General features: G+C 71.4%; 51 protein-coding genes (1 of these 51 running past the window's edge). 24 read left to right on the top strand and 27 right to left on the bottom strand.

Going from position 1 to position 55,349, the window contains the following annotated elements; translation table 11 throughout:
* Positions 1-396, top strand: partial view of an NAD(P)/FAD-dependent oxidoreductase gene (locus tag ME121_RS19035; RefSeq protein ID WP_059409459.1) — the 3' end only. The gene continues 882 nt to the left of window position 1, outside the view; only the last 396 of its 1,278 coding nucleotides appear in the window; its start codon lies off the left edge, out of view; its stop codon occupies positions 394-396.
* 12 nt (positions 397-408) lie between these two features.
* On the opposite strand, the gene ME121_RS19030 is transcribed toward ME121_RS19035, so the two are convergent.
* Both ME121_RS19030 and ME121_RS19025 read right to left on the bottom strand, forming a co-directional pair.
* Complete coding sequence (locus tag ME121_RS19030) at positions 409-879, bottom strand: hypothetical protein (RefSeq protein ID WP_059409458.1); 471 nt, start codon at positions 877-879, stop codon at positions 409-411.
* Complete coding sequence (locus ME121_RS19025; protein WP_059409457.1) at positions 876-1,292, bottom strand: hypothetical protein; 417 nt, start codon at positions 1,290-1,292, stop codon at positions 876-878. The genes ME121_RS19030 and ME121_RS19025 overlap by 4 nt, the downstream gene beginning before the upstream one ends.
* 294 nt (positions 1,293-1,586) lie before the next feature.
* Between ME121_RS19025 and ME121_RS19020 the strand changes: the two genes are divergently transcribed.
* From ME121_RS19020 to ME121_RS19010, 3 genes are read left to right on the top strand one after another with little or no spacing between them, the layout of a single operon-like run.
* Positions 1,587-2,141, top strand: coding sequence for a TadE/TadG family type IV pilus assembly protein (locus ME121_RS19020; protein ID WP_244633009.1), 555 nt, complete (start codon positions 1,587-1,589; stop codon positions 2,139-2,141).
* Entirely contained in the window at positions 2,120-2,779 is a 660-nt protein-coding gene (locus ME121_RS19015; RefSeq protein WP_024828027.1) for a TadE/TadG family type IV pilus assembly protein, read from the top strand. Before ME121_RS19020 ends, ME121_RS19015 begins: the two co-directional genes overlap by 22 nt.
* The gene (locus ME121_RS19010) at positions 2,757-4,463 is read left to right on the top strand and encodes a TadE/TadG family type IV pilus assembly protein (RefSeq protein WP_059409455.1); all 1,707 of its coding nucleotides are present in this window, start codon (positions 2,757-2,759) and stop codon (positions 4,461-4,463) included. Before ME121_RS19015 ends, ME121_RS19010 begins: the two co-directional genes overlap by 23 nt.
* Before the next feature lie 45 nt (positions 4,464-4,508).
* On the opposite strand, the gene dksA is transcribed toward ME121_RS19010, so the two are convergent.
* The 4 genes from dksA to ME121_RS18990 form a co-directional block, all read right to left on the bottom strand.
* Complete coding sequence (gene dksA, locus ME121_RS19005; protein WP_012322444.1) at positions 4,509-4,928, bottom strand: RNA polymerase-binding protein DksA; 420 nt, start codon at positions 4,926-4,928, stop codon at positions 4,509-4,511.
* Positions 4,929-5,110: 182 nt separating this feature from the next.
* Positions 5,111-6,118, bottom strand: a complete 1,008-nt coding sequence (locus tag ME121_RS19000; RefSeq protein ID WP_059409454.1) for a hypothetical protein — start codon at positions 6,116-6,118, stop codon at positions 5,111-5,113.
* A gap of 2 nt (positions 6,119-6,120) precedes the next feature.
* Positions 6,121-7,494, bottom strand: a complete 1,374-nt coding sequence (locus ME121_RS18995; protein ID WP_059409453.1) for an MBOAT family O-acyltransferase — start codon at positions 7,492-7,494, stop codon at positions 6,121-6,123.
* A 188-nt stretch (positions 7,495-7,682) separates the two neighbouring features.
* On the bottom strand, positions 7,683-8,930 hold the full coding sequence (locus ME121_RS18990) for an Hsp70 family protein (protein ID WP_012322441.1): 1,248 nt from the start codon (positions 8,928-8,930) through the stop codon (positions 7,683-7,685).
* Positions 8,931-9,175: 245 nt separating this feature from the next.
* Here ME121_RS18990 and ME121_RS18985 point away from each other — a divergent pair, with 245 nt between their 5' ends.
* The gene (locus tag ME121_RS18985) at positions 9,176-10,672 is read left to right on the top strand and encodes a helicase HerA domain-containing protein (RefSeq protein ID WP_012322440.1); all 1,497 of its coding nucleotides are present in this window, start codon (positions 9,176-9,178) and stop codon (positions 10,670-10,672) included.
* 62 nt (positions 10,673-10,734) lie between these two features.
* Here the strand turns inward: ME121_RS18985 and ME121_RS18980 are convergent, their stop codons facing one another.
* Positions 10,735-11,163, bottom strand: a complete 429-nt coding sequence (locus ME121_RS18980; protein ID WP_012322439.1) for a flagellar assembly protein FliX — start codon at positions 11,161-11,163, stop codon at positions 10,735-10,737.
* Positions 11,164-11,404: 241 nt separating this feature from the next.
* Here ME121_RS18980 and ME121_RS18975 point away from each other — a divergent pair, with 241 nt between their 5' ends.
* From ME121_RS18975 to ME121_RS18965, 3 genes are read left to right on the top strand one after another with little or no spacing between them, the layout of a single operon-like run.
* Positions 11,405-12,541, top strand: a complete 1,137-nt coding sequence (locus ME121_RS18975) for a flagellar basal body P-ring protein FlgI (protein WP_012322438.1) — start codon at positions 11,405-11,407, stop codon at positions 12,539-12,541.
* 25 nt (positions 12,542-12,566) lie between these two features.
* Positions 12,567-12,926: a rod-binding protein gene (locus ME121_RS18970; protein ID WP_012322437.1), complete on the top strand. Its 360-nt coding sequence runs from the start codon at positions 12,567-12,569 to the stop codon at positions 12,924-12,926.
* Positions 12,913-13,386, top strand: coding sequence for a hypothetical protein (locus tag ME121_RS18965; RefSeq protein WP_024828031.1), 474 nt, complete (start codon positions 12,913-12,915; stop codon positions 13,384-13,386). Before ME121_RS18970 ends, ME121_RS18965 begins: the two co-directional genes overlap by 14 nt.
* Here the strand turns inward: ME121_RS18965 and ME121_RS18960 are convergent.
* The 5 genes from ME121_RS18960 to ME121_RS18940 form a co-directional block, all read right to left on the bottom strand.
* On the bottom strand, positions 13,383-13,718 hold the full coding sequence (locus ME121_RS18960) for a porin family protein (RefSeq protein WP_012322435.1): 336 nt from the start codon (positions 13,716-13,718) through the stop codon (positions 13,383-13,385). The two genes, ME121_RS18965 and ME121_RS18960, sit on opposite strands and share 4 nt — an antisense overlap.
* Position 13,719: 1 nt before the next feature.
* Positions 13,720-13,980 (bottom strand): hypothetical protein, encoded by a 261-nt coding sequence (locus tag ME121_RS18955; RefSeq protein ID WP_012322434.1) that lies wholly within the window; start codon positions 13,978-13,980, stop codon positions 13,720-13,722.
* A 147-nt stretch (positions 13,981-14,127) separates the two neighbouring features.
* Positions 14,128-15,726, bottom strand: coding sequence for a flagellin (locus ME121_RS18950; RefSeq protein ID WP_058607455.1), 1,599 nt, complete (start codon positions 15,724-15,726; stop codon positions 14,128-14,130).
* Between the two features lie 2 nt (positions 15,727-15,728).
* Complete coding sequence (gene flgK / locus ME121_RS18945) at positions 15,729-17,612, bottom strand: flagellar hook-associated protein FlgK (protein ID WP_059409452.1); 1,884 nt, start codon at positions 17,610-17,612, stop codon at positions 15,729-15,731.
* Between the two features lie 34 nt (positions 17,613-17,646).
* Positions 17,647-19,032 carry a flagellar hook protein FlgE gene (locus ME121_RS18940; protein ID WP_024828033.1) on the bottom strand — a complete coding sequence of 462 codons (1,386 nt, stop codon included), beginning with the start codon at positions 19,030-19,032 and terminating at the stop codon, positions 17,647-17,649.
* Positions 19,033-19,342: 310 nt separating this feature from the next.
* Here ME121_RS18940 and ME121_RS18935 point away from each other — a divergent pair, with 310 nt between their 5' ends.
* On the top strand, positions 19,343-19,810 hold the full coding sequence (locus tag ME121_RS18935) for a BLUF domain-containing protein (protein ID WP_012322430.1): 468 nt from the start codon (positions 19,343-19,345) through the stop codon (positions 19,808-19,810).
* A gap of 7 nt (positions 19,811-19,817) precedes the next feature.
* Positions 19,818-20,276, top strand: coding sequence for a response regulator (locus ME121_RS18930; RefSeq protein ID WP_012322429.1), 459 nt, complete (start codon positions 19,818-19,820; stop codon positions 20,274-20,276).
* Positions 20,277-20,394: 118 nt separating this feature from the next.
* Here the strand turns inward: ME121_RS18930 and ME121_RS18925 are convergent, their stop codons facing one another.
* Positions 20,395-22,008 (bottom strand): peptide chain release factor 3, encoded by a 1,614-nt coding sequence (locus tag ME121_RS18925; RefSeq protein WP_012322428.1) that lies wholly within the window; start codon positions 22,006-22,008, stop codon positions 20,395-20,397.
* Positions 22,009-22,193: 185 nt separating this feature from the next.
* Between ME121_RS18925 and ME121_RS18920 the strand changes: the two genes are divergently transcribed.
* Positions 22,194-23,720: a DUF1800 domain-containing protein gene (locus tag ME121_RS18920; RefSeq protein WP_012322427.1), complete on the top strand. Its 1,527-nt coding sequence runs from the start codon at positions 22,194-22,196 to the stop codon at positions 23,718-23,720.
* A complete protein-coding gene (locus ME121_RS18915) occupies positions 23,717-24,904 on the top strand; it encodes a DUF1501 domain-containing protein (protein WP_029359720.1) in 1,188 nt (395 codons plus the stop codon). Before ME121_RS18920 ends, ME121_RS18915 begins: the two co-directional genes overlap by 4 nt.
* A 167-nt stretch (positions 24,905-25,071) precedes the next feature.
* Here ME121_RS18915 and ME121_RS18910 read toward each other — a convergent pair whose 3' ends face one another.
* Positions 25,072-26,118, bottom strand: coding sequence for a threonine aldolase family protein (locus tag ME121_RS18910; protein WP_012322425.1), 1,047 nt, complete (start codon positions 26,116-26,118; stop codon positions 25,072-25,074).
* A gap of 222 nt (positions 26,119-26,340) precedes the next feature.
* Here ME121_RS18910 and rpsU point away from each other — a divergent pair, with 222 nt between their 5' ends.
* Positions 26,341-26,676, top strand: a complete 336-nt coding sequence (gene rpsU, locus ME121_RS18905) for a 30S ribosomal protein S21 (protein ID WP_012322424.1) — start codon at positions 26,341-26,343, stop codon at positions 26,674-26,676.
* Positions 26,677-27,005: 329 nt separating this feature from the next.
* Here the strand turns inward: rpsU and ME121_RS18900 are convergent, their stop codons facing one another.
* Positions 27,006-27,398 carry a response regulator gene (locus ME121_RS18900; protein WP_012322423.1) on the bottom strand — a complete coding sequence of 131 codons (393 nt, stop codon included), beginning with the start codon at positions 27,396-27,398 and terminating at the stop codon, positions 27,006-27,008.
* Between the two features lie 321 nt (positions 27,399-27,719).
* On the opposite strand from ME121_RS18900, the gene ME121_RS18895 reads away from it, so the two are divergent.
* Both ME121_RS18895 and ME121_RS18890 read left to right on the top strand, forming a co-directional pair.
* Positions 27,720-28,505: a class II glutamine amidotransferase gene (locus tag ME121_RS18895; RefSeq protein WP_012322422.1), complete on the top strand. Its 786-nt coding sequence runs from the start codon at positions 27,720-27,722 to the stop codon at positions 28,503-28,505.
* A gap of 101 nt (positions 28,506-28,606) precedes the next feature.
* Positions 28,607-30,040 (top strand): NAD-dependent succinate-semialdehyde dehydrogenase, encoded by a 1,434-nt coding sequence (locus ME121_RS18890; protein ID WP_012322421.1) that lies wholly within the window; start codon positions 28,607-28,609, stop codon positions 30,038-30,040.
* A 39-nt stretch (positions 30,041-30,079) separates the two neighbouring features.
* Here the strand turns inward: ME121_RS18890 and ME121_RS18885 are convergent, their stop codons facing one another.
* Positions 30,080-30,286, bottom strand: coding sequence for a SlyX family protein (locus ME121_RS18885; protein WP_012322420.1), 207 nt, complete (start codon positions 30,284-30,286; stop codon positions 30,080-30,082).
* 367 nt (positions 30,287-30,653) lie between these two features.
* Between ME121_RS18885 and ME121_RS18880 the strand changes: the two genes are divergently transcribed.
* Positions 30,654-32,129: a methyl-accepting chemotaxis protein gene (locus ME121_RS18880; protein ID WP_012322419.1), complete on the top strand. Its 1,476-nt coding sequence runs from the start codon at positions 30,654-30,656 to the stop codon at positions 32,127-32,129.
* 16 nt (positions 32,130-32,145) lie between these two features.
* On the opposite strand, the gene ME121_RS18875 is transcribed toward ME121_RS18880, so the two are convergent.
* The 3 genes from ME121_RS18875 to ME121_RS18865 form a co-directional block, all read right to left on the bottom strand.
* Positions 32,146-33,300 carry a GGDEF domain-containing protein gene (locus ME121_RS18875; RefSeq protein ID WP_043075084.1) on the bottom strand — a complete coding sequence of 385 codons (1,155 nt, stop codon included), beginning with the start codon at positions 33,298-33,300 and terminating at the stop codon, positions 32,146-32,148.
* Between the two features lie 367 nt (positions 33,301-33,667).
* Positions 33,668-37,738, bottom strand: a complete 4,071-nt coding sequence (locus ME121_RS18870) for a Pls/PosA family non-ribosomal peptide synthetase (RefSeq protein WP_053621311.1) — start codon at positions 37,736-37,738, stop codon at positions 33,668-33,670.
* Between the two features lie 111 nt (positions 37,739-37,849).
* Entirely contained in the window at positions 37,850-38,437 is a 588-nt protein-coding gene (locus tag ME121_RS18865) for a histidine phosphatase family protein (RefSeq protein ID WP_012322416.1), read from the bottom strand.
* Between the two features lie 95 nt (positions 38,438-38,532).
* Between ME121_RS18865 and ME121_RS18860 the strand changes: the two genes are divergently transcribed.
* Together ME121_RS18860 and ME121_RS18855 are read left to right on the top strand one after the other, a co-directional pair.
* Positions 38,533-39,525 carry a polyphosphate kinase 2 family protein gene (locus ME121_RS18860; RefSeq protein WP_059409451.1) on the top strand — a complete coding sequence of 331 codons (993 nt, stop codon included), beginning with the start codon at positions 38,533-38,535 and terminating at the stop codon, positions 39,523-39,525.
* Between the two features lie 16 nt (positions 39,526-39,541).
* Positions 39,542-40,696 carry an AAA family ATPase gene (locus ME121_RS18855; protein WP_059409450.1) on the top strand — a complete coding sequence of 385 codons (1,155 nt, stop codon included), beginning with the start codon at positions 39,542-39,544 and terminating at the stop codon, positions 40,694-40,696.
* A gap of 116 nt (positions 40,697-40,812) precedes the next feature.
* Here the strand turns inward: ME121_RS18855 and fabI are convergent, their stop codons facing one another.
* Together fabI and ME121_RS18845 are read right to left on the bottom strand one after the other, a co-directional pair.
* The gene (gene fabI, locus ME121_RS18850) at positions 40,813-41,637 is read right to left on the bottom strand and encodes an enoyl-ACP reductase FabI (RefSeq protein ID WP_012322413.1); all 825 of its coding nucleotides are present in this window, start codon (positions 41,635-41,637) and stop codon (positions 40,813-40,815) included.
* Positions 41,638-41,764: 127 nt separating this feature from the next.
* The gene (locus ME121_RS18845) at positions 41,765-42,691 is read right to left on the bottom strand and encodes a DnaJ C-terminal domain-containing protein (protein WP_012322412.1); all 927 of its coding nucleotides are present in this window, start codon (positions 42,689-42,691) and stop codon (positions 41,765-41,767) included.
* 240 nt (positions 42,692-42,931) lie between these two features.
* Here ME121_RS18845 and ME121_RS18840 point away from each other — a divergent pair, with 240 nt between their 5' ends.
* From ME121_RS18840 to ME121_RS18825, 4 genes are read left to right on the top strand one after another with little or no spacing between them, the layout of a single operon-like run.
* A complete protein-coding gene (locus tag ME121_RS18840; RefSeq protein ID WP_059409449.1) occupies positions 42,932-43,315 on the top strand; it encodes a VOC family protein in 384 nt (127 codons plus the stop codon).
* A complete protein-coding gene (locus ME121_RS18835) occupies positions 43,315-44,376 on the top strand; it encodes an ABC transporter substrate-binding protein (RefSeq protein ID WP_059409448.1) in 1,062 nt (353 codons plus the stop codon). The genes ME121_RS18840 and ME121_RS18835 overlap by 1 nt, the downstream gene beginning before the upstream one ends.
* A gap of 23 nt (positions 44,377-44,399) precedes the next feature.
* Positions 44,400-45,425, top strand: a complete 1,026-nt coding sequence (locus tag ME121_RS18830) for a FecCD family ABC transporter permease (RefSeq protein WP_043075097.1) — start codon at positions 44,400-44,402, stop codon at positions 45,423-45,425.
* A complete protein-coding gene (locus ME121_RS18825; RefSeq protein WP_059409447.1) occupies positions 45,425-46,210 on the top strand; it encodes an ABC transporter ATP-binding protein in 786 nt (261 codons plus the stop codon). The genes ME121_RS18830 and ME121_RS18825 overlap by 1 nt, the downstream gene beginning before the upstream one ends.
* Positions 46,211-46,225: 15 nt before the next feature.
* On the opposite strand, the gene ME121_RS18820 is transcribed toward ME121_RS18825, so the two are convergent.
* Positions 46,226-46,999 (bottom strand): Crp/Fnr family transcriptional regulator, encoded by a 774-nt coding sequence (locus ME121_RS18820; RefSeq protein WP_059409446.1) that lies wholly within the window; start codon positions 46,997-46,999, stop codon positions 46,226-46,228.
* Between the two features lie 135 nt (positions 47,000-47,134).
* Entirely contained in the window at positions 47,135-48,019 is an 885-nt protein-coding gene (locus tag ME121_RS18815) for a glycoside hydrolase family 25 protein (protein ID WP_012322406.1), read from the bottom strand.
* Between the two features lie 202 nt (positions 48,020-48,221).
* Here ME121_RS18815 and ME121_RS18810 point away from each other — a divergent pair, with 202 nt between their 5' ends.
* Complete coding sequence (locus ME121_RS18810; RefSeq protein WP_012322405.1) at positions 48,222-48,665, top strand: DUF488 domain-containing protein; 444 nt, start codon at positions 48,222-48,224, stop codon at positions 48,663-48,665.
* Positions 48,666-48,672: 7 nt separating this feature from the next.
* Here the strand turns inward: ME121_RS18810 and ME121_RS18805 are convergent, their stop codons facing one another.
* The 4 genes from ME121_RS18805 to ME121_RS18790 all read right to left on the bottom strand — a co-directional run bounded on the left by ME121_RS18805 (position 48,673) and on the right by ME121_RS18790 (position 53,761).
* Positions 48,673-49,050: a DUF6894 family protein gene (locus ME121_RS18805; protein WP_012322404.1), complete on the bottom strand. Its 378-nt coding sequence runs from the start codon at positions 49,048-49,050 to the stop codon at positions 48,673-48,675.
* Between the two features lie 46 nt (positions 49,051-49,096).
* Positions 49,097-49,330, bottom strand: a complete 234-nt coding sequence (locus ME121_RS18800) for a hypothetical protein (RefSeq protein ID WP_024828046.1) — start codon at positions 49,328-49,330, stop codon at positions 49,097-49,099.
* A 146-nt stretch (positions 49,331-49,476) separates the two neighbouring features.
* A complete protein-coding gene (locus ME121_RS18795; RefSeq protein ID WP_029361375.1) occupies positions 49,477-50,394 on the bottom strand; it encodes a response regulator transcription factor in 918 nt (305 codons plus the stop codon).
* Positions 50,387-53,761: a hybrid sensor histidine kinase/response regulator gene (locus ME121_RS18790; protein ID WP_059409445.1), complete on the bottom strand. Its 3,375-nt coding sequence runs from the start codon at positions 53,759-53,761 to the stop codon at positions 50,387-50,389. The genes ME121_RS18795 and ME121_RS18790 overlap by 8 nt, the downstream gene beginning before the upstream one ends.
* A 274-nt stretch (positions 53,762-54,035) precedes the next feature.
* Here ME121_RS18790 and urtA point away from each other — a divergent pair, with 274 nt between their 5' ends.
* Positions 54,036-55,304: an urea ABC transporter substrate-binding protein gene (gene urtA, locus ME121_RS18785; RefSeq protein ID WP_029361374.1), complete on the top strand. Its 1,269-nt coding sequence runs from the start codon at positions 54,036-54,038 to the stop codon at positions 55,302-55,304.
* Positions 55,305-55,349 lie beyond the last annotated feature (45 nt).

Raw genomic sequence — 55,349 nt, 5'->3', positions numbered from 1 at the left:
CTCGACACCGGCGCGGGCTCGATCCTGTCGCCGATGGGCGAGCACCGGGTCCGTGTCCTGTCCGGTGTCGAACTCAACGCCCGCGCCGCCGCCCCCGACCACACGCAGATCGAGGCGGCGTCCCGCGAGGCGGCCGGCACCCTGCGGCTCGGCGGGCCGCTGGACAACGCGCCGTGGCTCGGCTCCCGCCCGTCGACGCCCGACGGGATGCCGGTGATCGGCCGCGCCCCGCGGCACGACGGCCTGCTCTTCGCCTTCGGCCACGGTCATATCGGCCTGTCCACCGGCCCGATCACCGGCGAGATCGTCGCCGACCTCGCCACCGGCCGGAACCCGGCGGTGCCGGTCGCGGCCTTCGCGCCGGAACGGCTCCTGCGCTGGCCGCGGCTGCTCTGAGGGCGTCCGCGATCAGCGCCAGTCGTAGGGGTTGTAGGGCTCGAGCGCGGCCTCGACCTTCCGCAGGAAGTCCGGCTGGCGCTGCAGATCGGCCTCCCGAGCGAGCGCCCGGAGGAACGCCTGGGGCCCGTGCTCGAGGTCGCGCGTCAGACCGTCGTAGCGGTCGGACGGCTCGACATGGGCGGGGTTGACCGCGACGCGGTAAGCGAGGCCGCAGGTCGGCGGATCGATCCCCAGGCGATAGCAGATCCGCACCCGGGCGAACGGCGCGTCCGGGCGATAATCGACCCGGTAGCCGCCGAGTCGGAAAGCGCCGCCGGTCGCGCGCTCGGCATAGGCCAGCGTGCGCGCCACGGTGGTGAAGCCGGCGGTGCGCCGGTCGCGCACGAGGTCGATCGCCGCCCGCTCCGTCGGCACGAAGGATTGGGCACAGGCGGGGCCGGACACCAGCGCGATCAGGAGTGCGGGGGCGGCGAATCTCATGGCTTCTTCATGCAGACCGCGACGGGCTGGGCATCCTTGGCGGCCTTGGCGGTCATGTCGAGGCAGCCGACCGTGGACACGCCGTCCGTGACGGTCACGGACGGCAGAACCGCCATGCCTCGGCAGTAGGCGCCAATCAATTCCTCGTCACGGCGGCAGGCCACGTCGAGACGCACCTGGCTGTTCAGGGCCGGTCCGGGCGGACCGGCCGGCCCGGCCGGGCCCGGGTCGCCCGCGGGACCGCGAGCCCCCGTCGCGCCGTTGACCCCGGCCGGCCCGGCCGGCCCCGGCGGTCCCCGATCACCCTTCGCACCGGGAGGCCCGGCCGGCCCCGGCTTGGGCGCGTCGCAGGCGGCGAGCGCGAGCGCGAGCGCCGTCGCGCCGACCACGAGCGCGATCAGAGGGGATCTCATGCGGTTCTCCGGCCACGCCTGCGCGCGTGGAAGTGGTGCGCACCGGCGGGGCGTCAACCGCGCATCGCCGACTACCGCGCTCGACACAACCAAAAGTAGCAGGAACTCGATAAGCCTGTTGTAGTCGATCGAATTAAGAGTTTTGCAAAATCTTGGCGTCACATCGAACGCGATGGCTATTTTCGACTGATCTGCTCGCTCATGAACCGTCGAGGACTTTCACACGCGCAGGTCAGAGTTACGTCGGGTTGTCTCCTGAGGCGCCTCGCGCGCGACAGCGGCGGCGCGGCCGCGGTGGAGTTCGCCCTCGTGGCCCTGCCGTTCCTGGCGCTGTGCGGCGCGATCCTCCAGATCGTGTTTCAGATGTGGGCGACGCAAAATTTCGATCGCGCCCTCCAGAACGCGGTCCGGACGATCTTCACCGGCCAGTTCCAGCTCGACACCGCGGGTCAGACCAATCCCGCGACCGTGCTCGCGACCCTCAAGACACGGATGTGCGGACCGAGCAGCAGCCCCGTCCCCACCGTGTTCAACTGTCAGAACGTCAAGATCGACGTCTCGACCTCGAGCAGCTTCGCGAGCGCGACCGCGGCCAAGCCGATCGACACGGCCACAGGCACGTGGAGCACGAGTTTCGGCTCCAACTACAAATGCGCCTCGCCCGGGACGATCGTGATCGTCACGGCGGCGGTGCCGTTCCCGACCTTCTTCAACCTGATGGGCCTGAACACGAAGCAGTTCACCAGCGGGCCCGCGGAGGGATCGAGCCTGCTGACGTCCACCGCGGTGTTCCGCACCGAGCCCTATCAGATCGTCGGAGCGAGCCCGTGCCCGTCCTCGCCGTCCTGACCCGGCGGGCGGCCCGGCTCGGGCAGGATCGGCGGGGCGGCGCGGCGGTCGAGTTCGCCGTCATCCTGCCGATCCTGCTCGCGATCTGGGCCGGGATGACCGAGGTGGGGCACGCCATCGACGAGTGGCGCAAGCTGACCCAGCTCGGCCGGACCGTGGCGGACCTGACGGCGCAGGGCGACACGCAGAACCCGATCAGCCGCACCGTGATGAACGACATCCTCGCCTCCGCCACGGCGGTGATGCGCCCGTTCGACACGTCGAAGGTCAAGATCGTGGTCAGCGCCATGGGCATCGACGCGAAGAACCCGGTCGGTCCCCCGGTGGTCTGCTCCAGCGTCGCCAACGCGAACGGGACCGCGCGGAGCCTGGGATCCGCGGCCGGCCTGACCGTGCCGGACGGCTACCGGATGCCGGGCATGCGGTACGTCCTGGCGGAAGTCAGCATCAGCTACACCCCGATGATCGGGAGCGCCCTGGTGAAGCTCGCCAAGGGCGTGAGCAACACGATCACGTTCACCAGCAGCGCGCCGTGGCCGACCCGCGGCGGCCAGGCCTACGGCACCAGCACCTACACGGAAGTCGTCCTGCCGGACGACGAACACGCGAACTGCGATGGCACGAAGATCGACCGCTAGTCCTGACGACCGCCCCGAGCGGCGCCGCGGCCTCCTGCGCGACCGCGGCGGCAACGTCGCCCTGCTGTTCGCGTTCCTGAGCGTGCCGATGGTGATGATCGGCGGCGCGGCGATCGATTACGGCTTCGCTACGCGGCTGGAGACGAAGCTCCAGACCGCGACCGACGCCACGGCGCTGCTGCTCTGCCAGACGCCGCTGACGACGTCGGAGGCCGAACTCAACACCCTCGCCCAGACGACGATGACCGGCGCCATGGGTGCCGCGAACCTCGTGGTCGACCGGCTGGCGATCACCAGCAGCCCGCGCAAGATCACGCTGACCGCGCACAAGCAGTCCACGACCTTCTTCGGGGGGCTGACCGGCACCCAGCGCATCAACCCGGGCGCCGTCTCGCAATGCGCCACGCCGCTGCCCAAGACCTTCGAGATCGCGCTGGTCCTCGACAACACGGGCTCGATGGCCGCGTCGAGCGGGGGACAGTCGAAGCTTCGGGCCGTCCAGACGGCCGCGACCGATTTCGTCAACTACGTCTACACGAGCCCGGCCTTCTCCAACGCGACCAAGGTCGCGATCGTTCCCTTCGCCGCCGCCGTGGCAGTCGACCCGTCCGCGTACCGCTACGCGAGTTGGATCGATCAGAACGGCCTCTCCAGCTACCACTGGACGAACATCGTCCAGTCGAATCCGGCACCGTTCAAGAACCGCTTCGAGGTCTTCGCGAAGCTGCAGGCGGCGAACCGGAACTGGGGCTGGGCCGGGTGCCTCGAGTCGCTTCCCTACCCGTTCAACGTCCAGGACGGCGCGCCCACGACCAAGGATTCCTTCTACGTGCCGCTGCTCGCGCCCGACGAGCCGGGCGACGGCACGTCGGGCGGCGCGTCCTTCCCGGTCGGCAACCAGAGGTCGACGGCCTACAGCTACAACAGCTATATCGACGACGAGACCGGCCCCGACTGCCGGAACAGCAACACCTACAACACCGCGCTCGGCCAAGCCTGCAAGTACGTGAATCCGAAGGATCCGGCGTCCGGCTCGCCCCTCGGGATCCCGAACGGTCCGAATTTCGGCTGCACCACCCAGCCGCTTCAGCGGCTGACCAACAACACGAACGCGCTGAAGACCCTGATCAACAACATGGCGCCTTCCGGATCGACCAACATCCACGAGGGATTCATGTGGGGCTGGCGCACCCTCTCGCCGAACAGCGTCTTCGCGGACGGTCAACCCTACGCGTCCAGCGCGAACAGCTCGAACGCCACGAACATCAACAAGATCATCATCCTGATGACCGATGGCACGAACAGTTGGGGCACCAATTCGAGCGCGCCGACCGGCTCGCTCTACTTCGCGGCCGGCTATTTCCGGAACGCCAACGGCACGACGCCGAACCCGCGCCTGACGACGGCGTATCAGAACACCAACATCGCCGACGGCAACACCGCGCGGAAGGCGCTCGACGCGCTCACCGCCGAGGCGTGCGCCAACACGAAGGCGGTCAACATCTCGATCTACACGATCGGCTTCAGCGTCCCGACGGATCCGATCGATTCGGCGGGGCAGACGCTGCTGCGGAACTGCGCCTCGTCGCCCGACCAGTTCTACCTCGCCAACTCGTCCGACGACCTGATCAAGGCGTTCAAGTCGATCCAGGCGAGCATCGGCGCGCTGCGGCTCACGCAGTAGTCGCGCCGGGTCGGCCGCCGGATCCGGCACGCGGCCGGATCCGGATCAGTCGTCGCGGTAGACGCGCTCGCGGCGCTCGTGCCGCTCCTGGGCCTCGAGCGACAGGGTCGCGATCGGCCGTGCGTCGAGGCGGCGGAGGGAGATCGGCTCGCCGGTCTCCTCGCAGAACCCGTAGGACCCGTCCTCGATCCGGGCCAGCGCCGCGTCGATCTTGCCGGTCAGCTTGCGCTGGCGGTCCCGGGCCCGCAGCTCGATCGCCCGGTCCGTCTCTGACGACGCGCGGTCGGCGAGGTCGGGATGATTCTCGTTCTCGCTCTGCAGCGCCACCAGCGTATCCTGCGCCTCGCGGAGGATGTCGTTCTTCCAGCTCAGCAGCTTGCGCCGGAAATATTCGCGCTGCCGGTCATTCATGAAGGGCTCGTCGTCGGACGGGACGTAGCCGTCCTCCAGCTGCACCTTCGCCATGCGTCACCCTCGCTGGATGGTAAACCGCCCACCAGGGGATGGCCGGTGTGCGGCGATAACGTGAGGTGCCGTATAGTCGAGGTGCCTCAGCGCCACAACGCACACGGATGCAGGGGCTGTAACTGGCTGTCACTGCATCGCCGCGTGCGGCAAACAGGCCACGGTACAGATGTTTTACGCTGTCATCTGGTCCGCAACCGTACGATCGCCTCGGCGATCTCGGTTGTCAGACTTCGGGCGATCGGCAGCCTGTAGTGGGTCTGGTCGAAGAACTGGTCGGGATCGGCCGCCGCGGGACGGCCGTCGCGCCAGTCGACCACCGTGCTCAGGGTGTGAGTCGCCAGCACGGCGCGCACCTCGGCCCGGCAGGTCGCCTCGGCCCGCGCCCGGGGGCTGCCGGGCCGCGGCTCGCCGCGGGCGTAGACCGGCGGGAAGACCACCACGACCGGGGTCCCCGCCGGGATCCGGGTCAGCTCGGCGCGCAGGCGCGCCGCGATCGGGAACGGGCCGCCGTGACGCGCCTCCGGCTCGGGCCCGACCGGCTTCTCCAGGGCCGCCTTCTTGGCGGGATCGACGCCGAAGCCCTGGCTCAGGTAGTTGCGCTCGTAGTCCCACCAGCCGTCGGCCGCGGCGGTCTTGCGGCGCGGGTTCAGGAGCCAGCCGAGGCGGTTGACCGTCTCCTGGGCGGCCGAGAAGCGGATCAGCCCCCGCAGGTAGGCGGGCCAGTCACCGACGAGCCAGTAGGGAAAGCCGTGCTCGCTCGGGAAGGCGGGGTCGTCGGCGCACCAGAACGCGTCGGCCGAGAGCACGATCGCGGCGGGGTGGGCATGGTGCTGCAGGTACCAGCCGAGCAGGGCGAACTGCTCGGAAGGGCCGGTGGCCGGCACGGAGAGCTGGAGGAAGGGGATGCCGGTGAGCCGCGTCAGGGCCGCCGGCTCGATGAGCTGGATGTGCGAGTTGCCGATCACCACGCCCGCGTAGGCCGGGTCGCGGCCGCGGACGGCCGAGGCGGTGCGGGGTCCCTGCGGCCGCACCGCGCCCCGGGACAGCAGCGTCGAGCGGCCGGTATCGTAGGGATCGATCAGCACGGCGAGCGCCACGTAGCCCGCGAACAGGGCGACCATCGACAGGAGCAGGGTGCGGGCGAAGCCGCGCCAGTCCCGATCGGTCGTGGGGGGTGCGGGCGCCATCCTCAGAACTGGAAGTAGATGAACTCGTAGTTCGCATCGTCGCCGATCTTGAGCAGGACGAGCACGAACAGCAGCGCGAAGCCGAAGGCGAGGAGCCGCCGGGGCGGCAGGCGGTGCACCGCGTTCCACGCGGTGGGCCCCACCGTCGCGACCAGGGCGGCGATGGCGATGGTGCGCCACTTGAAGCCGGAGCCCCTGGGCGCCAGCCCGAACAGCCCCTTGAAGATCACGAGGGCCGCCTCGAAGCTCGTCGCCCGGAACAGCACCCAGGTCAGCACGACGAACAGGCTGGTCAGCGCCCAGCCGAGGGGCGCGGGCACCGCGATCCGGGCACGGCGCGCCAGGACCCCGGCGCCGAGGCCGATCCCGTGGAGCGCGCCCCAGGCGAGGAAGGTCAGGCCCGCCCCGTGCCAGAGGCCGCCGAGCGTCATCGTCGCGACGAGCGCCCCGACCTGCCGCGGCAGCCCGCGGCGGTTACCGCCCATCGGGACGTAGAGGTAGTCGCGCAGGAAGCGCGACAGGGTCATGTGCCAGCGCCGCCAGAACTCGCGCAGGGAGGTGGCGCGGTACGGCACGTCGAAGTTCTGCGGCAGGACGAGGCCGAACAGCAGCGCGATGCCCAGCGCCATGTCGGTGTAGCCGGAGAAGTCGAAGTAGATCTGGAAGGTGAAGCCGAGCGTCGCCTGCCACGCCTCCACCACCGTGACGGCCTTGCCGGCGGCGGCGGCCTGGAACACCGGGTTCACGTACTCGGCGAGCGGGTCGCCGAGGAACACCTTCTTGGCGAGGCCGACGGTGAGCAGCATCAGCCCGCGGGCGAAGCGCTCGGCGGCGTCGGGCCGCGCGTAGGGCGACTCGTCGAACTGGTGCATGATCTCGCTCCAGCGCACGAGCGGGCCGGCGAGAACCTGCGGGAAGAAGGCGATGTAGAGGGCGTATTTCACGAGCCCGAAGCCCGGCGCCCGGCCGGCCCGCAGGTCGGCGAGATACATGATGTGGTGGAAGGTGAAGAACGAGATGCCGAGCGGCAGGGCGAGGCCGAGGCGCTGCGCTTCCAGGCCGGGGATCAGGTTGGCGAGGTCGGCCGCGAAGTCGAGGTACTTGAACACGCCGAGCAGCGCGAGGTTGGCGGCGATCGCCGCCGGGATCAGCCAGCGGCCCGGCCAGAGGCGATAGGCCCGGGCCACGCACCAGTTCGCGACGATCGACCCGGCCAGCAGCGGCACGAACCGGATGTCCCACCAGCCGTAGAACACGAAGGACAGGGCGACGAGGAGCGGCAACCGCCACGCGGGCGCGGCGCGCGCCACCAGCCCGTGCAGGATCAGCGCGGTCGGCAGGAAGGCGAGGAGGAAGACGAAGGAGTTGAACAGCATCGGGCGGGGCGGCGCGGAGGAGCCCGGATGGGCCGCCGTAGTCTCCGAGCGGGAGGGACGGCCTTGTCGGGGATCGGGGCCGGCCCGTCAATCGGCGCTCGGCGTGCGGGGCGCTTCCGCGGCCGCCCCGGAGGGCTCCGCGGCGCCCGCGACGACGCGGGCGCGGGAACGCCCGACTGGCGGCGGGCTCAGGCCCCGCGCCGGACCGCCTCGATGGTCAGGCCCAGCCCGACCGAGCCGAACGTGTCGCCCTCCACCACCCGGGCGGCGGGCAAAGCGGCCGTCAGCGCGGCGCGCAGGTGCGGCAGGCCGGTGGAACCGCCGGTGAGGAACAGGGCGTCGACCCGGTCGGCCGTCAGTTCCGCCTGCGCGAGGCAGCGCGCGATCCGCGCCGCGACGGCGCGGGCGAGGTCGCCGGTCTGGGCGGACAGGGTCGCGCGATCCACCGGCACCGCGAGCCCCGGCTCCAGGAGGCCGAGATCGAGCACGGTCGCGTCCCGCTCGGAGGCCGCGATCTTGGCGCCCTCCACCGCCCCGGCCAGGGCGTGCCCGCGCTCGCCCTCCACGGCCTCGCGCAGCCGCGCGAGCAGGTCGGGCCGGGCGCCGTCGCGGATGACCTCGTCGATCTCGCGCAGGGTCTTCGGGTTGTAGAGGCGGTTGATCGCCGACCACGTAGCGAGATCGTGATAGTAGGCGTTCGGCACCGCGAGGTCGCCGCGACGCATCGGGCTTCCGAGGCCCAGGAGCGGCATCACCGTGCCGAGGCTGAGCTGGCGGTCGAAATCGGTGCCGCCGATCCGCACGCCGTCGTTGGCCAGGATGTCGCCGGCGCGGTCCGGCCGCCCCCGGCGCTCGGGCGCGAGGCGGACGATGGAGAAGTCCGAGGTGCCGCCACCGATATCGGCGACGAGGGCGATCTCCTCCGCGCGGACCTGCCGCTCGTAGTCGAGCGCCGCGGCGATCGGCTCGTACTGGAACGAGACCTCCCGGAAGCCGACGTCGCGGGCGATGTCGCGCAGCGTGTCCTCCGCGCGGCGGTCCGCCTCCGGGTCGCCGTCGACGAAGTGGACGGGGCGGCCGTGGACCACGCTGTCGAGGCTCTGGCCGCTGGCGGCCTCGGCCCGCGCCTTTACGGCGGTCAGGTAGCGGGCGATGACGTCGCGCAGGCGCAGCCGCTGGCGCCCGACCGGGGTCGCCTCCTCCATGAGCGGCGTGCCGAGGACCGATTTCAACCCCCGCATCAGCCGGCCGGACCGGCCCTCGACGTAGGCCGCCGTGGCGGCCCGGCCGATGATCGGCTCCCGGCCGAGCTCGAAGAAGATCGCGCTCGGGATCGTCCGGTGCGCGCCCTCCAGGGGCAGCAGCGTCGGACCGTCCGGGCCGTCATGCCCGAGGGTGGTGTTCGACGTGCCGAAATCGAGGCCGCAGGCCGCCATCGTGTCGTGGGTCCGGGAGTTGGGAGAAGGGCCGTGGGCCTACAGGGCCGACAGGCCGGGGTCCAGGCCGGAGGAGCGGGGCCCGGGGAGCCCGGGCGGGGGTTGACGGCGCGACCGCGCAGCGGCGGCGTCGCGGGACGGCGCGGGGCGATGCGACAGTCCACCGCCCGGGCGTTCCCATGCGGGAAGCGTGGACAGCGCGCCGGCGGCACACCCGGACCGGCCGGGCCGTGCTATGAGGCGCCATGCGTTCCGACATCGATCTCGGCCTGACGGGCGAGCGCCCCGCGCTCCTCGACCTCACCGAACTGCTCGCCACGCGGCTCCTGGTCCAGGGCAATTCCGGGTCCGGCAAATCGCACCTGCTGCGGCGGCTGCTCGAGCAGAGCGCCGGCCTCGTGCAGCAGGCGATCATCGACCCGGAGGGCGACTTCGCCAGCCTCGCCGACCGCTACGGCCACGTCGTGGTCGAGGCCGACGGCGACGACGTCGCCCTGCAGCGCATCGCCGCAAGGGTGCGGACGCACCGGGTCTCGGTGGTGCTGTCGCTGGAGAACCTCGACGCCGACGGCCAGATGCGGGCCGCCGCGGCCTTCCTGGGCGGTTTGTTCGACGCCGACCGCGACCACTGGTACCCGATGCTGGTGGCGGTGGACGAGGCGCAGCTCTTCGCGCCGGCTGCCGCCGGCGAGGTCTCGGACGAGGCCAGGCGCCTGTCGCTCGGCGCGATGACCAACCTCATGTGCCGCGGCCGCAAGCGCGGGCTCGCCGGTATCATCGCGACGCAGCGCCTCGCCAAGCTCGCCAAGAACGTCGCGGCCGAGGCCTCGAACTTCCTGATGGGCCGGACCTTCCTCGACATCGACATGGCGCGCGCCGCCGACCTCCTCGGGCTGGAGCGCCGGCAGGCCGAGACGTTCCGCGACCTGCCGCGCGGGCATTTCGTGGCCCTGGGGCCGGCCCTGTCCCGGCGCCCGCTCACCATCGCGGTCGGGCCGACCCAGACCGTGAGCCGGAGTTCCTCGCCGGTCCTCGTTCCGCTGCCCGACGCCCTGGAGGATGCCCGCGCGCTGATCCTCACGGCGAGCCCCGCGGAGACCGTCGCGCCGCTGGCGCCGCGGCCGAAGCCGCGCCCGACCCCGGCACCCGACGTGCTCGTCCAGCTCGCCAATTACCGCCCGCCGGCGCCGGCCGAGGAGCCGGAGGAGGAGCCGATGGACCCGGAGGCCCGCGAGGCGGCGCTCGCCGAGGTCCTGGCCTCCGTGCTGGCGGATGCCGACGCCGCCGCCTGCACCCCCGCGACGCTCTACCAGGACTTCACGGTCCGCTGCCGCATCCGGCGCCTGCGCGGCGACACGATGGGCCTGCCCGAGTTCAAGCGGCGGCTCGCGGTCGCGCGGGCCGAGGCCGGGGGCGCGGTCGCGGACAATTCCGGGTGGGAGCAAGCCCAGGCCATCGCGGCCGGCCTGCCGGACGACCTCGCCGGGCTCTTCCTCGTGGTCGCGCGGGCCGCCATCGAGGGCGCCCCCTGCCCGACCGACACCATGCTGGCCGAGGCCTACGGCACCAGCTCGGGCGGCCGGGCGCGGCGGATGCTGGCCTATCTCGAGGAGCGCGGCGCCATCGTCACCCGCAAGGACCTGCGCGGCGCGCCGATCATCGCGGTGCCGGATCTCGGCGTCGAGACCGGACCGGGCGAGCCGCAGATGCTGCCGACCGGGCCGAAGCGGCGGGTCGTGTAACCGGATCGGGCGCCGGTCCGTCCAGGCGCTGGGAATCGCCCAGGCTCGGTCGCGGCTGCCCGTCAGACGCGCCGGGCCATCTCCAGCTTGGCGAGCTCCACCGCGGCCCGCAGCTCGATCTCGGCCATCAGACCGTCGAGCCGCGGATCTCCCGAGAGGCCGGCGCGCTCGTTCAGGCGACCGGCGATGGCGCGCAGATCCTGCGGCGCGACGCGGCCGCCGAGCAGCGCCGCCTTCAGCCGGTCGAGGCCGTCGAGAAGGTCCTGGCCGCGCTGGGCGGAGCGCCGGCGCCGCTCCTGGGGCGTGTCGGCCTCGGCCTGGAGAAGCAGGACCGCGTCGAGCCCGGCGAGGGTCGCGGCGGCGGCCGGCGCGCCGGCCGACGTCGGCGACGACGGGGTCGCGCCGAGGCTGAAGGCTGCGCCGCCCTCGGGCTTCCGGGCGGACGCGACACCGCCGGCGCTCTGGATCGGCTGGCGAGTCTCGACACGCATGATCCGGTTCGCGTTGCTCCAAGCGCCCCCGCGCAGACCAAGAAATTCGGCCGCCAGGGTTAAGCGCGGGTAAACAAGCCGGCAGAAGCTGCCGGGTCGGCAGGTTCGGTGCCGGTGCCGCGGGACGCGGACGCGGAGTGGGCGGAAGAAAACCCCCTCTTTTTCAACGCCTTGCGCGAAGCCGGCGGCTGGCACGCCCCTGGCAGGATGGCGTCAGGTCCGTCACGGTCGAAAACACGGCATGCGCCCGCGTCACGCGTTCAGTCCTCTCCGGTCTCTCCTGGCGGCCCTCGCGGGCGCCCTGCTGCTCGCCGCCCTGTCCGTGCCGGCGCTCGCCCTGTCGCGCGTCAAGGATCTCGCTTCCATCGAGGGTGTCCGCCAGAACCAGCTCGTCGGCTACGGCATCGTGGTCGGCCTCAACGGCACCGGCGACACGCTGAACAACATCCCGTTCACCAAGCAGTCCCTCCAGGCCATGCTGGAGCGCCTCGGCGTCAACACCCGCGGCGCCACGATGCGCACGCAGAACCTCGCGGCCGTGATGGTGACCGCGAGCCTGCCGCCCTTCGCCGCGCAGGGCACCCGGATCGACGTCACGGTCTCGTCGCTGGGCGACGCCAAGTCCCTCCAGGGCGGCACCCTGCTGGTGACGCCGCTGCTGGGCGCCGACGGCGAGGTCTACGCCCTGGCACAGGGTTCGGTAGCGATCGCCGGCTTCGCCGCCGAGGGCGACGCCGCCAAGATCACCCGGGGCGTGCCGACCAACGGCCGGATCTCCAACGGCGCCAACATCGAGCGCGAGATCGCCTTCAAGCTGAACGACGCGCGCTCGCTCCGGCTGTCGCTGCGCAACCCGGACTTCACCACCTCGAAGCGGATCGCCGCCGCGATCAACGACTTCATGGGCGCCGACACCGCCGAGCCCACCGACCCGGCCACCGTCACGATCCAGATCCCGGCCCGCTACAACGGCAACATGATCCGCCTCATCACCGAGGTTGAGCAGCTGAAGGTGGAGCCCGACCAGACCGCCCGGGTCGTGGTCGACGAGCGCTCTGGCATCATCGTCATGGGCCGGGACGTGCGCGTGTCGACGGTGGCGATCGCGCAGGGCAACCTCACCGTGACCATCACCGAGCAGCCGCAGGTCAGCCAGCCGGCGCCGCTCTCCAACGGGCGCACCGTCGTGGTTCCGCGCACCGGGGTGAAGGTCGATACCGGCGACGGCAACAAGCTCGCCCTGGTGAAGGAAGGCGTCAGCCTGCGCGAGCTGGTCGACGGCCTCAACGCGCTGGGCGTCGGCCCGCGGGACCTCATCTCGATCCTCCAGGCGATCAAGGCCGCGGGCGCGCTCCAGGCCGATATCGAGCTGATGTGACCGAGCGGACGCGAAGGAACGATCCATGCTGCAACTCGCCAGTCTCGCGGCCAGCGCCGCCGCCAGCGTCGGGACCTCGGTGGCCGGGAGCGCCGTCGACGGGATCATCAAGACCGCCAACAAGGCCAAGGCCCTGAAGACGGCGACCGAGTTCGAATCGATGTTCCTGGAGAACAGCCTCGATCGGCTGACCCAGTCGGAGGGCACCGACGGACCGCTGGGCGAGAACGGCACCGGCGGCGGCGTCTACCGCTCGATGCTGACCAAGGAATACGCGAAGCAGATCGTGAAGAGCGGCGGCGTCGGCATCGCCGACTCGGTCTTCCGTGAGATCATGAAGATGCAGGGTGCGGCGAGCGATGGAGCGATCGATGCAAAGGGCTGAACCGCTGCGCGTCGGGGACCGGGTCACCGCCGAGGCGCTGGTGGCGGGCGTGCTCGGCAACATGGCCGCCCTTGAGGCCGTCCTCGCCGAGGAGGCGGCCTACGTCCGGGAAGGGCGGCTGCAGGAGGGCGTCGCCGCGGCCGAGCCGAAGGCCGCACTGGCGGCCGCCTACATGCAGGGGCTCGAGGTCGCGAAGGCGAACGCCGTCGCGCTGAAGCGCTTCCATCCCGAGGGAGTCGAGGCCCTGCGCACGGCGCACCGGCGGTTCACCGCGGCCGTGGAAGCGAACCAGACGGTGCTCGCCAGCGCCAGGACCGTCTCGGAGGGCTTGATCAAGACCCTGGCGGAGGAGATCGGCAAGGCGCAGCTCCCCTCCGGCTACGGGCGGCAGGCGCCGGCGCCCTCCCCGTACGGCCGCGGCGTGCGCAGCGGGCCGCTGGTCCTGTCGCGCAACCTCTAGGGCCCGCCCGGTCGGCGACCGGCGCCGATCCGGACGTAGGTGCGCACCTCGCCGAGATCGGTGTCGGCGCGGTTGTCGACCGCGATGCGTCCGGCGACGGCCGGCGCCGCCGCGACGCCGCGGCCCGCCGCGAGATCCGCCCCCGCGACGACGCGGCCCGAGACGCGGATGCAGCTGTCGCTCCCCGGCAGGCGCACGAAGCCCTGGCCCTTGGACGGGCACGGCACCGGCCCCGGGATCGCCGGCAGATCCCGCAGGTCGAGGGCCGCGACCGGTCCCGCGCAGGTCAGGATCGCCGCGAGGGCGGCGCAGCTCCGGAGCCGGCCGCGCATCTCAGGCGGCTCGGCGGGCGAGATCCCGGTGAAGGAGGTCGATGTAGAGCTCGACCTCGCCGATGAACCCGTCGAGATCGGGCTCGTGGATGCGCAGGCGAGCGAGGTCGCGCAGCAGGATGTCGAGGGCGATCGCCCGCTCGTCGGGATGCGCGTAGCCGGCGAGATAGGTGTCGACGGCCTGCTCCACCAGCACGATCGCGCCGATGCGCGGGGCAATTCCCAGGCGGAGAACGAGTTCGATGGGTCCGGACAGCGCCATGCCGACCTCTCCTCAATCGAAGGACGGCGCGTGGGCGCGGCCGCAGGCTGCGCTTCATTCCCGGAAAGCGGCGAGACTATGGTGAACGAGACACGTCTCGTCATTTTTCGACCGTCAGGCGCTCGCTGACCGGTCCCGGCGATCAACTCAGCTGATGTAGTTCACCAGGGAGAGCTTCGAGAGCGTCGCGGTGACCTGATAGCTGGCCTGGAGCCGGTTCTGCACGTCGAGGAGCTTGGTGATGACCTCCTCGGGGGAGATCTGCTCGATCCCGTCCAGGGTGTTCTGGACGGTGTTCTGCAGAGCCTTGTTGGTCGTGCCGGCATTCGAGAGCCGCGTCGACGCGATGGTCAGCTGCGTGACGGTGTCCTGGACGCTGGGTGTCTGGTTGGCGGAAGAGAGCAGGCTGCCGGCCTTCGTCGCCACCGTCTGGTAGGTGTTGTACGTGTTGGCGTCGTTCGTGGTGGGGAGGCCGAAGGCCATCGTCGCCAGGCCGGCGAGCACGTTCTGGACCGTGGGGTCGTTGGCGCGGGCGCCGGTACCGACGCTCCCGGTCGCGCTCACCTGGACGGACTGCGTGTCGATCGCCGGGGTCGGCTTCCCGGTCGCGGGATCGTAGCTGTTCTCGCCCTGGTACCACAGCACCGTGTTCTGGGCCGTTGCCGGCGTGTAGCCGATCGGGTTCTTGTTCCCGTCATACGCGATGCGCTGCGGCATCACGCCGGTCCCCGACGGACCACCATTCGCCGCGCCCGAGAAGAAGTTCGACGCGGTCGCCGCGGTGGCGTTCACCGCCAGCGTGCTGTTGGCCGCGCCGGTCAGCGCGTTGCTCAGCGTCGTCGACAGGTTCGCCATCGTCTGGGCGGGCGTCGAGCCGATGGCGAAGCTGGTGATCGATTTCGGGTCCGCGCTCGTCGCGGCCGTGAGGGTGATCGTCGTGGAGGTGCCGTCCGCCATCTTCAGCGCGAACGACACGGTGTCGCCGGCACTCGGCTGCGTCGTCATACTGAGGGTGAAGTTGCCCGGGCTCGTGGCCGTGCCCGCCGCGTAGGTCGCGCCGATCGCCGTGCCGGTCGTGGTCGGCGCGCCCGCCAGGGTGAAGCCGAACTTCCCGCGCGTCGCGTCGTTCGTCTCCTCGGTGATCTGCACGGATGTGGTCGGATTGGCCGGCGTCTGCGTCAGGCGGCCGTTGCCCCCTGCGCCCAGCTCGGCGGTCACCCGCTGCGAGATCAGGGTCGAGAGTCCGTCGAGCTTGTTGCCGCTCGCGTCGGTCGTGCCGTCGAGGATCTTGCTCGAGTCGACCACGGGCTGGGTCGTGGTGTTGCTGCCGCCGAACAGGTAGTTGCCCGCCGCCGATTCGTTGAGCGTGTCGAGCGCCGTCTGCAGGTTGGCCAGCGCCGTCGACCGGCCGGAGACCGAGTTCGCCGCCACGCTCTGCAGGCCGTTCTGCAGCATCGTCCCGGTGGAGGTCCCGAGGGTCGCCACCTGCGTCAGGCTCGTGACCGCGAGGTTGGTCCGGGTCTGCGCGGCGGTGATGCCGGCGGCGTAGCCGGTGAGCGCGCTCAGGGTGGCCTGCGCGGACAGGGCCGTCGACCGGCCGGAGCCGAGGCCGCCGTAGGTCTGCGAGACCTGACCGCTGGAGAGCTGGTTGGTCAGGTCGTTGAGCTGGCCCTTCAGCGCCTGGAGCTGCGAGGCGTTGCGGGTGGTCAGGTACGAGCCGGCCGCGAAGGGGGTGATCGTCGTCATGATCAGATCTGCAGCAGCTGGGTGAGCATGTCGCGGGCCGCGGTGAGCACCCGGGCGTTGGCGCCGTACGCGGTCTGCAGGGCGATCAGGTTCGACATCTCCTGGTCGATGTTGACGCCCGCCCCGGCGGAGAACCGGCTCTGCGCGGTGGAGAGCGCCGTCTGCTGCGTGGCGTCGAGCGCCGACGCGTTCGACGCGTTGGCGCCCTGCGTGGAGACGATGTCCTGCGCGAAGCCGATCACGGACGTGCTGTAGGGCGCCGAGACGCCGCCGATGCCGCTCGACGACGAGAAGGTCTGCGGGGTCGCGGTCAGCGCCGTGAACAGCTTCTGGGCGCGGGCGCCGGACGCGCTCGTGTCCGTGGCGCTCGTCGCCGTCAGCGCGGCGGTATTGCCCGACAGGGCGCCGTTGACCGTGATGCGCTGGGCGAAGCCGGTGAGCTGCGAGCCGCCGTCGAACGAGCCGGTGTAGAGCTTGTTGCCCGAGCCGTCGACGAACATCGCCAGCGACGGGTTGCCGGTGTTCAGGTCCGACGCCGAGACGGCCGAGACGCTGGCGCTCGCCGCGCCCGCGACCTTGCCGGCCGCACCCAGCGTCAGCGTCGCGCTGGTGCCGGTCGAGGAGACGGGGGTCGCCGACAGGGTCGGCAATTTGTAGGCGCTGCCGGACGCGTTGAACGTGTTGAACGCCGACTGGATCGCCGCCGCGTAGGTGCTGGGACCGCCGCTGGCGTTGAAGGTCAGGGTGAGGCCGCTCGAATCCGTGGTCTGCGCGGCGGGCACGATCGTGCCGCTGGAGGTCGCCGACGCCACGAGCGTCACGTTGCGCACCGCACCGGTGTTGTCGGTGACCGGGAAGGTGATGGTGTTGCCGGGCTTCATGGTCGACACGCTGATCTGCGTGTCGGTCCCGCTATACGTCCCGGTGGTCGCGGTGTTCGTGAGCGCGGTCGAGAGGCCGGCCGCGAGGTCGTCGAGCTGGCGCTGCGCCTGCGGCAGGGTCTGGTCGCGCATCTCGATCTCGGCGGCCAGGCTGCCGGACCGCAGCACGCCGGGAGCTCCGAGGTCGATCTTGCCGCCGCCCGGCAGCGTCGCCGTGATGGTCCCGACCGTCCGCTGCGCCGGATCGGTCGAGTAGGTCGCGTTGGGGCCGAGCACGCCGCGGCCGTCGAAGCTCAGGGTCGCGGCGTTCCCGCGATCCACCAGCGTCACGCCCGACTGGGTCATGACCGAGACCGTCCCGTCGCGCTGCGGGACCGTCTGCACGTCCATGTAGCTCGACAGGCTGTTGATCGCCTGGTCGCGCTGGTCCTGAAGGTCGGTCAGCGCGGTGCTGTCGGTGGTGTTCTGGATCTTGCCGTTGAGCGTCGCGATGTTGGACAGGATCGTGCTGGCCGCGCTCGTGTCGGTGCCCAGCTGCGCCTCGAGGCCGGTGCGCAAGTTCTGAACCGTGCCGGCGGCGCTGTTGATGAGGCTCGCGACGGCCGAGGCATTGCCCAGCACCGTCGTGCGGGCGGCCGCCGAGGTCGGGTTCGCGGCGAGCTCCTGGAGAGATTCGGTGAAGGTGTTCAGCGTCCCGTCGAGGGACGTGGAACTCCCGGGCACGCCGTAGAGGGCGTCGAGCTGGGTGGCGATGCCGGACTTGGTGCTCGTGTAGGCGGCGCCCGAGGTCTCCAGCCGGAGCTGGTTCAGCGCCGCGGCGTCGAAGCTGCGGGTGATCTGCCCGATGGCGACACCGGAATTGTTCGGGCCGTTGGCGACCGTCGAGAGCGTGCGCTTGACGTAGCCGGTCGTGCCCGCATTGGCGACGTTCTGCGAGACGATGTTGATCGCCGCCTGCGTGGCGGCGAGGCCTGCGGCCGAGGTGGAGATCGCATTCAGCGACATGTCACGGCCTCCGCGGCTCGATTCGCACCCTCACTCAGCGGATCACGTTCAGCAGATCAGACATCATCGTCTGGGCCGTCGACATGACGCGCGTGTTCGCAGAGTAAGCCTGCTGGGTTACGATCATCTTAGAGAATTCCGACGCAATGTCGGTGTTCGATTGCTCGTTGCTGGCACCCGAGATCGTGCTGCCGTTGAGCCCCGAGAGCGGCGGCCCCGAATCGACGGTCTGAAGATAGTTCCCGTTCGTATCGGCCTTCAGCCCGTCCGCATTGGCGAACTGGACCACACCGACCGAGGCGAGTGCCACGACCGAACCGTTGGAGAAGGTGCCGTTGACCTTGCCGTCCGGACCGACGGCCACGCTCGTCAGCGTGCCGGAGCTGTTGCCGTTCTGCGTCAGCGCGTTGGTCGTCGCCGCGCCGGTGGTGTCGGCGTACTGCGTCAGGCCGGACGAGCCGAGATTCATGGTGAGGCTGGGGAACGTGTAGTCGCCCATGGTGACGGGCCCGAGCGCGATCGGGTTCGTCGAGGGCGAGGTGAGCTTGCCGGTCGAGTCGAAGGTGAAGGCCGTGCCCACGTTGTTCCAGTCGGACGTGCTGAGCGCGCTCGGATTCGTGGAGTAGTAGAGGTTCCACACGGCCGGCTGAGCCGGCGTCGTCGTCGCGTCCTGGACCTTGGCCCAGCGGGTCGTCAGCGTGAGCGGCGCGCCGGTCGACGTGTAGACCGGCAGCGACGGGCCGGCGATGCTGTTGCTCATGAAGGTCGAGACCGCGCCGGTCTGGGTCGAGTCGACCTTGACGCCGGTCTGCCCCGATCCGGAGGTCACGACGGCCGCGGTGTTCTGATTGTAGAGATCGGAGCCCGACGTCGCCGACGCCGACGTGCTCGGTGTCGAGGGCAGGTTGGCGGCGTAGGTGATCGTCGTGGTGGCCTGCGCCGGCAGCGTCGCGTTGCCGATCTTGATCGGACCGATGCTGGTCGTCTGTCCGGTGATGGGATCGAGGTTGGAGCCGGTCAGGTATCCGCCTGCGCCGTTGACGAGGTAGCCGTCCTTGTCCTGGGCAAAATCGCCCCGGCGCGTGTACAGGTCCGTGCCGCCGAAGGTCGTGGCGCCGTTCGCGTCGCCGGTCTTCTGCACGACGGTGAAGAAACCCTGGCCGTTGATCGCCATGTTGGTGGGCACGCTCGACGAGACGATGTTGCCGGCCAGCGTGTTGGTGAGCTGCGACTTGGCCAACACCGAACCCGCGATTTCCCGGTCGGGCGTCTTCTCGGACATCAGGTCGACGAAGCTGGTGTCGATGCGCTTGTAGCCGGTCGTCTGCGAGTTCGCGATGTTCCCGGAGATGTTGCTGATGGCGTAGGACTGCGACTGGAGTCCGGAGACCGAGGTCTGCAGCGCGGAGAAAAGATCCATGGCGAACGATCCCGATGCGCGCCGCTTCGGCCCGCAGGCCGGGGCTGCCGCAACCGGCGTGCCAGGGCTAAGCCTTTGATAGATCGAGCGTGTGCTGCCGCCGGCCCGGCAGGGTTCGCCGGTCTCGACGGCGCGCCCGGCAGATCCTGCCGGGTCACGTCCACACCCCGTGCGATCCCGCCCGGCAGATCCGCCCGTCGCGTTTACGCGGCGTTATTCGGCGCGCGCGATGATGCCGCCGGGCCGGGGCCACGCGCGGTGAGTCCTGTCCGGAAGCGCTGAACGGGTACGGATTTCGGATCTCGGGATCATGCGGGCGAAACGGACGAGCCTCGTCCACATCATCTACTTCTCGCGCCTGAACCTGTCGTCGGACGCGGCGAAGCGGTCCGAGCAGATCAGCGAGATCGGACGCACCGCCCAGAAGAAGAACGAGTTCGCGGTGATCACGAGCTTCCTGGTCATCGAGGGCAACTTCGCCTGCCAAGTGATCGAGGGCGAGCGCACGTCGGTGCACGAGACCTTCGATCGCGTGAGCGCCGACAGCCGCCACCGCGACGTCCAGATCAGCGAGTGGCGGGAGATCGCCAAGCGCGAGTTCGTCCACTCGTTCAAGAGCGCGCAGCGCACGGTCGGGAACGACACGCTGTTCGCCAAGGCCAACCTTCTCCCGATGCTCCAGCGCGGAACGCCGAAGGCGTCCGCGATCCACGGGCTGTGCCTGTCGCTCCAATCCGACGCGATGTCCCGTCAGGGCATCGACCACCTCTTCATCTGAGCCGCCGATGTCCGAGAGCGATACGCCCCCGATTCTCATCGTCGACGATCAGGAGAAGCTCCTGCGGCTGATCGTGATGCTGATGACCCGCATCGGCTTCCCGGATGTCGAGGGCGTCACCAGCGCCCCCGAGGCGCTGGAGCGGATGCGGCAGCGCCGCTACGCCCTGGTGATCTCCGATCTGGACATGGAGCCGATGGACGGGATCAGCCTGCTGCGCGAGATCCGCGCCGACGACACGCTGATGAACACGCCCTTCATGCTCACCGAGTCGTCCTTCGACTTCGAGGACATCAACCTCGCCCACCAGGCGGGCGCGGACGCCTTCATCCTCAAGCCGTTCGACATGGCGGTGCTGAAGACCAAGCTGAAGCAGGTGCTCAACCGCAAGCCGCGCAAGCGCGAGGCGCCGATCGCGTCCGAATCGACCCTGAGCGTCGAATTTCCGATGCTCGGGAAGTTCTGACGCCGCGCCGCCCCCGCGAGGGCCGCGAAGAGACCCAGGGCGGCGGGACCTCACCGAAGGTCGGGATCCCCCGGATCGCTACGCGGCGCCCGCGAAGACGAGCCGGCGCCGCAACGCGTCACCCCGCCCGCTTCTGGTAATCCTTCACGTCGGTGAAGCGCACGGCCGGGTAGCGCTCCTCCTCGTAGCGGAGCGAGAAGGCCGTGGTCGCCATGAAGACCGGGGCGCCGTCGAGGTCCTTGGCCATGGCCGAGCCGTGCGAGTCGATGAACTTGTCGAGCTCGGCCTCCGAATCGGACGACACCCAGCGGCAGACCGAGAAGCGCGAGGTCTCGTAATCGACCGGCAGGCCGTACTCGGCCTGGAGGCGCTCCTTCAGCACGTCGAGCTGCAGAGCGCCGACCACGCCGACGATCGCCTGGCTGCCGTCCTGCGGCACGAAGACCTGGACGACGCCCTCCTCGCCCATCTGCTGGAGCGCCTCGCGCAGCTTCTTCGCCTTCATGGCGTCGGTGAGCTTGATCCGGCGCAGGATCTCCGGCGCGAAGCTCGGCACGCCGCGGAACACGATGTCCTCGCCCTCGGTGAGCGTGTCGCCGATGCGCAAGGTACCGTGGTTCGGGATGCCGACCACGTCGCCGGCATAGGCCTCGTCGGCGATGGCCCTGTCCTGCGCGAAGAAGAACTGCGGCGCCGACAGCGAGATCGGCTTGCCGGTGCGCACCAGCCGGGCCTTCATGCCCCGGTTGAGCTTGCCCGAGCAGACCCGCATGAAGGCGATGCGGTCCCGGTGGTTCGGGTCCATGTTCGCCTGGATCTTGAACACGAAGCCGGTCATGCGCGGCTCGGTCGGCTCGACGAGCCGCTTGTCCGCGTCCTGGCCGCGGGGCGGCGGCGCAACCTTGGCGAGACCGTCGATCAGGTCGCGCACGCCGAAATTGCGCAGCGCCGAGCCGAAGAAGACCGGCGTCAGGTGGCCCTCGCGGAACGCGTCGAGGTCGAACGGCTTCAGCCCGCCCTCAGCAAGCTCGACCTCCTCGCGCCACGCGTCGGCCGCGCCGTTCTCGGTCAGCAGCTCGTCGAACAGCGGGTCGTCCGGGCCGGACACCGCCACCATCCCGGCATCCTCGGCGGCGTCGAGCCGGCGCACGCGGTTGCCGCCGAGCTCGTAGGTCCCGGAGAAGTTGCGGCCCGTGCCGATCGGCCACGTGACCGGGGCGACGTCGAGCGCCAGCGTCTTCTCGATCTCGTCGAGCAGCTCGAACGGGTCGCGGGCCTCGCGGTCGAGCTTGTTGATGAAGGTGACGATCGGGATGTCGCGCAGGCGGCAGACCTCGAACAGTTTCCGCGTGCGCGCCTCGATGCCCTTCGCGGCGTCGATCACCATCACGGCCGAATCGACCGCCGTGAGCGTCCGGTAGGTATCCTCCGAGAAGTCCTCGTGGCCGGGCGTGTCGAGCAGGTTGAAGACGCAGTCGCCGTACTCGAAGGTCATCACCGAGGTGACCACCGAGATGCCGCGCTCCTTCTCGATGCCCATCCAATCGGAGCGGGTCGAGACCCTGTTGCGCTTGGCCTTCACCTCGCCGGCGAGCTGGATCGCGCCCCCGAACAGCAGCAGCTTCTCGGTGAGCGTGGTCTTGCCCGCGTCGGGGTGGGAGATGATCGCGAAGGTGCGCCGCCGCGACACCGGATCGGCCGGCCTCGCCTCGGTCTTGGTCTGCATCAGCATGGAGCGAACGCCCTGGGTCGGCGGAACGTGGTGGTGCGCGGCGCGGCACTCGCGCGGTCTCGGGATCGTGTAGCGGCAAGCCCCGATATTGGCAAAGACGGCGGCAGAATCGGGCCGCCTTTCAGGCACCGTACAGGGGGGCGGCACCACGCTTCCCCGGCCGATCCCCGCTCCGCGAGGCCCCGATGTCGCGCGCCGCACCACGCTGCTGTCTGGTCACCGCCCTGCTGCTCGCCGCGGCGGGCCCTGCGCCCCGCGCGGCCGAGGCGCCGCAGCGCGCCGCGGCCGACGCCGCCTTCCTGGATGCCCTGACCTGGGGCGCCACGCCGTCGGCCTTCGCGCGGCTCACCGCGGAGGGGCGGGCCCGCTGGCTCACCGCGCAGCTCCACCCGCCGGCCGAATCGCGCCTGCCGCCCGCCGCCCAGGCGCAGGTCGACGCGCTGACCCCGCCGGGCAGCCTGTTCGAGCGCGCCCAGGCGCTGGACGCACAGGCCAGGGCAGCCAAGGACATGCCGGATCCCGAGGCCCGGAAGGCCGCGCAGCAGGCCTTCCAGAACGCGCTCAACGCGGCCGCGCGGAACGCCGCCTCCGTCTGGGTGCTGCGGGCGCTCTACAGCCCCGACCAGCTGCGCGAGCGGCTGACGTGGTTCTGGTTCAACCGGTTCAACGTTCACCAGGGGAAGTCGACCCTGCGCGCCGCCGTGGGCGACTACCTCGACACGGCGATCCGCCCGCACGTGCTCGGGCACTTCCGCGACCTGCTGATGGCGAGCCTGCGCCACCCAGCGATGCTCCGCTACCTCGACAACGACGCCAACGCGGCGGGCCGCCCGAACGAGAACTACGCCCGGGAGATCATGGAGCTGCACACGATGGGCGTGGGCTCCGGCTACACGCAGGGCGACGTCGAGGCGCTGGCCCGGATCCTGAGCGGGGTCGGCATCGACCTGAAGCCCGAGACCCCGAAGCTCCGCCCCGAGCACGCCGCCGATTTCCGCCGGGACGGCCTGTTCGCGTTCAACCCGGACCGGCACGATTACGGCGACAAGGTATTCCTCGGCACGCGCATCCGGGGCCGCGGCTGGGCCGAGGTCGAGGAGGCGGTCGACCTGATCGCCCGCAACCCCGCCACCGCGACCAACGTCTCCCGGGCGCTGGCGACCTACTTCCTCGGTCAGCCGCCCGACGACGCGCTCGTCGCCCGGCTCGCCGCCGTCTTCACGCGGACCGACGGCGACATCGCCGCCGTGATGGAGGCGCTGGTGCGCGAGCCGGCCCTCGCGGCCGGGCGCGCCGGCGCCTTCAAGGACCCGGTCCGCTACGTCTTCTCGGCCCTGCGCATGGCCTACGACGAGCGCGTCATCCGCAACGCCGGCCCGGTGCTCGGCTGGCTGAACCGCCTCGGCGAGGGCCTGTTCAACCGCTCGACGCCGGACGGCTACCCCCTCGATGCGGCCGCCTGGACCGGGCCGGGACAGCTCGCGACGCGGTTCGAGGTCGCCCGGCAGATCGGGTCCGGCTCGGCCGGCCTGTTCAAGCCGGCGCTGCCCGATCAGCCCGAGGAGCCGGCCTTCCCGGTGCTCGCGAACGGGCTCTACTTCGCGGCGTTGTCCGGCACCCTGTCGGCGGCGACGCGGGCGGCCCTCGCACAGGCCGTCTCGCCGCAGGACTGGAACACCCTCTATCTCGCCTCGCCGGAGTTCATGCGATGACCCGTCGCGACCTGATCCGCGCCGCCGCGGCCCTCGGCCTGTCGACGGTGGCCGGCCGCGTCTGGGCCGCCCCGAAGGCCGACGCGCGCCTCCTCGTGGTGTTCCTGCGCGGCGCCTACGACGCCGCCAACGTGGTGATCCCGACCGGCAGCGACTTCTACTACCGGTCGCGGCCGAACCTCGCGATCGCCAAGCCCGACGCGTCGGACCCGAGGGCGGCGCTGGCGCTCGACGCCGACTGGAGCCTGCACCCGGCGCTGCGCGAGACGCTCCTGCCGCTCTACGCCAGGGGCCAGGCCGCCTTCGTGCCGTTCGCCGGCACCGACGACCTGACCCGGAGCCATTTCGAGACGCAGGACACGATCGAGATGGGCCAGACGGTCGGGGCCGCCCGCGACTACAATTCCGGCTTCATGGCCCGGCTCGCCGCGGAGCTGACGCGGGTCCGGCCGATCGCCTTCACCGACCAGATGCCGCTGATCTTCCGGGGCGGCGAGACGGTGCCCAACATCGCCATCAACGGCGTCGGCAAGCCCGGCATCGACGACCGGCAGGCCCGCCTGATCGCCGCCATGTACAGCGACACCAAGCTGGCCGCCGCCGTGACCGAGGGGTTCCGGGTGCGCGACGCGGTCTACCACACGATCTCGGACCATGCCGGCCAGGCCGACCGTGGGGCGGTCTCGCCCAAGGGCTTCGAGCTGTCGGCCCGGCGGATCGGCCGCCTGATGCGCGAGAATTTCAACCTCGGCTTCGTGGATGTCGGCGGCTGGGACACGCACGTGAACCAGGGCGCCGGCACCGGCTACCTCGCCGACCGGCTCGGCGAGCTGGGGCGCGGCCTCGCGGGCTTCGCCGAGGAGATCGGGCCGGGCTGGTCCGACACGGTGGTGGTCGTGCTGTCGGAGTTCGGGCGCACCTTCCGGGAGAACGGCAGCCGCGGCACCGACCACGGGCACGGCAGCGTCTACTGGATCCTCGGCGGCGGGGTGCGCGGCGGCCGGATCGCGGGGCCGCAGGTGCGGACCGACGAGGCGCACCTGTTCCAGAACCGGGACTATCCCGTGCTCACCGACTATCGCGGGCTGCTGGGCGGCCTGATCCGGCGGCTCTACGGGCTCGACCCGGCGAGCCTGCGGCGGGTCTTCCCGAGCGCGGACCCGGCGGATCTGGCGCTGCTGTAGGGGGCGAGCCGCGGCCTCGCGCGGTTCCATTCTTCCCGAGCCCGGGTTTCCGATCCCTCCGTCATCGCGAGCGCACGTCGCGCCAGCGTACTCACACCGCTCAGGGAAACCCGGCACCGGCGCGCGAAACACCTCCGGTGCGGCTCCGAACCTCTGTGTCCAGCGGCTCAGGCCGCGGCGGCCGCCAGCGCGCGCAGGTCGCCGACCAGCTCGTCGACCCGCTCGGGCCGGGCATCCCAGGCGAACATGAAGCGCGCGCCTCCGCCGATGAAGGTGTAGAATCGCCAGCCCCGGGCGCGCAGGCCCTCCATCGTGGCCGCGGGCATCGTCAGGAAGACCGCGTTCGCCTCGACGGGAAACAGCGCCCGCACGCCCGGCAGACCGGCGACCGCCTCGGCGAAGCGCCGGGCGCAGGCATTGCCGTGGGCCGCGTTCCTGAGCCACGCGCCGCTCTCCAGCATGCCGACCCAGGGCGCCGCGAGGAAGCGCATCTTCGAGGCCAGCTGTCCGGCCTGCTTGCAGCGGTAGCCGAAATCCTCGGCGAGCGCGGCGTCGAAGAACACCACCGCCTCGCCGGCATGCATGCCGTTCTTGGTCCCGCCGAAGCACAGCACGTCGATGCCCGACCGCCACGTCATGTCGGCCGGGCTGCAGCCGAGACTCGCGCAGGCGTTGGCGAAGCGCGACCCGTCCATGTGCAGGGCGAGGCCCAGCTCCCGGCAGGTCGCCGACAGGGCCCGCAGCTCGGCGAGGCTGTAGACCTGCCCGGTCTCGGTGGGCTGCGTGATCGTCACCACGCGCGGCCGCGGGAAGTGGATGTCGCTGCGGTTCTGGGCGAGCCCGCGGATCGCCTCCGGCGTGAGCTTGCCGCCCTCCGTCCGGACGGTCAGCAGCTTCGAGCCGTTCGAGAAGAATTCCGGCGCGCCGCACTCGTCGGTCTCGACATGGGCCGAGTCGGCGCAGATCACGCTGTGGTAGGACTGGCACAACGCCGCCAGGGCCAGCGCGTTGGCGGCCGTGCCGTTGAAGGCGAAGAACACCTCGCACGGGGTCTCGAACAGGTCCCGGAACGCGTCGGCCGCCCGGGCAGTCCAGGCGTCCTCGCCGTAGGCCGGGGCGTGGCCGCGATTGGCCGCCTCCATCGCCGTCCAGGCCTCCGGGCAGATGCCGGAATAGTTGTCGCTGGCGAATTGCTGCGAGTCGTCGTGTCTCATCCGCGCAACCTAGCACGGCGCAGGCGCAGATGGATCGCGCGGACAGGTTGGAACTGGTGCGCGCTTGGTGTAATAGCCCCGTCAAGGCGTGAGCTCCACGCCGATTCGGAAACCGACGTTCCCGTCCCTCCCGGGTTCTCACCGGGCGAGGGACGTTGCCGGTTTCCAGATCGGCGGCGGGCCACGTGAACCCAGATATCCAGGTCCAGAGGATCAAGTCCGTTGCAGGTACTCGTTCGCGACAACAACGTCGATCAAGCGCTCCGCGTCCTCAAGAAGAAGATGCAGCGCGAGGGCATCTTCCGCGAGATGAAGCAGCGCAAGGCTTATGAGAAGCCGTCCGTGCGCAAGGCTCGCGAGAAGGCCGAGGCCGTCCGCCGCGCCCGCAAGCAGGCCCGCAAGACCGCGATCCGCGAGGGCCTGATCGCCGCGCCGAAGCCGAAGCCCCGCTTCCCCGCCGGCGGCCGCCGTCCCGGCTTCCCGTCGCCGTCCGCCGCGCAGGGCCAGGGTGGCAACGCCGCCGGCCAGACCCCGGTCAGCCCGGCCCCCGCCGCCTGAGCGACATCGCTCCGGTCACGAGAAAGCCCGGCCTGCGCGCGCAGGCCGGGCTTTTCTTTGGGTTGCGTCTTCTTTGGGTTGCGTCGCGGCCGGATGGAGGCGCCCGGTCGCGCGAGCCGCGTGTGGCGCGGGGTCCCCTCTCCCGCACGGGAGAGGGGGCATGGCGCGGCTGTCTCGAACCGGGTCGCCCTTCCGACCCGCTGCGACACGAGCCGGAACAGCTCGAGGTCCCGGCGCCGCAGCCGGGCGGCGATCCGGGTCGCAGCGCTCGCGATGACGTGAAGGGGGTCGGCCGGCGCGCGCTCGGGCCGCCAGCTCAGGCCGCCAGCTCAGGCCGCCTTGGCCGCCATGGTGGCGTGCTCGGCCTGGACCAGCACGTCGAGGGCCCGCCAGGGCTTCTGCATGTAGACCGCCTGGTCCGGGAGCCGCGCGTCCCGGCTCGCGCCGGAGGTGACGACCACGCGCACGTCCGGCCAGCGCCGCTTCACCGCCTGGGCGAGCGACACTCCGTCCATGGCACCGGGCAGGCGCACGTCGGCGAAGAGAAGCGCCACCGTCACGTCCGCGCGCTCCAGCACCGAGAGCGCCGCCTCCGCGCTCTCGCAGGCGATCACGCCGAGGTCGGTCTCCTCGAGCACCGCCGTCGCGAGATCGCGCACAGCCGCGTCGTCCTCCACGACGAGCGCCACGGGGGCGGAACTATCGGGCGTTGCGCGATCCATTAAAGTCTCCTGATGCCGGTGCCTTGCCCCGCGTCGGGCGGTCGCCTGTAGGGCGAACTTCTGATTCCCCGATTCGGCCATGCTGATCCTTCATGAGGCGGCTCACAAGAGTCGCCTCGCTCGGACGGCGAATGCCTGCCCTGCGGACAGACGGCCCCAATTTCATGCGGAACGCACGAAAATGGCGCAGTTTCCGGGCGGTTAAGAAACTGTTCACCGGAGTGGACCGACTGTTAACGTCCTGCGACCGAACGTCCCCACCCGCGCGGGGGCGTCTCGCCGGACCGAACGCGGCCCAGAGCTGAAGGATCATCGTCCGACATGTGCCGTTTCCTCGCCTACAGCGGTGAGCCGGTCTTCCTCTCCGACCTCGTCTGCGCGCCGACCCACTCGCTGGTGCACCAGTCGCTGCACGCCGACGAAGGGAAGACCGAGACCAACGGCGACGGCTTCGGCATCGGATGGTACGCGGAGCGGCCCGAGCCGGGTGTCTATCGCGATATCTCCCCGGCCTGGTCCGACGAGAACTTGGTGAACCTCTGCGGGCAGGTGCGGGCGCGGACCTTCTTCGCCCACGTGCGCGCCTCGACCGGGACGGCCACCGCCCGGGCCAACTGCCATCCCTTCGTGTACGGACGCCACCTGTTTATGCACAACGGCCAGATCGGCGGCTACCACCGGATCAAGCGGCGCCTCGAGGCGCTGATCCCGGATTCCTACTACGACCACCGCCGCGGCAGCACCGACTCGGAGGCGATCTTCCTCCTGGCCCTCGCCAACGGCCTGGAGGCGGATCCCGTCGGCGCGATGGCGCGGACGCTGAAGACCGTCCGTGAGCTGATGGAGGCGGCGAATGTCTGCGAGCCGCTGCGCTTCACCGCGCTGCTCACGGACGGCGAGACGCTGACCGCCTATCGCTGGGCCTGCGACGGCCGTCCGCCGAGCCTGTACTACCGCGAGGGGCCGGGCGGCATCGTGGTGGTCTCGGAGCCGATCGACGGCTGCCGCGAGGGCTGGCGGGTGGTCCCCAAGGGCGCGACCCTGCGCGCCCGCCACGGCACCGCGACCCTCGTCGAGGCGCCGGAGCCCGCCCGCGCCGCCGCCTGAATACAGTCGGCGCCAGCCATGCCGCCGCGGGGATTGCCGGGGCGCGCCACATCGCCACATTCCGCCTGCGGCCGATGGTGCGGCCGAGCGGGAATCGACCGATGTATCCGGATACCGAGCTTCACATCGCCGGGCGCTGGCGCGCGGGTGCCGACCGGGACACCCTGGGGGTCCTGAACCCCGCCACGGGCGAGACGATCGGCCAGTGCGCGGTCGCCACCACGGCGGATCTCGACGAGGCCCTGGCGGCGGCCGCCCGCGCCTTCCCGGCCTGGCGCAAAGTCGCCCCCTTCGAGCGCGCCAAGGTGATGCGCAAGGCGGCCGACCTGCTGCGCGCCCGCGTCGACGAGATCGCCCGGATCATGACCCTGGAACAGGGCAAGCCCCTGGCCGAGTCGCGGATCGAGACCCTGGCCGCGGCGGACATCATCGACTGGTTCGCCGAAGAGGGTAAGCGCGCCTACGGCCGCGTCATCCCGGGCCGCGCCGACGGCGTGCTGCAGGCCGTGGTGCGCGAGGCGGTCGGCCCCGTGGCCTGCTTCACGCCCTGGAACTTCCCGATCAATCAGGCGGTCCGCAAGATCTCGGCGGCGCTCTGCACCGGCTGCACGGTGATCCTGAAGGGTCCCGAGGACACGCCGGCGAGCTGCGCTGCCCTGGTCCGCGCCTTCCTGGATGCCGGCATACCGGGCGACGCGCTCTCGCTGGTCTACGGCGATCCCGAGGCCATCTCGACCTACCTGATCCCGCACCCGGTGATCCGGAAGATCTCGTTCACCGGCTCGACGGTGGTCGGCAAGAAGCTCGCGGCGCTCGCGGGCGAGCACATGAAGCGCGCCACGATGGAGCTCGGCGGCCACGCCCCCGCGATCGTGTTCGGCGACGCCGATGTGGAGAAGGCGGTGGCCGTCCTGGCCCCCTCGAAGTTCCGCAATGCCGGCCAGGTCTGCGTCTCGCCGACCCGGTTCCTCGTGCACGACTCGGTCTTCGACCGCTTCGTCGAGGGCTTCACCACCTTCGCCAAGTCGGTGAAGGTCGGCGACGGGCTCGATCCCGAGACCAAGATGGGCCCGCTGGTCCACGGTCGGCGCCTCGACGCGGTCACGGCGCTGGCGGCGGACGCCGAGTCGAGCGGCGCGACGCTGCGCGCCGGCGGCAAGCGCATCGGCAACCAGGGCAACTTCTTCGAGCCGACGGTCTTCACCGAGGTGCCGCTGACCGCCCGGATCATGAACGAGGAGCCCTTCGGTCCCCTGGCGATGATCAACCGGTTCTCCGACGACGAGGAGGCGCTCACCGAGGCGAACCGCCTGCCCTACGGGCTCGCGGCCTACGCCTACACCCGGTCCGCCGAGCGGGCGGCGCGGGTGTCGAACGCGGTCGAGAGCGGCATGATCTCGATCAACCACCACGGCCTCGCCCTGCCGGAGACCCCGTTCGGCGGCGTCAAGGATTCGGGCTACGGCAGCGAGGGCGGCCCGGAGGCCCTCGACGCCTACCTGGTCACCAAGTTCGTCACGCAGGCGAATTTCTGACGTCTCGGCCGGTGCGCCGCGGCGCACCGGCCCCTCCCCTCAGTAGTGCGGCGGCGGCGGCTCCGGCCCCCGCGGCGCCGCCCGGGCAGCCGCCTCCTCCACCTGCTCCCGCAGCAGGTCCAGCTGCCGGACGAGCCGGTCGATCACGCGCCACTGCTCGGTCACGGTCCGGTTCAGATCCTCGATCGTCGCGTCCTGCTCGGTGAGGCGCATCTCCAGACGATCGATCCGTGTGGCCTCGTCCATGTCGGGTCTCCCGTCAGTGCCGTGCCGCGAATCGGCCTCGATCGCGTCGTGCCGCCGGCTCTCGGCCCCCTCCTAGCGCAGGCCGCGAGCCGGGCAACCGGGGCGGCAGCGCCCAGGCATGACCGGCCGCACAATCCCGGCCACGCGACAGAGAGCTGCAATATCCCGCGATCGACCGGGCACGATATATACGTCGACACGGATCGACGCCCGCGAAAATACATTTCTCTACAATCGATATAGGCTAGACAGACTTCCACGGTCGCGCGACCGCTCGCACCCCGGCGAGAACATGCCATTGACGGATTTTTAAGCGCGTCCCCCTATGATCGTCACCACTCTACAGATCAGGCGGGCACAGGCTCCGATGGCGATGTTTGGTTCACGCGACGACGCCCTGCTCGCGGCGATCGACCGGACGATGGCGCGGGTCGAGTTCGACCTCGACGGCACCGTCACCGACGCGAACGCGCTGTTCCTCGACCTTCTGGGCTACACGCTCGACGAGGTGCGCGGCCAGCACCACCGGGTGTTCGTTCCGGAGGACGACCGCGCGGGCCAGGACTACGCCGCGTTCTGGGACCGGCTGCGCGCCGGCCAGCACGAGGCCCGCGCCTTCCGCCGCGTCGCGAAGTCCGGCGAGGTCGTCTGGATCCAGGGCTCGTACAACCCGATCCTCGACCGGCGCGGCCGGCCGACCAAGGTCGTCAAGCTCGCCACCGACATCACCGAGGAGCGCGCCCGCAACGCCCGCCACGCCGGTCAGATCGCGGCGCTCGACCGCTCACAGGCGGTGATCACCTTCGCCCTCGACGGGACGATCACGGACGCCAACGCCAACTTCCTGTCCACCATGGGTTACACCCTCGAGGAGATCCGCGGGCGGCATCACCGGATGTTCCTGCCGCAGGCCGAGGCGGCGAGCGCCGGCTACGCGGCGTTCTGGGCCGCCCTCGGCAACGGCGAGTATCAGGCCGGCGAGTTCCGGCGGATCGGGAAGGGCGGCCGCACCGTCTGGATCTTCGGCGCCTACAACCCGATCCTCGACGCCGACGGCAGGCCCTGCGCCGTCGTCAAGTTCGCCACCGACGTCACCCGTCAGGTCGAGGATCGGCAGCGCCGAGCCGAGGGCCAGCGCGCCATCGACGCCGACATCGCGGCGATCCGCGACTCGATGAGCCGGGTTGTCAGGCAGGCCGACGACACCGCCGAGTCTTCGAGCCAGACCGCGCGGAACGTCGAGGCGGTCGCCGCCGGCTCCGAGGAATTCGCCGCCTCCATCGAGGAGCTGAGCCGCCACGCCCTGCAGGCGAAATCGTCGGTGGACCTCGTCGTCACCCGCGCCGAGGAGGCGGGGGCGATCGTCGTGGGCCTGACCGGTGCCGCCGACCGGATCGGGGCGGCGGTGAGCCTGATCCGCTCCATCGCCGACCAGACGAATCTCCTCGCGCTGAACGCCACCATCGAGGCGGCCCGCGCCGGGGTCGCCGGCAAGGGCTTCGCCGTCGTCGCCGCCGAGGTGAAGGCGCTCGCCGAGCAGACCGCCAAGGCGACCGGCGAGATCGGCACCCAGATCGCCGCCGTGCAGGCCGAGACCTCCCGGGCCGTGGCGGCGATCGACGGGATCGGCGCCACGATCGAGCAGCTCAGCGCGATCTCCCTGAGCGTGTCGTCCGCCGTCACCGAGCAGGCCGCGGTGACCCGCGACATGACCGAGAACATGCAGTCCGCCGCGCAGAGCGTCGCCGCCGTCCACGCCGCCATGGCGGAGATCGCGGCCTCGGCGGGCGTGGTCGACGCCTCGGTCCGCAAGGTCTCGGAAGCCGCCCGCGCCCTCGCGTGAGCGGCCCGCGTCCGCCTCAGGCGGCGCGGGTCGCGGCGGGCTCCGCCACGGCGACCCGGTCGCGCCCGCCGTTCTTGGCGACGTAGAGGGCGGCGTCGGCCCGCCGCATCAGCGCGTCGAACGCGATGCCGGCGCGGGCCTGCGCGATCCCGATGCTGACGCTGACGCGCAGAGCCGGAAGCTCGGGGATGCTGAGCTGCGCGAAGGTCTGGCGCAGCTCCTCGGCCCGGGCCAGGGCCTCGGCGGGCGACACGTCCGGCAGCAGGCAGGCGAATTCCTCCCCGCCCAGGCGGCCCAGCAGAGCCTCGCGGGGCAGCAGGGTCGTCGCCATGGTGCAGAAGCCGACGAGGACCGCGTCGCCGACCCCGTGACCGAAGCGGTCGTTGACGGCCTTGAACCGATCGAGATCGAACAGCAGCAGGGCGGCGTCGCCGTGCCGCGCGATCGCGGCCTCGGCGGCCTGCGCGAAGGCCCGGCGGTTGCGCACGCCCGTGAGCGCGTCCGTGGAGGCGGCGATGCGCTGCTCGCGCTCGGCCCGCTCCTTGACCAGCGCCATGAAGGTGAAGGCCGAGGCGATCGAGAACATGAGGGTGACGAAGCACAGGATCGCCACCCAGGGCGACGCGAGCGGGCTGAGACCCGGCTGCGGCGGCGCCACCAGCGTCGCGGGGATCCGCACGACGTAGAAGGTGCCATGCAGCCCCAGGATGGCGGCGGCGGCGAACCGGGAGGCGAGCCGCTCGGCGCGACCGCGCCAGATCTCCGCGGTCGCCGCGCAGCAGTAGAGCGCCGCCACCGCCGAGGCGTAGATGATGCGGGCCTCGATCGACGCGTAGAAGGTCGGGATCAGGCACAGGACGCACCAGCCCAGGGCGCCGGCCGTCGCGATGCCCAGCCGCGGCTCGCGGTGCTCGAACGAGCGGACGCCGCTCCAGATGAGACCGTAGGCGGCGAGCACCACGGCGTTGGCCAAGCCCACAGAGATCAGGTCGGGGATCTGATTGCGCAGCGCGAGGCCGGCCGATCCGGCCGCGCCCACGAGATGCGCCGCACCCCAGTAGGCGAGCACGCGCGACTCGGGCGCCTGCCGCCACGAGGCCATGAACAGCGTGCCGACCAGGAAGGTCGTCGCCGCGCTGACGACCAGCAGGGTGGCGGGATCAAGCTGCACGGACGACTGTCAATCCTCGACCCGGACGTCGGCGCCGTCCCCGCCCCGCATCGCAGTCTGGCCGAGCAACGATCCGGGCCTCGGCACGATAACACTCTATCTAAGAGGAAGCCACAATAAGCTAGATTAGAATTCCAACACGGGACAAAGGTGCTAGTACACCGGCATATTCGTCCCAGAGTCTAGCGGGGCTCTTGCGCAGATTTCGGCGACGCCGCCCGGCTCTGACCTTGGCCTGCCCCCTCCCCGCACGGTCCTGAGACGCCGGGGTCGGACAGGCCATCACCGTGCCGGCGTCTCCCGCAGATCGAGCCGCGGCGCTCCGACACGCCGCCAGCGAGCCGGAACCTTAGACGTGTTCCGTCGGTCAGGCGCGGTGGACCACCGGGACCGCGGGCGCGCCCTCCCACTCGGTGTTGGCGGGGATCGACTCGCCCTTCATGACGATGGTGAGCGGCCGCAGGCGGGCGTAATCCCCGACCTTCGTGTCGTACAGCACGGTCGAGAACGCGCCGACCGAGACGCCGCGCCCGACGACGACGCGGCCGATCTTCATGATCCGGTCCTCGTAGAGGTGGGTCTGCAGCGCGGAGACGCGGTTGATCGTGGCGTAGTCGCCGATGGTGACGCAGTCGAACTCGGTGATGTCGGTCGTGAGCATGCACACGCCCTTACCGACCTTCACGCCGAACAGCCGCAGCACCCAGGGGAGGAAGGGCGTGCCCTGGAGGTGTTCGAGCAGCACCTTGCCGGCGAGGCCCCAGTAGGCCACCGCGATCGCCTCGGTGCGCATCGCCCACCACGACCACATCGGCTGCATGCCGGGCTTGTAGACGCCCATCAGCAGCCACTTCATGGCGATGACCGCCGAGGACTGGATCAGCGCGATGGCGACGCTCGCTCCGACGAAGCTGTAGGCCAGGCCCCACCAGTCCTGCTCCAGGATGGCCGGGTAGAAGTACCAGTCGATCGCCGTGATCGCGAGGGTGATGTAGAGCATCGGCGAGAACGAGGTCGCGAAGGCCTCGAAGACGCCGCGCCGGATCTTCGGCCACGCGCCGGGCTCGTAAGTCTGGGCGGTCGAGCCGAGATCGACCTTCTGGCGGGCGGGCAGCCGGATCGGCGGCGAGCCGAACCACGTCTCGCCCGGGCTCATCGCGGCGTTCTCGGGCGGCTTCGACTTGATCCCGATGAGCACGTCGTCGGGGATGACGGCGCCCGGCGGCACCACCGCGTCGTTGCCGACGAAGACCCGCGCCCCGGTGCGGGTCGGCTCCAGGTGCATCCAGCCGCGCCGGATCTCCTCCTCGCCGTACACCACCTCGTCGGCGACGAAGTTCTTCGCGCCGACCTCGGCGAGGTCGTAGCGGCCCGCGAGGTTGGTCGAGATCTCGGCACCGTGGCCCATATTGGCGCCCATCAGCCGGTACCACGCCCGCATGTAGACGGTCGCGAACAGCGACGAGAGCGTCTCCAGCGTCACCTCGACCGCGAGGGCCAGCGACCATTTCCGCAGGTAGAACAGCGAGTGGACCGAGTAGGTGCCGGACCGCGTCCGCGGCAGCACAATCCAGCGGATGCCGGCGATCAGCAGCACCGTGCCGGCGGTCATCAGCATGGCGGTGGGCCACGTGAGGATCGGCAGGTACCAGTGGTAGTCGACGTCGGTGATGTCGGAGAGCGAGTCCGAGATCTGGTCGAAGATGAAGAAGGCCGGGAAGATCGGCAGCAGGCCGACCGCCGGGATGGCGCCGAGCAGCACGACGTAGGCCGCCAGGAAGGCCGCGCGGCGCGCGAAAGACGCCTCGGCGGGCGCGGGGAGGTCCGACGGCTCGGCCATGCCGACCTTGCGGCCGGGCGAGCCGTCCCAGCGCTCGGCCGCGCCGACCCGCGAGCCCGCCGGGATCGTGGTCAGGTCGGCGATCTCCGCCTGCGGGCCGATCACCGTGTCGTGGCTGATCACGCAGGAGGTCCCGACCGCCGCGTCCGCGCCGATCTCGGCCGTGCCGATGACCAGCTCGTTGCCGACGATCTCGGCGTTGGCGATGACGAGGCGGCCGCCCAGGGACGCGCCGTCGCCGATGGTCAGGAGGTCGGGCGCGCCGATCTCGATGTCGGAGATCAGGGTGTCGCGGCCGACCTTGGCGCCCATGAGCCGCAGGTAGATCGCGATGGCCGGCGAGCCCTGCAGCCACTTCACGTGGACGAGGGGCGCCAGCCGCTGCGCGAGCCACCAGCGGTAGTAGTAGGTGCCCCAGAGCGGGTAACGGCCCGGCCTGGTCCGGCCGAGGATCAGCCACTTGCCGGCCACCGCCGCCACCGCTGTCACGCCGTTGATCGCCACGTAGACGAGGAGGAGCACCCCGAGCTCGGCGAAGAAGCTCAATCCCCCGCCGGTGAGCAGCAGGTAGGTCACGAACATGCCGAGCCACTGCGCGGTGGCCAGCGCGATCACGAAGGGCAACGCGACGAGCTGCGCGAGGCCGCAGAGCGCCCGGCGCAGCAGCGGCGGCGGCTCGAAACTCAGGTCGCGCGTCGCGGCCCCGGCCCCCATCCCGCCCGTGCGGGCGATGAGCGCGTCGGCCATCGCCCGCACGGTGCGCAGGGCGTAGACGTCGGGCAGGGTGATGCCGGCGAGCGGCGGGTTCTCGCGCACCGCCGAGACGAAGCGGGCGGCCAGGAGCGAGTGGCCGCCGAGATCGGAGAAGAAGTCGCCCTCGAGAGCGATCGGCTGGTTGCCGAAGATCTGCTTGGCGGCCGCGACGAGGGCCGCCTCGGTCTCGTTGGCGGGCGGCTCCTGCTCGCCGTCGGCGGCGACCACGGTGAGCGGGGCGATCTTCAGCGCCTTGCGGTCGACCTTGCCGGAGGTCAGGCGCGGGAGCGTCTCGGCCACCTCGAAATGGCCGGGCACCATGTAGGGCGGCATCTGCCCGGCGAGCGTCCGGCGCAGGGCGGCGGCGTCGATGGACCGGCCCCGCTCCGGGATCAGGAAGGCCACGAGGCGGTCGACGCCGTCGTCCTGCCGGAGCACGACGGCGGCCTGGTTGATGTCGGGCACCGCGCGGATCCGGGACTCGATCTCGCCCAGCTCCACGCGGAAGCCGCGGATCTTCACCTGGTCGTCGATCCGGCCGTGGAACACGATCCGGCCCGCGGCATCGAGGGAGACCGCGTCGCCCGAACGGTACAGGACGGGGTCGGTCCCGTCCGACGCGAAGGGGTTGGCGATGAACTTCTCCGCCGTCAGCTCGGGACGGGCGAGGTAGCCCCGCGCGACGCCGGGACCGCCGATCAGCAGCTCGCCCTGCTGGTCGCGGCCGAGCAGGGAAAGGTCCTCGCCGGCGACGTAGACGGAGTAGTTCGGGATCGGGCCGCCGATCGTCACCGGCTCGCCGGGGCGCATCTCGGCCGCGGTCGCCACCACGGTGGCCTCCGTGGGCCCGTAGGTGTTGAACAGCTGGCGCCCGCCCGTCGCCCAGCGGGCGATCAGCGGCTCGGGCAGCGCCTCGCCGCCGAGCAGGACGAGGCGGACCCGCGGCAGGTCGCCGGAGATCATCGCCAGCAGCGTCGGGACGGTGTCGAGCACCGTGATGCCCTCGGCCTCCAGGATGCCGGGGAGCGATTCCAGGTCGCCCATCATGGCGGGACTCGCGACGAACAGGGTCGCGCCCACGAGGTACGGGACCCAGATCTCCTCCATCGAGAGGTCGAACGCCACCGAGGCGCCCTGGAAGACCACGTCGTCGGCGCGCATCCCGTAGAGGGCGTTCCCCGACCTCAGGAAGTGGCAGATGTTGGCGTGGCTGATGACGATGCCCTTGGGCACGCCGGTCGAGCCGGAGGTGTAGATCAGGTAGGCGGGGTGCTCGGGCGTCAGCCCGGCCGCGCGCGGGTCCGGCACCGGCGCGTCGGCGGGCGTTCCGGCGTCGAGGTCGGCGGGCGTCAACGCGGGCGCGGCGTCCGGCGCCGCGGCGGCGAGCGCCGGGGAGACGAGCAGCGCCTTCGCGCCCGCGTCGGTGAGGCAAACGCCTACCCGGTCGGCCGGCGCCTCGGCATCGAAGGGCAGCCACGCCGCCCCCGACATCGTGATCCCGATCTGCGCGACGAGGAGGTCCGGGCCGCGGGCCATCCACAGGCCGACGACGTCGCCGGGACCGATGCCGCGATGGACGAGGCCGGCGGCGATCCGGCCGGCCCGGGCGGCGACGTCCGCGTAGGTCAGGTGCGGGTGGACGCCCCCAGCCTCGACCCGGGCGCCGTCGACGAGGCAGGGATGGCCGGGCCGGGTCGCGGCCGAGTGCAGGAAGATCTCGGCCAGGACTTCGTCGCGGATCAGGTCGGGCCGGTGGTCGCCGCGCAGGATCGCCGCCGCGTTCCCGAGAGGCGCGGGCTCCCCGGCCGCCGGGCCGGGCCGGGTCTTCTCGGCGACGTCGCTCATCCGCTGCTCCGCTGGCCGGCCGCTCGAGCCGGCGCCTGTCCTGGCCGCCGCCCTATAGCCTGCCGATCATGCCGTTATCGAGGCGGCTTTGCACTGCGCCGGCGCACAGGATCAAGCCCAGCGCCAGCCACCGGGCTCGAGGATCAGGACCTCGCCCTGGCGGATGCCGAGGCGGGGCGCGGCGTAGATGTCGAGGTGGCCGAGGGCCACCAGGGCGGCCCGCGCGACGCCGCCATGGGCGACGATCACCGTGTCCCGCTCCAGGGCCGCGATCATCGGGCCGACGCGCTCGACGAGGCCGGCGTAGCTCTCGGCGCCGAGGCCGGGCGGGCGGTAGTGCCAGCGGTCGCGGTCGCGGCCGGCAGCCCCGGCCGGGTCGCGGCGCCGGATCTCCGCCCAGGTTGAGCCCTCCCAGCTGCCGAAGCCGATCTCCCGCAAGCGCGGATCGGTGCGGTACGCCTCCGGCGGCAGGCCGAGGGTCGCCCTGAGGATCTCCATGGTGCGCCGGGTGCGCTTGAGCGGGCTCGCGACGAACTCGGCCGCCGCCAGCGCCGGACCCGCCGCGGCGGCGAGGCGCTCCGCCACGGCGGCGGCCTGCGCCTCGCCCTGGGCGTTGAGGTCGGTGTCGCGCCCACCCTGGAGGCGTCCCTCGGCGTTCCAGGCGGTCTGGCCGTGCCGGATGAAGTAGATCGTACCCAACCTCTCAACCCCGTCCTGCACAGGCGTTCGGAACAGCCTGGATTACCGGCCGTTCTCGCCGTCGGTCGGCAATATCCGGAAACAGGTCCTGCCCCATGTCCAAGAAGCACGGCAAGCATCATCGCGGCCACAAACGCGATGACGGCATGACAGGTGAGGCCGATCTGCATGGCCCCACCGTGGATCACCGCCCGTCGACGGCCCGCTGGGCCGGCAGCGTCGACGCCGTGGCCGAGTCCGTCCCGGCGGCGCTCGGCCAGCACGGGCCGGTGCCGATCCGCCCCGCGCCGGGCATCGTGGCGGTGGAGCCGGGCGCGCCCGTCGATCTCGGCACGGTCGATCCCGACGATGTCGGCGGCCTCGACAAGGACTGGGCCAAGGACGCCCTCGCCACGGAGCGCGAGCGCATCGTCGCCCTCCAGGAACGTCTCTACGCCGAGCGCGCCCGGAGCCTGCTGCTGGTTTTCCAGGCGATCGACACCGGCGGCAAGGACGGCACGATCCGGTCGGTGCTCAGGGGGGTGAACCCGCAGGGCTGCGCGGTGGCCTCGTTCAAGGTGCCCTCGAGCCAGGAGCTCGATCACGATTTCCTGTGGCGCTACCACGCCCGCGTGCCGGGGCGCGGCATGATCGGGGTGTTCAACCGCAGCCACTACGAGGACGTGCTCGTGGTGCGGGTGAAGGGCCTCGTGCCGGACGCCGTCTGGCAGAGCCGCTACGGCCGGATCAACGATTTCGAGCGCCTGCTCGTCGAATCGGGGACGACGGTCCTCAAGTTCTTCCTGCACATCTCCAAGGCGGAGCAGAAGAAGCGCCTGGAGGCCCGGATCGCCGACCCCGAGAAGCACTGGAAGTTCGACCCGGCCGACCTAGTCGAGCGGAAGTCCTGGGACGCCTACCAGCAGGCCTTCGCGGACGCCCTCGGCCGCTGCTCGACGGCCCGGGCGCCGTGGCTGCTGGTGCCGGCCAACCACAAGTGGTTCCGCAACTACGTGATTGCCCGGACCGTGGCGGATACGCTGGAAGCCATGGACCCGCGATTCCCCGAGGCCGCCAAGGGCATCGCGGATCTGACGGTTCCGGACTGAGGCGGGAGAGCCCGGGATGCTGGTGGTTCGGGAGGTCGCGGTCTCGGGCTACCGCTCGCTGCGGCGGATCAGTTTCCCGGTCGACGCGCTGTCGGTCTTCGTCGGGGGCAACGGCACCGGCAAGACCAACCTCTACCGGGCCCTGGAGCTGCTGCAGGCCGCCGCCCGGGGAACCCTGACCCGCGACCTCGCCGCCGAGGGCGGCATGGATTCGGCCCTCTGGGCCGGTCGCCGGCGGCAGGGCGAGGCCGCGCGGATCTGCCTGTCGGCGACCCTCCGCCACGACACGATCGCGCAGGATTTCGTCTACGCGGTCGAGATCGGGCTGGTGCAGCAGGTCGGCGGAACCACCTTCGGCGCCGCCTTCCGGAAGGAGCCGCAGGTCAAGACCGAGCGCCTGACGGTCCGCACCCGCGGCCGCACGGCCGTGATCCTCGATCGCGACGGGCGAAGCGGGTTCGTCCGCGACGCGGAGGGCCGGAAGCGCGCCCTCGGCGGGGACCTGCTGCCCACCGAGACCGCCCTCGGGAGCCTCCTCGACGCCACCGGCCATCCGGAGATCGCCGCGGTCCGCCTCGCCCTGACGGGGTGGCGCTTCCACCACGATTTCCGGACGGATGCCGAGTCGCCCCTGCGTCGCCCCTGCCTCGCGGTGACGACGCCGACGCTCGCGTCCGACGGCGCGGACCTCGCCGCCGTCTTCGCCACCCTGGCGCATATCCGGCAGGACACGACCGAGATCGACGCGGCCGTCGACGGAGCCTTCCCGGGCGCGGCGCTCGTCCTCCCGGAGCCCGGCCGTCACGCGAGCTTCGGCCTGCGCTTCCCCGACTTCCCCGCCCGGACCTTCGATCCGCCGGAACTGTCGGACGGCACCCTGCGCTACCTCGCCCTGACCGGAGCGCTGCTCGGCTACCGGCTGCCGCCGTTCATCGCGCTGAACGAGCCCGAGACCAGCCTGCATCCCGATCTCATGGATCCCCTGGCGCGGCTGATCGCGCGGGCCGCGGAGCGGACGCAGGTCTGGCTCGTGACGCATTCGCAGCGGCTGGCGGCGGGGATCGCGCAGCACGGCAACGTCCGGCCGCGCACCGTCATCAAGCGCGACGGCGAGACCTGGATCGACGGCCTCAAGCTCTCGGGGGAGTTCGACGAGGCGGACGAGGCGTGACGATGGTCAACCTGGTCGCGCTGCCTTCCCCACGGGCGCGGCCGAGAGACCCGGGTGACGGCGCCACGCAGGCCGTCGCGCCGTCGCAGATCACGGCGCCCGCGATGACCGAGGCCTCAATCCTTGTCGAGGGTGAGGTCCGGCGCCTCGGGGTTCTTCATGCCAACCACGTGGTAGCCGGCATCCACGTGGAGGATCTCGCCGGTCATCCCGGCCGCCATGTCGGAGACGAGGTAGGACGCGGTCTCGCCGACCTCGCCGATCGTCACGGTCCGGCGCAGGGGCGCGTTGTACTCGTTCCACTTCAGGATGTAGCGGAAATCGCCGATGCCCGAGGCGGCGAGGGTCTTGATCGGGCCGGCCGAGATCGCGTTGACCCGGATGTTCTTCGGTCCGAGATCGGCCGCGAGGTAGCGCACCGACGCCTCCAGCGCCGCCTTGGCGACGCCCATGACGTTGTAGTGCGGCATCCACTTCTCGGCGCCGTAATAGGTCAGCGTCACCAGTGAGCCGCCCGGGCGCATGATCTTCTCGGCGCGCTGGGCCACCGCGGTGAACGAGTAGCACGAGACCAGGAGCGACTTGGTAAAGTTGTCCTCGGAGGTCTCGATGTAGCGGCCCGTCAGCTCGTCCTTGTCGGAGAAGGCGACGCAGTGAACGACGAAGTCGATGCCGTCGGGGAAGACCTTCGCGGCCTCCGCGAAGACCGCGTCGATCGTGGCCGACTCGGTGACGTCGCAGTGCCCGATCACGTGGGCGTCGAGTTCCTTGGCGAGGGGCTCCACGCGCTTGCGCAGGGCGTCGCCCTGGTAGGTGAAGGCCAGTTCGGCCCCGTGGGCGCGGGCGCTGCGGGCGATGCCCCAGGCGATCGAGCGGTTGTTGGCGACCCCGAGGACGATGCCCCGCTTGCCCGCCAGAAGGCCCTGCCCGTGTTCCGCCATGATCGATCCCGAAGCCGCGCGACCCCTCTCGGGGCCGGGGGGCCTCCTTAGCGGAGGCGGCCCGGCGACGGAAGTCCGGGACGCCACCGAGCGCGGTCAGGCGCGCCCCGAAGACTGTTCCCGCCCGTCAGGCCGCGTTGGTGGCCCGGCGGCCGCGGGCGAATTCGGTCAGGGCCGCGTCCTCGCCCTCCGGCAGGACGATCGCCGTGGTGGCGAACAGGTCCCCGCGGGTGCCGTCCTTCTTCGGCAGCCCCTTGCCGCGGAGGCGGAAGGTCCGGCCGGAACTCGTCATTGCCGGAATCTTCATCTCGACGGCGCCGGTGAGCGTCGGCACGCGGATCGTGCCGCCGAGCACGGCATCCTCCAGCGGGACGTCGACGCCGGTGCGCAGGTCGGCCCCCTCGACGGTGAACCGCGGGTGCGGCCGGATCCGGATGGTCAGCAGGGCGTCGCCCGGTTCGGCCCGGGGCCCGCCGCTCTGGCCGAGGCCGCGCAGCCGGATGGTCTGGCCGTCGACCACGCCGCGGGGAATGACGACGTCGACCTCACGGCCCGTGGGCAGAGCGAGACGCAGCTTCTCCTCGCTGGCGACCTGCTCCAGCGTCACCAGCAGCTCCGCGGCGACGTCCTCGCCCTTGGCCGCCTGGCGCTGGCCGCCCGGACCGGCGCCGCCGGCGCGGAACGCCTCGCCGAAGATGTGCGAGAAGATGTCCTCGCCCATGCCGCCGCCCATGCCGCCGCCGCGCTGGGCGCGCGCCATGTTCTCGAAGTCGAAATTGCCCCCGCGTCCGCCGCCGAAGCCTCCGAATCCCTCGAAGCCGGTCGCGCGCGGCTTGCCCTCGGCGTCGATCTCGCCGCGGTCGAACTGCTTGCGCTTCTCGGCGTCGCCCAGGATCTCGTAGGCCGAGTTCGCCTCGGCGAACCGGTCCTTGGCCTTCGCGTCGTTCTTGTTGCGGTCGGGGTGGAAGTCCTTGGCGAGCTTGCGATAGGCCTTCTTGATCTCGGCCTCGCTCGCCCCCTTGGCCACGCCCAGCACGTCGTAGGGATTGCGCATGGATCTCTTGGCTGTGCGGTTGGCTGTGCGATGTGGGTTCGCGACCGGGATGTGGGATGGATGTTGCATCCCTGCAACGGTCCTGGCGGCGAAAGTCTGCGGGTTCGTGCCGAACGTCAAGCGGCCGGTCTCGCCGCGGCTCCGCGCCGGCCCTATCGTCGGACCCGGCGCGCAGCGGCGCCTCCGGCGCGACGGCACCGGGGGCCGCACCCGCCCATGTCATCCGGGGCCGGAGAGCCGATGCACTACGCCTGCGACCACCTCCACCTGCGCAGCCGCGATGCCGTCGCGGCCGCTTCCTTCTACGTCGAGACGTTCGGGGCCCGGGAGGTGAAGCGCGTCGGCGCGGACCCCGTGCAGCGGGTCGTGCTCGACCTCGGCGGCCTCGCCGTCTTCATCGAGCAGGCCCCGGATGAGATCGCGCCGGCGACCGCCACGCCCTGTCTCGGGATCGAGCATGTCGGGCTGCGCGTCGCCGACATCGAGGCCGCGATGGCCGATCTCATCGCCCGGGGCGTGACGGTGCGGACCGGCATCACGGCGCGCGGTCCCGACCTGCGGATCGCTTTCGTGGAGGGACCCGACGGCGCGCTGATCGAGATCCTGGAGCGGAAGCCCCCCTGATGGCGCCGAGAGCCGGCCGCCGCCGCGCCCTGGCCGCGGCGCTCATCGCGTTGCTGGCGGCGTCCGGCGGGGCGGCGGCGCGCCCGTTCACGGACGCGGCCGGCCGCACGGTCGAGCTCCCCGAGCGGGTCGGGCGGGTGCTCGCCGCGGGACCGCCGGCCGCGGTGCTGCTCTACACCCTGGCGCCCGACCTGATGGCCGGATGGGTGAGCGCCCCGCATCCCGCGGCGATGCCCTTCCTCGAGCCCCGGACCCGCGCGCTCCCCGCCTACGGTCGCCTCACCGGGCGCGGCGGGACGGCGAATGTCGAGGCGTTGCTCGCCGCCAAGCCCGACCTGATCGTGGATTCGGGCAGCCTCGGGCCGACCTACGCGTCGCTCGCCGACCGGGTCCAGGCCCAGACCGGGATCCCCTACATCCTGCTGGACGGCAGCCTCGCGAAGACCCCGGAAGCCTATCGGCAGCTCGGCGCGGCCCTGGGCCGTCAGTCCGACGCGGACGCCCTGGCGGCGGAGGCCCAGCGTCTCGCCGACACGGTGGAGCGCGCCGTCGCGGCGGTCCCGGAGGAGAAGCGGCCCCGGGTCTACTACGCGCGCGGGCCGCGCGGGCTGGAGACGGGGTTCGCCGGATCGATCAACACCGAGCTGGTCGAGGCCGCCGGCGGCCGCAACGTCGCGCAGGACGGTGGCGGCCGCCTCGGCAACGTCTCGCCCGAGCAGGTTCTCGCCTGGAATCCGGACGTGATCGTCACCCTCGATCCGGCCTTCGCGGCCGGGCTGAGCGCCGACCCGCTGTGGCGGGACGTCCGGGCCGTACGGAGCGGGCGGGTCTACGTGGCGCCGCTCCAGCCGTTCCCGTGGTTCGACGCGCCGCCGGGGGTCAACCGGCTGATCGGCCTGCGCTGGCTCGCGGCCCGGCTCCATCCGGACCTGTTCCCGCAGCCGATGCCCGACGTGGCGCGCGCCTTCTACAGTCGCTTCTACCACGTCGACCTCGATGCCGGTCAGGTCGCCGCTCTCCTCGCCCCGACACCGGGCTCGGCCCCGGGCCCGGCCCGGTGAGCCGCGTCCCGGCCGCCGCCGTGATGATCCGGGCGCGCGCCCGACGCCGCCTGCCCGCTGCGCTGTTGTCCGGGCTCGCCCTGCTGGCGCTGACCGCCCTCGCGCTGGCTGTCGGCAAGTACCCGGTCGCGCCTGCGGACCTCGCCGCCATCCTCGGGCACCGGCTGCTCGGGCTGCCGGCCCGGGCCCCGGCGACGGCGGAGACGGTCGTGATGCAGGTGCGCCTGCCGCGGGTGATCGCCGCGCTGGTCGTGGGCGCGGCCCTCTCGGCGGCGGGGGCGACCTACCAGGGCCTGTTCCGCAACCCGCTGGTCTCGCCCGACATCCTCGGCGTCTCGGCCGGCGCCGGGCTCGGGGCCGTGCTCGGGATCTATCTCGGCCTGCCGGTGGCCCCGATCCAGGCCCTGGCCTTCCTGGGCGGGCTCGGCGCCGTCGCCGCGGTCTACGGCGTCGGCCTCGCCGTGCGGCGGCACGATCCGGTCCTGACCCTGGTCCTGGCCGGGGTCGCGGTGGGGGCGGTGCTCGGAGCTGGCATCTCGCTCCTCAAGGTCCTGGCCGATCCCTACAACCAGCTGCCGGCGATCACGTTCTGGCTCCTCGGCAGCCTATCCTCGGTCACCCTCGGCGACGTCGCCGCCACCCTGCCGATGATGCTGCTCGGCCTCGTGCCCCTGGTGCTCCTGCGCTGGCGCATGAACCTGATGAGTCTCGGCGACGCGGAGGCGCGGGCCCTCGGTGTGGAAACTCGGTTGCTCCGTCCCGTCCTGATCGCCGGCGCGACCCTGATCACGGCGGCGGCCGTGGCGATGACCGGGGTCATCGGCTGGATCGGGCTGATCGTGCCGCACGTCGCTCGGCTCCTGGTCGGGCCGGATTACCGCCGCCTGCTGCCGGCCTCGCTGGTGCTCGGCGCGGGCTACCTGGTGCTGGTCGACCTGATCGCGCGGAATCTGGGCACCGTCGAGGTGCCCCTCGGCATCCTGACGGCGCTCGTGGGGGCGCCGTTCTTCCTCTGGCTGCTGGCGTCCGGGCGCCGGGGCTTCAGCTGATGCTGCTCCAGGTCCGGGACCTCGCCGTCGGGTACGGCGGCCGCACGGCCGGCCGCACCGTCGCCCAGGGCGTGTCTTTCGACCTCACCGCGGGCGAGGTGATGTGCCTCGTCGGGCCGAACGGCGGCGGCAAGACCACGCTGTTCCAGACGCTGCTCGGCCTGCTGCCGGCCCGCGCCGGGCGGGTGATCCTCGACGGCGCCGATCTGTCGCGGCTGTCGCGGGTCGCCGTGGCCCGCGCGATCGCCGCCGTGCCCCAGTCGCACGCGGCGTTCTTCCCGTTCACGGTGCGCGAGGTCGTCGTGATGGGCCGGGCGAGCCGGCTCGGCCCGTTCGCCGCCCCCGGTCGCGCCGACGTCGCGGCCGCCGAGCGGGCTCTGGCCGCCCTGGGAATCGGGCACCTCGCCGATCAGGTCTACACCGAGATCAGCGGTGGCGAGCGGCAGCTCGCGCTGATCGCGCGGGCTCTCAGCGGCGAGCCGCGGCTCCTCGTCATGGACGAGCCGACCGCCAGCCTCGATTTCGGCAATCAGGCCCGCGTCCTCGGGCAGATCCGCCGCCTCGCCGAGGCCGGCATCGCCGTGCTGTTCTCGACGCACGATCCCGGCCACGCCCTGCTCTGCGCCGATCGACTCATCGCCCTGCACGCGGGCCGCCTCGTCGCCGACGGGCCCGCCGCCGCGACGGTCACGCCGGACCTGCTGCGCCTGATCTACGGGATCGACGTGGTGGTGGCGCCGGTGCCGGGTCTCGCGGCGCCGGTCTGCGTGCCGGTCGTCGACTGACCGCGCGCCGGTCCCTCACCGGAGTCGCGAGAGCGTCTCGGCCGGCTCGGTCCGGCGGTTCGTGTCGGCCCCGTAGGCCGCGCCGAGCACCGCCTCGCACTGGATCCGCACGCGGGCGTGGCACTCGCAGGCGGCGTTGGAGACCGCCCGGCGGTCGAGGATCGTGATGCGCCCGCGGCCGACCCGGACGAGGCCCTGCTCCTGCTGCACCCGCAGGATCCGGGTGAGGTAGGTGCGCTGGACCCCGAGCATGGAGGCCAGCAACTCGTGGGTGATCGGGAGGGTGTCGCCGCCGGTCCGGTCCTGCAGCGACAGCAGCCAGCGGAGGCAGCGCTGCTCGATCGGGTGCAGGGCGTTGCAGGCCGCGATCTGGAACAGCTGGGCCAGGAAGCAGTCGGCGTAGCGCGCGAACAGGTCGCGGAGCGTCTCGGATCCGAGCGCAGCCTGCCGGAGACGCTCCGCGTCGAGGCGCAGCGCAGCCCCGCCGACCTGCACCAACCCGCTGACCGCGGCCGGCAGCCGGCCCTCTCCGATGATCCCGCCGATCGCACCCTCGTGCCCGACGCTCGCGATCTCGGCCGTCCTGCCGTCCCGCGTGGCGACGATCAGCGCCACGACAGTCTGGACGTGGGGGAAGATCACGTGGCTCGCCGCGACGCCCGCCGAGAGCGCCGTGTCGCCCTTGGCGAAGGTCACCGGCTCCAGATGGGGCGCGATCAGGGCCCGGTCCGAACCAGACAGCGCGTCGAGGAGCAGGTTGCCGGTGGAGGCGGCAGAGTCGATCGGCATGGGGGACGGAGAGGTGCGGGAGGAGAGTTTCCCGTCAGGATCCTCTCGAGGCTCGCCCGCCGGTGCGCGGGCCCGTCAGCCATACCCCGCGCTCTGCGCCCCTGAACTAACCTAGGTTTTGCCGAAGGCTTTCATCTACTTATCCGTGCAGAGACCCTGCTCCGAGAGCCGCTTGTGCTCGCGCGGGTCGCAGTCGGTGGCCAGGAACGAGGCCCACTCGGACGGCGTGCCGTAGAAGGCGTTGCGGTCGACGTCGCCGCGCACGCCCGGGACCCGGCCCGTGGAGGTGAACTGCCACAGCATCCACTTGCGGTTGACGAAGCGCTGCTCGGGCTCGGCCGCGGTGGAGCGCAGCCAGTGCGGGTAGTCGGGGAGCTCGCCCTCCAGGACGTCCTTGTGGAAGGTGATGTCGGTGTAGATGATCGGGCGCTTGCCGGTGTAGCGCTCCATCTCCTCGAGCATCTCGGTGACCATCGCCAGGGCCTGGGCCTTGGGCAGCTTCTTCGGGCAGGTCTGCGAGTGGCCGTTCCACTCGACGTCGAGGACCGGCGGGAGCGCGGTGGGGTCGTTCGGGACGTTCTTCTTGAACCAGTCCATCTGCTCCCTGGCGGAGCGGCACCAGAACACGAAGTGGTAGGCCCCGCGCGGCACGCCGGCCCGGGCGGCGGCGTCCCAGTTGGTCCGGAAGCGCTCGTCGACGTGGTCGCCGCCCTCGGTGGCCTTGATGAAGGCGAACTGGGTGCCGGCGGCCCGGACCGAGGCCCAGTCGACGTTGCCCTGCCACTTCGAGATGTCGATGCCCTGGATCGGGTGAAGCTTGGCCTTGGCCACGCCCGGATGGGGCTTCACGTCGCCCTTGGTCGGGTAGAAGTCGTTGTTCGACGCGCAGGCCGCGAGCCCGGCCAGGATGGCGGCGGCGGCGAACCGGCCGGCGAGGCGACGGGCCGGCCTCAGGCGTTCGCTCAAGTTCCGAGCGACTTCCCCGAACGGCGACCGCGAAAGCTCTAAAATCCGCGACATCAGTGTTTAGCCCGCCACCGAAGAAGCGCCACAGACAGGCGTATTCGATGGCCCCGGCGCGGTTAACGGAGCTTTGCGATCATTGCGGCGGAATTCCGGGACGCGTTGCATCCCCGCGACATACGGCGCCGATCCCCGGCTGGTTCACAGGCCCGCATCCGGCTAAGTCGCGGTTCCGCAACGCGAGTCCGGACGGGACACCGTGAGTAAGCAACTCTTTACCATAGGCTACGAAGGCCTCGACCCGGAGCGCCTCGTCGGCGTCCTGCGCTCGGCCGGCGTCGCGGTGCTGGCGGATGTCCGGGCAGTGGCGAATTCGCGCAAGCGCGGCTTCTCGAAGGGCGCGCTCGGCACGTCCCTGCGCGAGGCCGGGCTCGGCTACGCGCATCTGCGCAGCCTCGGCACCCCGAAATCCGGCCGGCAGGCGGCGCGGGCCGGGGACGCGGGGCTGATGCGCCGGATCTACTGCGAGGAGGTGCTGGATACCGCCGCCGGGATCGCGGCGCTGGACGAGCTCGCCGCGCTCGCCGAGGCGTCGCCGATCTGCCTGCTCTGCTTCGAGCGCGATCCGGCCGGCTGCCACCGGCGCGTGCTGGCCGAGCGCCTCGCGCCGCGCGGCTTCGTGGTCGGCGATCTCTACGGCTGAGCGGGCCTCACCGCCCGGACAGGGGCTGCTGCGCGCGCATGCCGAGCGCGCCGGCGAGGCGCCGGACGGGCCCGAGGGCGGCGGTCAGTCCCCGCGGCGCGGCCCTGCGCGGCGCGCGCGGTCGGCGCCGGTCGGCGTCCGGGACCGGCTCGACCGGCAGGTAGAGCGTGTCGAAGAAGGACATCTCCAGGAGAACGGCGCCGTCGTCGTCGGTGATCACCATCGCGGCCTCCATGAGGCGCGGGTCGCCGCCGTGCTGACGCATCAGCCCCTGCACGATCGTGCGCGCGGTCGACCGGGCGGCCTCGGCATCCTCGACCCACTGGGCCGCCGAGGCCGGGAGCGAGGCGTTGCCGAGGCGGATGGTGAAATGGGCGCGGACCATGGAGCGCTCCTCGGAGGGGCCGGCGGGACACCGCCGGCAACGGGTGTCAGGCGGCCTGAGCGTCGTCCAGCGGATCGCCGGCGGTATCGGCGGCGGGCTCGGACCTGTCGGCCGCGGATTTCGGATCGAAGGCGTCCGCGAGCAGGCCGAGGCGCCGCGCCATGTCCCGCACCTCGTTGAGGGCGATCGACTTCTGGCCTTCCTTCACCGCCCGCGTGATGTCGCTGACCTGTGTGGTGGCGATCCGCTTCAGTTCGTCGGCGAGCTGCTGGCTGGTCATCATCGCATCCGGACTCGGCTTGTCGGGCTGAGCCGGGACCGTGAGGCGGCGGGGCTTACCAAGGCGTTTCCCCGAGCACCCAGGCCTGTGGACAAGCTTGGGGATCCGCGGCCACCGCAACCCTGCCGACCGGTTCGCGAGCGGGCTCAATCCTGCAGGTGCCGCGCCGCGATGATCGAGGCGGCCGTGCGGTTCTCCACACCGAGCTTCGCGTAGATGCCCTCGAGGTGCTTCGTCACGGTCCGGTGGCTGAGCCCGAGGATCTCGCCGATGTCGCGGCTCGACTTGCCCCGGGACAGCCAGAGGAGAACCTCCGCCTCGCGCCCGGTGACCGGCAGGCGCGCCCGCAGCCGCTCGACCCCCGCCGACAGCGCGTCGCGCGACAGGCGGAGCAGGATCTCGTCCGGGGTGCGGCCGATGAAGCTCAGGGCGTAGGCGACGCCGTCGCGATCGGTCAGCGCGAGCGGCTGGGCGGCGCCGGCGAGGCAGCCACGCAGCCAGTCGCGGGCGCCGGCGGGCAGCGCGCGGGCGCCGGACGGATCCGCGCCGAGTCCGGCGAGCAGACGCCCGGCCTGCGGCGTCGACCACAGGACCGTGCCGTCCTCGGCGACCGCGAACAGCGTCCTCCCGGCGGTGTCGAGGGCGGCCCGGGCGCTCTGCGCGGCGCGGGCGCTCGCCAGATGCACGCGGATCCGGGCCAGGATCTCGTCCGGGGCGATCGGCTTCGTGACGTAGTCGACCCCGCCGGCGGAGAGCCCCTTCACGATGTGCTCGGTCTCGCTCAGCCCGGTCATGAAGATCACCGGCACGCCGGCGAGCTGCGGCTTGGCCTTGAGCCGCCGGCAGGTCTCGAACCCGTCGAGGCCCGGCATCACCGCGTCGAGCAGGATCACGTCCGGCGTGATCTCGTCCACCAGGGTCAGGGCGAGATCGCCGCCGACCGCGACCAGCACGGTGGCGCCGGACCGCTCGATCGCCTCGGTGAGGAAGCTCAGCGTATCGGGTGAATCGTCGATCACAAGGACGATGTCCCGGTGCGGCTGAACCGTCGGCGCCTCAGCCATGGCGGGCGAGCTCCTGCAGGACCGAGAGGTAGCGGCGCAGGTCGTACCCCTCGACCAGTCCGCGCATGCGGGCGACGAAGGCGGGCGGCACGGTCGCATCCGCCTCCATCTGAGTCAGCTTGGCCTCGATGGCGCGGATGTGCCCGATCCGGCCGAGGCGCAGGAGTTCGCCGACATGTTCGGGCCCCGGTCCCGGGAGGTCCGCGGCGGCCGGGACGGGCTCGGGCCGCGCCGGCGCGGCGGCCTCGGTCCACTCGAGGTGCAGGAGCTTGCCGATCCGCTCCATCACGTCGCGCAGGTCGAAGGGCTTCGCGAAGATCGCGTCGTGGGGGGCGTCGTCGCCGCGGGTCGGGCTGATCTCGTGGACGTTGGCGGACATCATGGCGATCGGGCCGGTATGACCGGCCTGCCGCAACGCCGCCGCCGCCGCCCAGCCGCTCATCCCGGGCATCGCGATGTCGAGGAGGACGAGATCGACGCCACCTTGCGCGACCATCGCGAGGCACTCGGCTCCCGACCCGGCCTCCCGCACGGCGATGCCCTGCGGCTCGAGAATCGCGCGCATCAGCGCGCGGTGGGCGCTGTCGTCGTCGGCGACCAGGACGGTCCGGCGCGCCCCCGCGTAGGCCCGCTCCGGGGACGCCGTCGGCGCGGGCGGGGCGATCGGCGCGGGCTGGGCCACGGAGGCCAGCATCAGGCGCAGCCGCGCCTGCGTGCCGCCGCCCGGGGCGGCCGTCACGGTGATCTCGCCGCCCAGCAGCTGCGCCAGCAGGTTGGCGATGGTCAGCCCGAGCCCGGTCCCCGGCGTGCTCCGGGCGGCCGGGGTCGAGCCGCGCTCGAAGGGCTCGAAGATCCGCGCGAGATCGGCCTCCGGGATGCCCGGGCCGGTGTCGCGGATCGTGAAGACGGCGATCTGGCTCCGGTAGCTCAGGTCCAGCGAGACGGTGCCGGCTTCGGTGAACTTGATGGCGTTCGACAGGAGGTTGAGCAGCACCTGCCGCAGGCGCTTCTCGTCGGTGGCGACCACCGCCGGCAGGATCTCGGGCCTCGAGAACCGGAACTCCAGTCCGGCCTCCCGCGCCTGGAGACGGACCATGTCGACGAGCTGGTCGAGGAAGTCGGTCAGCCGGACCTCGTCCCGGTGGATCTGGAGGCGTCCCGCCTCCATGCGCGAGATGTCGAGGAGGCCGTCGATCAGGCCGGAGAGGTGCTGGGCGCTGCGCCGGATCACCCGCAGGCCGTTGACGCGGTGCGCCGGGATCGCCGGGTCGGACTCGAGCAGCTGGGCGTAGCCGAGGACGGTGGAGAGCGGCGTGCGCAGCTCGTGGCTGATCCCGACCACGTAGCGGCTCTTGGCCTGGTTGGCGGCCTCGGCCCGCTCCTTGGCCTCCTGCAGCTTGGCGTCGGTGACCTTGTGGGCAGCGATCTCGGCTTGGTAGAGCGCGGTCTGGCGCATCGTCTCGGCCTGGGCGACGCGCCGGCTCTCCTGGGCGAGCACGAACAGCCACGCCACGACGCCGAGGATCACCACCAGCGTGAAGAACACGCTGGTCAGCGCCGTGCGCAGGAACTCGCGATTCTCCGGGTGGGCGATCGTCGCGCCCGCGTGCACGATCCCGAGGATCAGCCCGATCACCGCGCAGAGCGTCAGCATCACCGCGAGGTAGCGGCCGAGCGGCGCGCCGATCCAGGCGGCGGTTCGGCCCGGCAGGATCCGGGCGACGGCGGCCTGCGCCTGCGCTTCCAGCCGTCCATGGGGCTTGCACAGGTCGCCGCAGCGGGCGTCGAGCGAGCAGCAGAGGGAGCAGATCGGCGCGTCGTAGGCCGGGCAATGGGCCATGTCCTCGCCCTCGAAGGGCAGCTCGCAGACCCGGCAGACCACCTCGGCCGCGCCCCAATCCTGCTTCGGCGTCCGGGCGAGATACCAGCGCCCGGCCGTGGCCCAGGCGATCGCCGGGGCCGCACAGAATGCGATGGCGAGAGTCAGCAGCGGCGCAAAGGGCTGCAGGGTCGCGCCGAGCCAGCCGACATAGGCCGCGCCCCCGGCCGCGAGGGCCAGCGCCATGGCCCCGGTGCCGACCGGGTTCACAGCGTAGAGATGGGCGCGCTTGAACTCGATGCCCGGCGGCGAGAGGCCGAGCGGCTTGTTGACCGCGAGGTCGGCGGCGAGGGCCCCGACCCAGGCCGAGACCACGGAGGCGTAGAGCGGCAGCGTGCTCTCGATGGTCTTGTCGATGCCGAGCTCCATCAGGAGCACCGCGATGGCGACGTTGAACACGAGCCAGACCACACGCCCGGGATGGCTGTGGGTCAGGCGCGAGAAGAAGTTCGACCACGCGATCGAGCCGGCATAGGCGTTGGTCAGGTTGATCTTGAGCTGCGACACGAGGACGAACAGCCCGGTGAGGAGCAGGGCCGCCCGGCTCCCCTCGCCCGTCAGGTAGCCGAAGGCCACCGCGTACATGCGGGTCGGCTCGGCAGCGTGCTCGGCCGGGACGCCGTGGCCCAGCGCCAGGACCGCCAGCGCGGCGCCGAGCAGGATCTTCAGCATCCCGGGCAGGATCCAGCCCGCGCCCCCCGACAGGACGGCCAGCCACCAGCGGCGGTCGCGGGGGCCCTGCGGCTCCGGCACGAAGCGCAGGAAGTCGACCTGCTCGCCGACCTGGGCGAGCAGCGCCAGCAGGACGCCGGTGGCGAGCCCGAACCGGGCGAGATCGAAGTTGGCCCCGCCGCCGTCGAGGCCCGGGAAGCCGGCGAGCGCCCGCAGCGGCCCCGCGCCCTGCGCCGCCACGAAGATCAGCGGCAGCAGGCTCAGGCCGAGCCAGATCGGCTGGCTCCAGATCTGGAACCGGCTGATCAGCCGGATCCCGTAGACGACGAGGGGAATCACCGCCCCCGCGCAGAGCAGGTAGCCGATGCCGAGCGGCAGCCCGAAGCAGAGCTGCAGCGCCAGCGCCATGATCGCCGCCTCGATGGCGAAGAACAGGAAGGTGAAGCTCGCGTAGATCAGCGACGTGACGGTCGAGCCGAGATAGCCGAACCCCGCGCCCCGGGTGAGCAGGTCCATGTCGACGCCGTGCCGGGCGGCGTAGACCGTGATCGGCGCCGCGGTGGCGAAGATGATCAGGCCGACGACCAGCACGGCCGCGACCGTGTTGGGGAAGCCAGCCGTCAGCGCCAGCGTCCCGCCGATCGCCTCCAGCGCCAGGAACGAGATCGAGCCGAGGGCGGTCTGCGCGACCTCGAGGCTCGACCAGCGCCGCGCCTTCTTGGCGGTGAAGCGGAGGGCGTAATCCTCCAGCGTCTCGTCGGCGACGAAGCGGTTGTAGTCCCGGCGGATGGGGATGATGCGCTGCGGACCGCTCATGGGGTCCCGGCCGGGCCGATCCGACCGCCGGTCCCGGGCGGCAGGGCGCGTGGGCGGTCACGCGCGCGCGAAACATCGCGCACCGGCGCGGTGCCCACACTATTCGCGCTCTCAGCCACCCCGACCTCAAAGTATTCCGCCGCGATGGTGCGACGCATGCAAGAGCACGGCCATACGCAAAATCGCGTATAGGCCGCACCGCAACCCAGGACCTAGCCTGCGCTCGTCGATCCGGACCGCCTCTCAAGGCCCGGACGCGAACAGGGGCAGGCACATGGCAGACGACACCGAGACCGGCGCCGATCACGGCTTGCGCTCCCCGCTGCGGCGCAAACTGCTCATGGGGCTGGCCGGCGCCCCGGCACTGGCGCTGATGCCGCGGTCGGCCTGGGCGGCCCCGCCGACCTCGGCGGTCAACACCACGGGCCTCGCGGTGACCGACAGCGAGGTGACCGTCGGCATCCTGCACTCGATCACCGGCACCATGGCGATCTCCGAGACGGGCGCGCAGGAAGCCGAGAAGCTGGCGATCCAGCAGATCAACGACGCCGGCGGCGTGCTCGGCCGCAAGATCAAGATCATCCAAGAGGACGGCGCCTCCGACTGGCCGACCTTCGCCGAGAAGGCCAAGAAGCTCCTCGTCAACGACCACTGCGCCGCCGTGATGGGCTGCTGGACCTCGGCGTCGCGCAAGGCGGTGCTGCCCGTCTTCGAGCAGTACAACGGTCTCCTCTACTACCCGACCTTCTACGAGGGCCTGGAGCAGTCGAAGAACGTCTTCTACACGGGCCAGGAGGCCACCCAGCAGATCCTCGCCGGGCTCGACTGGGTCCACAAGGAGAAGGGCGGCGACAGCTTCTACTTCATCGGTTCCGACTACATCTGGCCGCGCACCTCCAACAAGATCGCCCGCAAGCACGTCGAGAACGTGCTCAAGGGCAAGGTCGTCGGCGAGGAGTACTTCCCCCTCGGCCACACGCAGTTCAACTCGGTCATCAACAAGATCAAGCTGACCAAGCCGAAGGTGATCTTCGCCGACGTGGTCGGCGGCTCGAACGTGGCGTTCTACAAGCAGCTCAAGGCGGCCGGCATCGACCTGTCGAAGCAGGTGCTGATGACGATCTCGGTCACCGAGGACGAGATCGACGGCATCGGCGGCGAGAACATCGCCGGGGCCTACGCCTGCATGAAGTACTTCGAGTCGATCCAGAACGAGAACAACAAGGCGTTCGTCGCCGCCTTCAAGAAGATGTGGGGCGAGAAGACGGTCATCGGCGACGTGACGCAGGCGGCCTATCTCGGCCCGTTCCTGTGGAAGATGGCCTGCGAGAAGGCCGGCTCGTTCGACGTCGACAAGGTGGTGGCGGCCTCGCCGGGGCTGGAGTTCAAGGGCGCGCCGGAAGGCTACGTGAAGATCGACGAGAACCATCACCTCTGGTCGAAGACCCGGGTCGGCCGGGCCAAGCCCGACGGCCAGTTCGAGATCGTCTACACCAGCCCAGACCTGATCAAGCCGGACCCTTTCCCGAAGGGGTACCAGTAGTCGCGCGGTATGCGCGCCTCCAACACGCGACCTCATCCTGAGGTG

The organism is Methylobacterium sp. ME121 (assembly GCF_000974725.1).
Classification (GTDB): domain Bacteria; phylum Pseudomonadota; class Alphaproteobacteria; order Rhizobiales; family Beijerinckiaceae; genus Methylobacterium; species Methylobacterium radiotolerans.
The sequence above is the reverse complement of the archived record's forward strand: the minus strand, read 5'-3'. Positions and strand labels throughout refer to the sequence as shown.

Excerpts from the sequence above, each read along its gene's own strand:
- ME121_RS18890 (WP_012322421.1), top strand. The coding sequence starts at position 28,607 with ATGTATCCGGATACCGAGCTTCACATCGCCGGGCGCTGGCGCGCGGGT.
- ME121_RS19000 (WP_059409454.1), bottom strand. The coding sequence starts at position 6,118 with ATGGCGCCCGCACCCCCCACGACCGATCGGGACTGGCGCGGCTTCGCC.
- ME121_RS18985 (WP_012322440.1), top strand. The coding sequence starts at position 9,176 with ATGCGTTCCGACATCGATCTCGGCCTGACGGGCGAGCGCCCCGCGCTC.
- ME121_RS18870 (WP_053621311.1), bottom strand. The coding sequence starts at position 37,738 with ATGAGCGACGTCGCCGAGAAGACCCGGCCCGGCCCGGCGGCCGGGGAG.
- fabI (WP_012322413.1), bottom strand. The coding sequence starts at position 41,637 with ATGGCGGAACACGGGCAGGGCCTTCTGGCGGGCAAGCGGGGCATCGTC.
- ME121_RS18995 (WP_059409453.1), bottom strand. The coding sequence starts at position 7,494 with ATGCTGTTCAACTCCTTCGTCTTCCTCCTCGCCTTCCTGCCGACCGCG.
- ME121_RS18935 (WP_012322430.1), top strand. The coding sequence starts at position 19,343 with ATGCGGGCGAAACGGACGAGCCTCGTCCACATCATCTACTTCTCGCGC.
- ME121_RS18790 (WP_059409445.1), bottom strand. The coding sequence starts at position 53,761 with ATGAGCGGTCCGCAGCGCATCATCCCCATCCGCCGGGACTACAACCGC.
- ME121_RS18955 (WP_012322434.1), bottom strand. The coding sequence starts at position 13,980 with ATGGCGCTGTCCGGACCCATCGAACTCGTTCTCCGCCTGGGAATTGCC.
- dksA (WP_012322444.1), bottom strand. The coding sequence starts at position 4,928 with ATGGCGAAGGTGCAGCTGGAGGACGGCTACGTCCCGTCCGACGACGAG.
- ME121_RS18960 (WP_012322435.1), bottom strand. The coding sequence starts at position 13,718 with ATGCGCGGCCGGCTCCGGAGCTGCGCCGCCCTCGCGGCGATCCTGACC.
- ME121_RS18840 (WP_059409449.1), top strand. The coding sequence starts at position 42,932 with ATGCACTACGCCTGCGACCACCTCCACCTGCGCAGCCGCGATGCCGTC.
- ME121_RS18975 (WP_012322438.1), top strand. The coding sequence starts at position 11,405 with ATGCGCCCGCGTCACGCGTTCAGTCCTCTCCGGTCTCTCCTGGCGGCC.
- ME121_RS18990 (WP_012322441.1), bottom strand. The coding sequence starts at position 8,930 with ATGGCGGCCTGCGGCCTCGATTTCGGCACGTCGAACACCACCCTCGGG.
- ME121_RS18825 (WP_059409447.1), top strand. The coding sequence starts at position 45,425 with ATGCTGCTCCAGGTCCGGGACCTCGCCGTCGGGTACGGCGGCCGCACG.
- ME121_RS18930 (WP_012322429.1), top strand. The coding sequence starts at position 19,818 with ATGTCCGAGAGCGATACGCCCCCGATTCTCATCGTCGACGATCAGGAG.
- ME121_RS18880 (WP_012322419.1), top strand. The coding sequence starts at position 30,654 with ATGGCGATGTTTGGTTCACGCGACGACGCCCTGCTCGCGGCGATCGAC.
- ME121_RS18855 (WP_059409450.1), top strand. The coding sequence starts at position 39,542 with ATGCTGGTGGTTCGGGAGGTCGCGGTCTCGGGCTACCGCTCGCTGCGG.
- ME121_RS18970 (WP_012322437.1), top strand. The coding sequence starts at position 12,567 with ATGCTGCAACTCGCCAGTCTCGCGGCCAGCGCCGCCGCCAGCGTCGGG.
- ME121_RS18885 (WP_012322420.1), bottom strand. The coding sequence starts at position 30,286 with ATGGACGAGGCCACACGGATCGATCGTCTGGAGATGCGCCTCACCGAG.
- ME121_RS18815 (WP_012322406.1), bottom strand. The coding sequence starts at position 48,019 with ATGTCGCGGATTTTAGAGCTTTCGCGGTCGCCGTTCGGGGAAGTCGCT.
- ME121_RS18980 (WP_012322439.1), bottom strand. The coding sequence starts at position 11,163 with ATGCGTGTCGAGACTCGCCAGCCGATCCAGAGCGCCGGCGGTGTCGCG.
- ME121_RS19010 (WP_059409455.1), top strand. The coding sequence starts at position 2,757 with ATGGCACGAAGATCGACCGCTAGTCCTGACGACCGCCCCGAGCGGCGC.
- ME121_RS18830 (WP_043075097.1), top strand. The coding sequence starts at position 44,400 with ATGATCCGGGCGCGCGCCCGACGCCGCCTGCCCGCTGCGCTGTTGTCC.
- ME121_RS18820 (WP_059409446.1), bottom strand. The coding sequence starts at position 46,999 with ATGCCGATCGACTCTGCCGCCTCCACCGGCAACCTGCTCCTCGACGCG.
- ME121_RS19030 (WP_059409458.1), bottom strand. The coding sequence starts at position 879 with ATGAGATTCGCCGCCCCCGCACTCCTGATCGCGCTGGTGTCCGGCCCC.
- ME121_RS18800 (WP_024828046.1), bottom strand. The coding sequence starts at position 49,330 with ATGACCAGCCAGCAGCTCGCCGACGAACTGAAGCGGATCGCCACCACA.
- ME121_RS19025 (WP_059409457.1), bottom strand. The coding sequence starts at position 1,292 with ATGAGATCCCCTCTGATCGCGCTCGTGGTCGGCGCGACGGCGCTCGCG.
- ME121_RS18920 (WP_012322427.1), top strand. The coding sequence starts at position 22,194 with ATGTCGCGCGCCGCACCACGCTGCTGTCTGGTCACCGCCCTGCTGCTC.
- ME121_RS18895 (WP_012322422.1), top strand. The coding sequence starts at position 27,720 with ATGTGCCGTTTCCTCGCCTACAGCGGTGAGCCGGTCTTCCTCTCCGAC.
- ME121_RS18925 (WP_012322428.1), bottom strand. The coding sequence starts at position 22,008 with ATGCTGATGCAGACCAAGACCGAGGCGAGGCCGGCCGATCCGGTGTCG.
- flgK (WP_059409452.1), bottom strand. The coding sequence starts at position 17,612 with ATGTCGCTGAATGCGATCTCCACCTCGGCCGCAGGCCTCGCCGCCACG.
- ME121_RS18965 (WP_024828031.1), top strand. The coding sequence starts at position 12,913 with ATGCAAAGGGCTGAACCGCTGCGCGTCGGGGACCGGGTCACCGCCGAG.
- ME121_RS18805 (WP_012322404.1), bottom strand. The coding sequence starts at position 49,050 with ATGGTCCGCGCCCATTTCACCATCCGCCTCGGCAACGCCTCGCTCCCG.
- ME121_RS18845 (WP_012322412.1), bottom strand. The coding sequence starts at position 42,691 with ATGCGCAATCCCTACGACGTGCTGGGCGTGGCCAAGGGGGCGAGCGAG.
- urtA (WP_029361374.1), top strand. The coding sequence starts at position 54,036 with ATGGCAGACGACACCGAGACCGGCGCCGATCACGGCTTGCGCTCCCCG.
- ME121_RS18915 (WP_029359720.1), top strand. The coding sequence starts at position 23,717 with ATGACCCGTCGCGACCTGATCCGCGCCGCCGCGGCCCTCGGCCTGTCG.
- ME121_RS18900 (WP_012322423.1), bottom strand. The coding sequence starts at position 27,398 with ATGGATCGCGCAACGCCCGATAGTTCCGCCCCCGTGGCGCTCGTCGTG.
- ME121_RS18950 (WP_058607455.1), bottom strand. The coding sequence starts at position 15,726 with ATGACGACGATCACCCCCTTCGCGGCCGGCTCGTACCTGACCACCCGC.
- ME121_RS18940 (WP_024828033.1), bottom strand. The coding sequence starts at position 19,032 with ATGGATCTTTTCTCCGCGCTGCAGACCTCGGTCTCCGGACTCCAGTCG.
- ME121_RS18835 (WP_059409448.1), top strand. The coding sequence starts at position 43,315 with ATGGCGCCGAGAGCCGGCCGCCGCCGCGCCCTGGCCGCGGCGCTCATC.
- ME121_RS18860 (WP_059409451.1), top strand. The coding sequence starts at position 38,533 with ATGTCCAAGAAGCACGGCAAGCATCATCGCGGCCACAAACGCGATGAC.
- ME121_RS18910 (WP_012322425.1), bottom strand. The coding sequence starts at position 26,118 with ATGAGACACGACGACTCGCAGCAATTCGCCAGCGACAACTATTCCGGC.
- ME121_RS18795 (WP_029361375.1), bottom strand. The coding sequence starts at position 50,394 with ATGGCTGAGGCGCCGACGGTTCAGCCGCACCGGGACATCGTCCTTGTG.